We start from the raw sequence: 52952 nt of genomic DNA on the forward strand, positions 1-52952 counted from the left end.
ACCATCGTCTTCTACGCGGTCGTCTACACGATGTGGCTCAAGCGCTGGACGGCGCAGAACATCGTGATCGGCGGTCTGGCCGGCGCCCTGCCGCCGGCGATCGGCTGGGCGGCGGCCACGGGCCACGCGCCGCTGAACGCCTGGCTGATGGTGGCGATCATCTTCTTCTGGACCCCGCCGCACTTCTGGGCGCTGTCGCTGTACGTCACCACCGACTATGCCAAGGCCGGGGTGCCCATGCTGCCGGTCGTCAAGGGCGCGCGCGAGACCCGCAAGCAGATCCTGCTCTACAGCCTCATCTTCACGCCCATCTGCCTGGTCCCCGCGTTCACCGGCCTGGGCGGCCCGTTCTATCTGGCCGTCGCGGCCCTGGGCGGGGCGGTGTTCCTGACCCTGGCCTGGCGCGTCTTCGCCAGCAAGGCCGGCGATGCGGCCGATCCTCGCGTGGCCGACCGGGCGCTGTACGAGGTCACCGAGGATGAGCGCGCCGCCGGCGCCAAAGCCGCGCGCAATCTGTTCGCCTTCTCGATCCTTTACCTGTTCGCCCTGTTCGCCGCCCTGCTGGGCGAAGCCGTCGCTGGCGTTCAGGCCCTGGAGTTTCTGAAGTGAGCAAGTCGATCGACAAGGACGCCGAGAAGCAGGCCGCCAAGAAAGCGCGCGATGGTCGCAACATCGCGATTGGGCTTGGCCTGGCGGTATTTGTCGTGCTGGTGTTCGTGGTCACCTTGGTGAGGCTCGGCGGCAATGTTCAACCACACCCCTAAGGCTCCCCAGGAGACCTTGACCCCGCAACAGGAGATGGCGCGCCGCAACAAGCGGGTGGCGCTGATCTGTGGGGCGACCTTCTTTGGCATGGTCGGCGCCGCCTACGCGGCGGTCCCGCTCTACAAGCTGTTCTGCCAGGTCACGGGCTTCGACGGCACGGTGCGCAAGGCCGAGGTCGCGCCGACCCGGATCCTGGACCGCAAGCTCACGATCCGTTTCGACGCCAACATTCGCGACCTGCCCTGGAAGTTCCAGACGCTGCAGCCCACCCAGGACATTCGCATCGGCGACACGGGCCTGGCCTTCTTCAAGGTCACCAACCCGAGCGACAAGCCGATCACGGGGCGGGCCCTGTACAACGTCGTGCCCGAGTCGGCGGGTCCCTACTTCCAGAAGCTGGAATGCTTCTGCTTCACCAGCCAGACGATCCAGCCCGGTCAGACGATCGAGTTCCCGGTCGTCTACTTCGTGGATCCCGGTTTCGTGGATGATCCCGACACCAAGGGTAAGAGCGAGATCACGCTCAGCTACACCTTCTTTCCCGCCGTCGACGACGGCAATGGCAAGACGGGCCAAGTCGCGGCCGCGACAACGCCCCGCATCGTCGAACCTCTTGGCGGCGCACCGTCGAGAGGGCTATAGGATTCAACAAGATCGCGGCGCGGGGGACCAGCGACCGCGCTCAGAAGGATAACAGGGGTAACCAGCAACATGGCCGGCGCCGTCAAACACGACTACCACATCCTTCCGCCCAGCCCCTGGCCGTTCGTCGGCTCGATGGCCTCGACCGTCATGGCCATTGGCCTGATCGGCTGGCTCAAGGGCGGCGTGCTGGGCATCGAAAAGGGCAACTGGGCGATCTTCGCCGCGGGCCTGGCCGGCGTGCTCTACACGATGTTCGGCTGGTGGGCGGACGTGGCCAAGGAAGCCAAGGCCGGCGACCACACCCCGGTCGTCTCGATCGGCCTGCGCTACGGCATGATCCTGTTCATCGCTTCGGAAGTGATGTTCTTCGTGGCGTGGTTCTGGATGTTCTTCGAGATGGCGCTGTTCCATGAGCACCGCACGCTCTCGACGATCGAGGAAGTCCGCACCGCCTGGGCCGCCTGGCCGCCGGCCGGCGTCGAGACCGTCTCGCCCTGGCACCTGCCGCTGATCAACACCCTGACCCTGCTGCTGTCGGGCACGACCGTCACCTGGGCGCACCACGCGCTGCAGGTTGGCGACCGCAAGGGCGCCAAGTGGGGCCTGATCCTGACCGTCGTGCTGGGCGCGCTGTTCACGGCCATCCAGGTCTATGAGTACGCCCACATCAACCACGAGCAGCTCTTCTACTCGGAAGCTGCGGTCAATTCGGGCCTGTATGGCTCGACCTTCTTCCTGGCCACGGGCTTCCACGGCTTCCACGTGTTCGTCGGCACGCTCTTCCTGATCGTCTGCCTGATCCGCCTGATGAACGGCGCCTTCACGCCCAAGCAGCACTTCGGCTTCGAAGCGGCCGCCTGGTATTGGCACTTCGTCGACGTCGTTTGGCTGTTCCTGTTCGCCTTCATCTACGTGATCTTCGGGGCCTCGGCCCACTAGATCGCAAGATCCCAAGGGGCCCGGAACGCCGACCAGCGTTCCGGGCCTTTTTCGTTTAAGGGTTGCGGCCATGACCAAAACCAATCCCTACGCCGCCGGCGCGCGCGGCCTGTGCCCTCACTGCGGCGAGGGCTATCTGTTCGACGGCTTCCTGAAGGTGGCGCCGACCTGCGAGGCCTGCGGCTTCGAGCTGGGCAAGTACGAGACCGGCGACGGCGCGGCGACCTTCGTGATCCTGATCGCCGGGAGCGTCTGCGCGTTCGGAGCGCTGTTTTCGATGTTCGCCTGGAACTGGCCGGTCTGGCTGCTGCTAGTGGTCTGGCTGCCGGCGGTGCTGGTCATCACCTTGGGGCTGATGCGGCCGGCCAAGGGCCTGATGGTCGCCGCCCAGATCGCCCAGAAGGCCTCTGAGGCCGGCCGCGACCATGTCTGAGTTCCCGAAGAAGAAGGCTAGCTTCCCGATCGGCCTGACGCTGGCCACCGCGATCGCCTTTCTCATCCTCTGCGGCCTCGGCGCCTGGCAGCTCCAGCGCCTGCACTGGAAGGAGAACGTCCTCGCGCGGATCGAGGCCCTGAAGACCGCGCCGGCCCTGCCACTGGTCCAGGTGCTGACCGAAAAAGCCCGGCCCGAGGACCTGGCCTGGACCCGCGTCAGCGTCGACTGCGGTGATGTCGCCGGCGAGGCCCTGCCGCTGGTCTATGGGGTACACGACGGTGATGTCGTCTGGCGCGCCCAGGCCCCCTGCGCGGTGCTGGCGGGTCCCTACAACATGATCCTGATCGACCGTGGCCTGGTCCCGGCCTTGACCAGCCAGGTCGCGCCGCCGCCGCGCGCCTTCGACCCGCCGCGCCGAGTCGTCGGCGTCCTGATCCCGATCGCCCAACTGGGCGGCGACCGCGCCAAGATCCTGGATCGTTTCACAGGCCGCAAGCCCGCGCCGCTGGTTCTGATGGCCGAGGTCGAGACGCCCGCGCCGGCCGGGATCACCCCCGCGCCGCTTCCGGCAGAAATTTCCAATCGGCACCTCGAATACGCCCTCACGTGGTTTGGTCTTGCCGTAACCCTGCTGTTTATCTATGCCGCCATGCTCTGGCGAAGAGTGAGACCCTGATGCGTTACGTGTCGACCCGCGGGCAATCCGCGCCCATCGGCTTTCTGGATGCGGTGCTGGCCGGCCTGGCCCCCGACGGCGGCCTGTACGTGCCCTCCGAGTGGCCGAGCTTCCGCTCGTCGGAGATCGCCGCCTTCGCCGGCAAGTCCTACGCCGAGGTCGCCGCCGCCGTGGTCGGCAAGTTCGTCGGCGACGACATTCCCAAGGAAGACCTGGCCCAGATGTGCGAGGAGGCCTACGCCACCTTCGCCCATACCGCCGTCGTTCCCTTGAAGCAGTTGGGCCCCAACCAGTTCCTGCTGGAGCTGTTCCACGGGCCGACCCTGGCCTTCAAAGATGTCGCGATGCAGCTGCTGGGTCGCCTCTACGACTACGTGCTCGAGCGCCAGTCGCGGAAGATGACCATCATCTGCGCGACCTCGGGCGACACCGGCGGCGCGGCTGTCGAAGCCTTCCGAGGCCGCAAGAACGCCCGCATCGTCGCGCTCTTCCCCGAGGGCCGGATCAGCGCCGTGCAGCGCCGGTTCATGACCACGGCGACCGACGCCAATGTCGCCTGCATCTCGGTGCTGGGCTCGTTCGACGACTGCCAGGCGATCGTCAAGCAGGCCTTCCAGGATGACCAGTTCCGCCACGGCGTGGACCTGTCGGGCGTCAACTCGATCAACTGGGCCCGGATCGCGGCTCAGAGCGTCTATTACTTCACCGCCGCCGTGGCCCTGGGGGCTCCCGCCCGCGAGGTGGCGTTCGTGGTCCCGACCGGAAACTTCGGCGACGCCTACGCCGCCTTCGTGGCCAAGAAGCTGGGCCTGCCGATCCACTCGATCACGGCGGCGACCAACTCCAACGACATCCTGGCCCGCGCCTTTGAGACCGGCCGCTACACGCGCGGGGCTGTGGCCGCGACCCAGAGCCCGGCCATGGACATCCAGGTCGCCAGCAACTTCGAGCGTCTCTATTTCGAAGCTGTCCGTCGCGACGCCGTCGAGACCGAACGCGCCTTCCGCGCCTTCGCCGACACGGGTCTGCTCGACATTCCGCCCGCCGCCCACGCCTGGATGCGCGAGCTGTTCCGTGGCGCGTCGGTCAGCGAGGCCGATACCGCCAAGACCATGCTCTCGACGCTGAACGAGACCGGCGAGATCGTCGATCCGCACACCGCCGTGGGCCTGGCCGCCGCGCGGGGCGTCGACGCCAAGCCGTCGGTCCCAGTGGTGGTGCTCTCGACCGCCCACCCGGCCAAGTTCCCCGAAGCCGTCGAGGCCGCCATCGGCGTCCCGCCGGTCACGCCGCGCGCCACGCCCGACCTTTCCAAGAAGCCGGAGAAGTTCGAGCGCCTGCCCGCCGACGGCGCGGCGGTGAAGGCCTTTGTCCGCACGTTCGCGGCGACGACCTGACGGCCCGCCTGGCCCACAGTGGCCGTGGGGGCGTTTAGCGACTATATGCAGCGCCCCCTCCCTCTCCCCCGTTTCTCGGGGGAGTCGTAAAAAGAGCTGAATGACCGCCACCCTCCGCACCCTGAAGAACGGCGTCCGCGTCGTCTGTGACCCGATGCCGGGCCTTGAGACCCTGGCGCTCAGCGTGGTGGCCGGTCGCGGCGCGGCCTATGAGGACCCGGCGCGGTCGGGCTGGTCGCACCTTCTGGAGCACATGGTCTTCAAGGGCGCGGGCCAGCGCTCGGCGCGCGACATCGTCGAGGTGATCGAAAGCGCCGGCGGCTCGATCAACGCCGCCACCGGCTATGAGCGCACCAGCTTCCAGGTGCGGGCGCTGAAGGGCGGCCTGGATCTGGGCATGGACGTCATCGCCGACCTCGTGCGGCGTCCGACCCTGGACCCCGCCGACCTCGCCCGCGAGAAGCAGGTCGTGGCCCAGGAGATCGCCGAGGCCGCCGACGCGCCCGACGACTACGTCTTTGATCTGATCCAGCGCGCGAGCTGGGGCGATCATCCCGTGGGCCGCCCGATCCTGGGCAGCGATGCGACGGTCGAGGCGGCCGGCGTCGAGGCGCTGTCGGACTGGCGCGCCGCCCTGTACGCCGCCGACCGGCTGGTGGTCAGCGCCACCGGCGCGGTCGAGGAGGCCGAGCTGATGGCCGCCGCCGAGCGCGCGTTCGGCGACCTGCCCGAGGCCCCGGGCGCGGCGGTCCCCGAAGCGGCCAGCTTCATCGGCGGTCCGCAAGCTGAAGCGCGCAAGCTGGAGCAGAGCCACCTCGTCTTCATGCTGCCCGCCTGCGGCTCGCGCGATCACGATTACTTCGCCCTGCGCATCTTCGCCGAGGTGTTGGGCGGCGGCATGTCCTCGCGCCTGTTCCAGGAGGCGCGCGAGAAGCGCGGCCTTGCCTACAATATCGACGCCTATGCCGACACCTATGCCGACCACGGCGCGCTGGGGATTTATGCCGGCTGCGCGGCGTCCGACGCGGTCGAGACCGCCAAGGTCTGCGCCGGCGAGGTCGCAAAGCTCGTCGCCCAGATCGACGACGCTGAACTGGCCCGCGCCAAGGCCCAGCTGAAGGCGCACATGTTCATGGCCCGCGAGCAGCCGCTGTCGCGCGCCGAGCAGGGTGCGGGTCAGGTGCTGCTGTTCGACCGCCTCTATGCGCCGGCCGAGCTGGCGGCCGAGGTCGACGCCGTGACCGCCGCCGACGTGACGCGGCTGGGCCGGCGGCTATTGGCCGACGGCCGCGCGGCCTCGGCCGTGCTGGGCGCCAAGACCTCGCTGAAGGCCGCCTTGGCGTTCGACAAGACGTTGTTCTCAGCCGCCTGACGTCGGAGGGTGCGCCCGTGATTGATCCCCAGCCTTCGCCGCGCCCGTGCTCTCGTCGTTCCTGAAGCCCCGTCCCGCGCTGCGCCTGCAGGGCCGGGCCGTCTATCTGCGGCCGCCCAAGCCGGGCGACCATCGCGCCTGGGCGACCTTGCGCGGCCACTCGCGACCCTTCCTGGAGCCCTGGGAGCCGGTCTGGCCCGAGCACGACCTGACCCGCGCGGCGTTCCGCGCCCGTCTGGCGGCTTATGCCCGCGAGATGGAGCTGGACGAGGCCTATCCGTTTTTCGTGTTCCGCAAGTCCGACGACGCTCTGGTCGGTGGCGTGCGGCTTTTCCACGTGCGGCGTGGCGTCGCCCAGACCGGGACGATCGGCTACTGGATCGGCCAGCCCTTCGCGCGTCAGGGCCATACGCGCGATGCCGTCGAGACCTTGATTCGCTTCGCCTTCAAGGGCTTAGGGCTTCACCGCCTGGAAGCGGCCTGCATGCCGGAGAACGCGCCCTCGGCCGCGCTTCTGCTGAAATGCGGCTTTTCCGAAGAGGGATATGCGCCGGCTTATTTGAAAATTAACGGCGATTGGCGAGACCATCGTCTGTTCGGCTTGGTGGCGCCTGAGTGAGTAGGGGCGTCTCGACGTGGCCGACGCGGCGGGACGGGTATGTCTTTTCGGACAGGCGAGCGACGAATCTGGGACACGACCGCGACGCTCGAAGCGTTGGGCGGGGCCGATGTCGCCTTGTGGATCTGGGAGCCGGACTCCGACCGCCTGCGCCTGAACGGCGCGGCCCGCGCCCTTGGCTTGGGTCCGCTGGCCCCCGAATGCTCCTCCGCCGCCTTCCGCGCCCTGGCCCTGCCACAGGACCGCGCCCAGGCCGAAGAGGTCCTGAAAGTCCGTGAACCCGGCCAGCCGGTGGTCGCTCGCTTCCGCGTGCGCGGCGGCGAGGTCTGCCTGTGGCGCGGCGTCTGGCTGGAGGAGGGCGTGCGCGCCGCTGGCGTGGTCGCCGCCGAAACCAAGTTCTCCGCCTCCGAGCGCTGCGACCTGACGGGCCTGCTGGATCGTCGCGGCTTCATCGCCCGCGCCCGCGAGCGCCTGACCGAGCCGGGCGCGCACGAGCTGGTCGTGGCTGACCTTGACCGTCTGCGCCGCCTGAACGAGGCGCTGGGTCACGATCGCGCCGACCTTGTCCTGGCCGCCCTGGGCTCGCGCCTGATCGCCGCCTTCCCGTCGGATGCTGTGCTGGGGCGCATCGGCGAGGACGAGTTCGCCGTGCTCTGCAAGCCTGACGGCTACACGCCGGCCGAGATGCTGCGGGAGGCGCTGGAGCAGCCGCTGCGCATCGCGGGCTTTGATATTCACCCCACCCTATCCGTCGGCGCCGTCTCGGCCGAGGGCGGGCTGGAGGCTCCTGATCCGGCCGAGCTGCTGCGGCGCGCCGAACTGGCCGTCGAGGCCGCCGCCGCGGCCGGTCGCGGCGGGGCCGCGGCCTATGGCCGCTCGATGGAGACCGACGGCCTGTCGCGTCTGGCGCTGGAGGCCGACCTGCGCGGCGCCATCGGTCGCGGCGAGATTATCCCCTACTTCCAGCCTGTCGTGCGGCTGTCGACCGGCGCCCTGTCGGGCTTCGAGGCCCTGGCCCGCTGGATCCACCCGCGCCGGGGCATGCTGCCGCCCGATGAGTTCCTGCCGCTGATCGAAGAAATGGGGCTGATGAGCGAGCTGGGCGCGCACATGATGCACGCCGCCGCCCGCCAGCTGTCGATCTGGCGCGCCTGCCATCCGGCGATGAGCGCCATGACCGTCAGCGTCAACCTCTCGACCGGCGAGATCGACCGACCGGGTCTGGTGGACGATGTCGCCCAGACCCTGCGCCAGAACAACCTGCCGCGCGGGGCGCTGAAGCTGGAAGTCACCGAAAGCGACATCATGCGCGATCCCGAGCGCGCGGCCACTGTCCTCCGGACCCTGCGCGACGCTGGCGCGGGTCTGGCGCTGGACGATTTCGGCACCGGTTTCTCGTCGCTGTCGTACCTGACGCGTCTGCCGTTCGACACGCTGAAGATCGACCGCTACTTCGTGCGCACCATGGGCGCCAACGCGGGCTCGGCCAAGATCGTTCGCTCGGTCGTCAAGCTGGGCCAGGACCTCGACCTCGAGGTGGTGGCCGAGGGCGTCGAGAACGCCGAGATGGCCCGCGCCCTGCAGGGGCTGGGCTGCGACTACGGCCAGGGCTTTGGCTACGCGCCGGCGCTGTCGCCGCAGGAGGCCGAGGTCTATCTGAACGAGGCCTATGTCGACGGCGCCGCGCCGGTGAAGGCGCGGGGGTAAGCGGATTTAAATCCTCCCTCGCGTAGCGGGGGAGGTGGCCCAGAGGGCCGGAGGGGGCTAACACGGCCCTCGTCCAGCTTGCCCCCTCAGTCGCTCCGCGACAGCTCCCCCGTATCACGGGGGAGCAGCTATCCTACGCCCGCCCCGCCTGCGCCGACAGGTGGTCAGCGCTGATCCCCAGTTTCGCCAGCGCCCGGGTCCACTTGTGCTCGTGGTCTTCGTCGAACAGCAGGCCTTCGTCGGCGTCGCAGATCAGCCAGATGTTGTCGCGCAGCTCCTGCTCCAGCTGTCCGGGGCCCCAGCCAGCGTAGCCCAGGGCCAGGATCGCCTTGCGCGGCCGGCGCATGGGGCTGGCCATGGCGTCCAGCACGTCGCGGGTTGCGGTCAGGCTGAGGCCTTCTGCAATGGGCAGGGAAGAGTCGGGCGAGTGGAAGTCGTCGGTGTGCAAAACAAAGCCGCGCTCGCGCTCGATCGGCCCGCCCAGCAGGACAAGGTCGCTTGGCGCGTGGATGCCGGACCCCACGCCCAACCGGTCCAGAAGCTCGAAGACGGTCAGGCCCTCGACCGGGCGATTGACCGCCAGGCCCATCGCCTGCTCTTCGTCATGGGCGCACAGATAGAGCACCGCCCGCTCGAAGCGCGGGTCCTCGATGCCGGGCATCGCCACCAGAAGACGGCCCGTCAGGAACTCGCCTTCGTCCTCTTCGTCGAACAAGCTGGCCATGGTCAGAGCATTGGCCCTCCGTGCGGCGCTTTCAAGTCGGAGTGTTCAGAATCCGCGTCCCGGGTTTTGAAAAACAGCGCCTTGGCGGCGGCGCGGTGGAGGGATATCTGCAAGCCTCCACAACGCAACACCAGAGGAACACGGCCCATGGCGATCAAGGTTGGCGACACGCTGCCGGCGGCGACTTTCATGACCAGCACGGCCGAAGGGCCCGCGCCGGTCTCCACCGATGACATCTTCAAGGGCAAGACCGTGGCGCTGTTCGCCGTCCCGGGCGCCTTCACCCCGACCTGCTCGGCCAAGCACCTGCCGGGCTTCAAGGATCACGCGGCCGACCTGAAGGCCAAGGGCGTCGACGCGATCGCCTGTGTCTCGGTCAACGACGTCTTCGTGATGAAGGCCTGGGGCAAGGACCAGGGCATCGACGGCGAAGTGCTGCTGCTGGCCGACGGCAATGGTGACTTCACCCGCGCCATCGGCCTGGATTTCGACGGCAGCAAGTTCGGCATGGGCGCGCGCTCGCAGCGCTACTCGCTGATCGCCAAGGACGGCGTCGTCACCCAGCTGCACGTCGAGGAAGCCGGCCAGTTCAAGGTCTCGTCGGCCGAGTACCTGCTGGAGCAACTGTAAGGCTCGGCGCCCAAAATGCGTGTCACCCCGGAAGCCTTGCGGAGGCTGTCCGGGGTGCTACGTGAATTGGATCTAGCTTCCTAAGCCCCCAGAACCTCCGGCGTCATCGTTTCCAGGTCCGCCGCGCCAAGCGTGACGCCGGCCGCCGCGCCCGGAACCTGCGCCAGCACGCTTTCGGCGAACACACGAGCCAGGGCGCGCTTGCTTTCGGCCCAGGCCGTATCGGCCTCACCGGCAGCCGCCAGCGCGCCCTTGGCCAGCATCCAGCCGCCGACCACGTCGCCCAAGAGCTTCAGATAGGCCGTGGCGCCCGACAGGGCGTCGGGCATGGCCTTGGCGCGGCGTTCGATCAGCCAGGCGGTCGCGCTGGCCGCCGCGTCCAGGGCGGCTTCGAGGCGCAGGCCCACGCCCTTCAGCTCCGAGCCCTTCAGGTCTTCGATGGTGTCGCGGATGTCGTCCATCAGGTCGGCCACGGCCTGACCTTCGCCCAGGGTCAGCTTGCGGCCCACGAGGTCGATGGCCTGGATGCCGTTGGTGCCCTCATAGATCGGGGCGATGCGGGCGTCGCGATAGTGCTGGGCCGCGCCGGTCTCCTCGACGAAGCCCATGCCGCCGTGAATCTGCACGCCCTGGGAGGCCACCCAGACGCCGACATCGGTCGACCAGGCCTTGGCGATGGGCGTGAGCAGCTCCTCGCGCAGCTTAGCGCTGGTCCGGGTCGTCTCGTCGGCGGCGGCGCGGGCCAGGTCGGCGGCGACGGCGGTCGACAGGCAGATGCCGCGCGCCGCCTCGATGTGGGCCTTCATCAAGACGAGCGTGCGGCGCACGTCGGGATGGTCGAACAGGCGCGAGGGATAGGCCTGCGTCCAGGCCGAGCGCCCCTGGGCGCGATCCTGGCTGAAGGCCAGCGCCTGCTGATAGGCGCGCTCGGCGATGGCGGTCCCTTGCGTCCCGACCTGCAGGCGCGCGGCGTTCATCATCGTGAACATGTTGGGCAGGCCTTGGCCCAAGCCTCCGACCAGCTCAGCTTTCGCGCCCTCGAACAGCATCACGCAGGTGGGCGAGCCGTGGATGCCCAGCTTGTGCTCCAGCCCGCCGACCCGCAGGGCGTTGGCCTCGCCCAGCTTGCCGTCTTCGCCGACCAGCACCTTGGGGGCCAGGAACAGCGAGATGCCCTTCACCCCAGGCGGCGCGTCGGGCGTACGGGCCAAAACGAGGTGGACGATGTTGTCGGCGGCGTCGTGGTCGCCCCAGGTGATGTAGATCTTCTGTCCGGTGATCCGCCAGCCGCCCTCGCCATCCGGGGTGGCGATGGTGGTCAGGGCGGCTAGATCCGAGCCGGCCTGCGGCTCGGTCAGGTTCATGGTGCCGGTCCATTCGCCCGACACCAGCTTGGGCAGATAGAGCGCCTTCTGGCGGTCCGAGCCGTGGTGATCCAGCGCCTCAATCGCGCCCAGGCTCAGCATCGGGCAGAGGCCAAAAGCCATGTTGGCGGCCTGGATCATCTCCAGCACCGCCACTTCCAGCGTCTTGGGCAGGCCCTGGCCACCGTGCTCCGGCGAGGCGGCGAGACCCGCCCAGCCGCCTTGCGCGAACTGCTTGTAGGCGTCGGCGAAGCCTGGCGCGCAGCGGACGACGCCGTTCTCAAGCTTGGCGCCGACCAGGTCGCCCTGGCGGTTCAGCGGGGCCAGCACGTCGGCGGCGAAAGCGCCGGCCGCCTCCAATACCGCCGCCACCGTGTCGGCGTCGGCCTCGGGGAAGGCGTCGGCCAGCCGATCGAAGTTCGCCGCATGGCGCAGCGAGAAGGCGAGGTCGCGGACGGGGGCGCGGAAGGTCATGGCCGACGAAGCTCCATATTATCGCCGTTCTCTTTAGGCGTGCGGGCTACGGACGCAAAGCCGACTGCAGATTTGTTCGCCTGGTAACGACCTCGTGATCGGTGAGGCCTTCAAAGCTATGCTGGAGTGCTTAAGTCGGGGAACCGTAACTAGTTCTGTTCTAGTTCGAAGGAGATCTTTCCCGATGTTCCGTCCTTACGCCTATGCCGTCCTCGCGGCGACCTTGCTCGCCGCCCCGGCCGCCCTGGCCGCGCCGGGCGTCAGCTCCGTCAAGCCCGCCGACCTGCCCGCCGGCCGCTATGTGCTCGACAAGACCCACGCCTCGGTCGTGGGCAAGATCAAGCACATGGGTTTCTCGAACTACCAGTTCCGCTTCGCCAAGGTGGACGCCGAGTTCACCTACGACCCCAAGGCCCCGCAGGACGCCAAGATCAAGGTGACCGTCGACCCGGCCTCGATCGACACCGGCTTCGACGAGTTCGGCCTGAAGTTCAACAAGGAGCTGGCCGGCGACGGCTGGCTGGAGGCCAACAAGTTCCCGACCGCCACCTTCGTCTCGACCAAGGTCGAGCCGGGCGCGGGCCAGACCGGCAAGGTCTATGGCGACTTCACCCTGCACGGCGTGACCAAGCCGATCGTGCTGGACGTCACCTTCAACGGCGTCGGTTCGGGCTTCGCGCCGGGCAGCGTCAAGACCGGCTTCTCGGCCTCGACCACCATCAAGCGTTCGGAATTCGGCGTCAGCAAGTACGTGCCGCTGGTCGGCGACGACGTCGCGCTGAGCATCGAAGTCGAGTTCGACAAGAAGTAAGCTTTGGGCGCATCGCGCGGGTCCCACCGGATCGGCGCGATGCGCTCTTCATGTCTCTGTCTGGCTTTGACTGCCTGGAGTAACCGATGGCCGCGACCCGCACGCGCTACACGACGGTGGCGATTGTCCTTCACTGGCTGATCGCCGCGGCCATTGTCTTCCAGGTGATCGTCGGCTGGCGCATGAGCGACGGGCCCAAGGGCGCGCCGACCACCTTCGCGCTCTTCCAGCTGCACAAGTCGATCGGTTTCACGATCCTGCTGCTCAGCGTCGCGCGGCTGGCCTGGCGCCTGTTCAATCCCGCGCCGCCCGCTCCGGCCCATCAGCCGCGCTGGGAGCAACTGGCGTCCAAGATCGTTCACATCGGCTTCTACGTGATCATGATCGGCCTGCCGCTGACGGGCTGGATTCTGGTCTCGACCAGCCGGATCGTGGTGCCGACGATGTGGTGGGGCGTGATCCCGTGGCCGCACCTGCCGGGCCTGCCCGAACTGGCCGCCGGCCCCAAGCACGTCTGGCACGAGGTGGGCGAGATCGGCCACGGCGTGCTAGTCAAGCTGACCTATCTGCTGCTGGCCCTGCACCTGGGCGCGGTCGCCAAGCACCAGGTTCTCGACAAGGACGAGGTGTTCCAGAACATGGCCCCGGGCGCCAAGCCCGGCCTCAAGGAGCCGCGCGCCTGGCTGGCCGCCGCCGGTTTCGCGGCCGTGGTCGCCGCCGGCTACCTGTTCACCCCGACGCTGAAGATCGCCCAGTCCGCGCCGCCGCCGCCCGCCGCTGAAGCTGCTGCTCCGGCCGAGCCCGCCGCGCCGGCGCCGACCGAGCAGGCCGCTCCGGCCGCTCCGGTCGCCGACGCGGCCAAGCCCGAAGTCGCGGCCGCCGAAGCCCCGCCCGCCCTGAAGGACCCCGTCGCCTGGACCGTCCAGAAGGGCGCCGGCCTGACCTTCTCGGCGACCTGGTCCGGAACGCCCATCGAGGGCCGCTTCAACCGCTGGACCGCCGACATCCTGTTCTCGCCCGACGCCCTCGATCGCTCGAAGCTGACCGTCAGCGTCGACATGGCCTCTGCCGTCACCGGCGACGACCAGCGCGACCAGAGCCTGCCCAGCGGCGATTTCTTCGACACCGCCGCCCATCCGAAGGCGACCTTCACGGCGACGAAGTTCCGCAAGACCGGCGAGGGCCAGTACGTCGCCGACGGGACCCTGGACCTGCGCGGCGTGAAAAAGCCGCTCAGCCTGCCGTTCTCCCTGAAGATCGACGGCGACACGGCGACCGCGCGCGGTGTAACCACCCTCGACCGGACCACGTTCGGGGTTGGACAGGGCGAATGGGCGTCTACGGATCAGATCGCGGCCAAGGTGAAGGTCAGCTTCTCGCTGACCGCCAAGCGGAAATAGAAGCGGCCGCCAGCGTCCTGCGCGCGGGCGGCCTCGTCATTCTGCCGACCGAGACCGTCTATGGGCTGGGCGCCGACGCGGCAAACCCGACGGCCGTGGCGGCGATCTTCGAGGCCAAGGGCCGGCCGCGCTTCAACCCGCTGATCGCCCACGTCGCCGACCTGGAGACCGCCGAGCAGATCGCAGACTTCGACCAGCGCGCCCGCGACCTGGCCCGCGAATTCTGGCCAGGCCCCCTGACCATCGTCGCGCCGATCAAGGACGCTTCGGCTGTCTGCGACCTGGCCCGCGCGGGCCTGGACACCGTCGCCATCCGCGTGCCGCGCCATCCCGTTTCCCGCGCCGTGCTGGCCGCGTTTGGCGGGGCCGTCGTCGCGCCGTCGGCCAACCGCTCGGGTCGTCCCAGCCCCACCACCTATGCCGACGCCATGGCCGAGACCGGCGATAAGGCGGCCGCCGCCCTAGATGGCGGTCCGTGCGCCGTGGGCCTGGAATCCACGGTGGTCTCCGTGCTGGATGGTCAGGCCCGCCTGCTCCGCCCCGGCGCGGTGACCCGCGTCCAGCTACAGCAGATCGTCGGGCCCCTGGCCGAGGCCGATGACGACGCCAAGCGCTCGCCGGGGCGGCTGGCTTTGCACTACGCCCCCGACGCGCCGGTGCGGATCAACGCCAAGGCGCCCAAGCCGGGCGAAGCCTTCCTGGCCTTTGGCGGCGGCGCCAGCGGGGAGGGAGTGTTCAACCTCAGCCCGACCGGCGATCTGGCCGAGGCCGCGTCGAACCTGTTTTCCTATCTCCGCGCCGCCGACCGCACCCATCCTTCGGCCATCGCCGTCGCCCCCATTCCCGAGGAAGGGCTGGGCGAGGCGATCAACGATCGGCTGCGCCGCGCCGCCGGCTTCATCGGCTGACCTTTCGAGCGTAAGGTAGCGACCATGACCAAGCCCGTTCCCGCTGATGTCGTTTCGCGTTTGAAGGCCGTGCTCGGCGAGGGCGGCTGGAGCCAGGATCCGGACGTGATCGCGCCGATGCTGGTCGAGTGGCGCGGCCGCTGGAAGGGCGAGACGCCGCTCTTGGTCACCCCGCGCACGACCGTCGAGGTTGCCGCCGTGGTCGGCATCTGCGCGGCCGAGGGTGTGGCGATCACGCCCCAGGGCGGCAACACGGGCCTCGTCGCCGGCCAGATCCCGCATGGCGAGATCCTGCTCTCGACCCGCAAGCTGACCGTCGTCCGCGACGTTGATCCGATCGACGACGTCATGGTGCTGGAGGCGGGCGTCACCCTCTATGAAGCCCATCAGCAGGCCGCCAAGGTTGGTCGCCGCTTCACGGTCGGTGTGGCGTCCGAGGGCTCCTGCACGATCGGCGGGCTGATCTCGACCAATGCCGGCGGCACGGCCGTCTTGCGCTACGGCATGATGCGCGAGCAGGTGCTGGGCATCGAGGCGGTCCTGCCCAATGGCGAGATCTGGAACGGCCTCAAGCGCCTGCGCAAGGACAACACCGGCTACGACCTCAAGCAGCTGCTGATCGGGGCCGAGGGCACGCTGGGCGTGGTCACCGCCGCGTCGCTGAAGATCCAAGCGCCGCTGGCCTCGCGGGCGGTGGCGATCGTCGGTCTCGGCTCGCCCGCCGACGCTATCCAGCTTCTGGCGCGGGCCAAGGAGGAGACGGGCGGCTCGGTCGAGGCGTTCGAGCTGATGGGCCTGCTGGGCTTTGCCCTCACCGTCCGCAACGTGCCGGGCCTGCGCGACCCGTTGCCGACCGAGCATCCCTGGTACGTGCTGATCGAGATCGCCAGCGGCGAGCCGCGCGCGGCCGAGGCGGCGCTGGAGCGTCTGCTGACCGGCGCCTTGGAGAGCGGTCTGATCGCCGACGCCGCCGTCGCCCAGACCGAGACGCAGGAGAAGGCCTTCTGGCACATCCGCGAAGGCCACTCCGCCGGCCAGAAGCCGGAAGGGGCGGTTTGGAAGCACGATGTGTCCGTGCCGGTCTCGAAGATCCCCGACTTCATCGCCCGCGCCGACGCGGCGATCGAACAGGCCTTCCCGGGCACGCGGATCGTGGCCTTCGGCCACGTCGGCGACGGCAATGTCCATTACGATGTGTTGAAACCCGTCGGGGCCGACGACGACGCCCACGACGTGCAGCGCGAGGCGGGCGCCAAGATCGTCCACGACATCGCCGCCAGCGTCTCCGGCTCGATCAGCGCCGAGCACGGCCTGGGCGCGATGAAGACGGCCGAGGCCCTGACCTACAAGGACCCGATCGAGGTCGCAGCGCTGAGGGCGATCCGCCAGGCCCTGGATCCCAAGCGGATCATGAACCCTCGAGTGCTGTTCTAGCCGCGCGCTTGCGGGCTCGCAGGAACAGCACGAGCATCACCGCGAACGCGCCAGCGGGGATCGTGGACTTGTAGAAACCGGGCTGCGAGCCTGGCAGCAGGTTGATCGCCCACGGGATGAAGCCCCAGCGGCCGGTCGACTGCTGCATCCAGAACGCCCCGACGCCGACGAAGCACATCACCGCCCACACGGGACGGAACTTCAGCGTCCGGTCGCGCAGGACAAAGAACAGCGCCACGAACATCGGGATCGGCCAGGCGAAGGCGGCGGCGAGGCCAAGGGTTTGCATGCCCGCTGGTTAGCCTCGTCGCTCTCCCCGGTCGAGCTATTTCAGGTCTCTGGCACCCCCGCCATCATCGCCTTGAGCGTCGCGAGATGGCCTTTCAAGGCTTCGCGGCCGGGCTTTGAGAGCGACAGCCAGGTGCGCTGGCGACCGTCAGAGGCGGCCTTCCTGACCTTGACGTAGCCGGCCTCCTCCAAGGTTTTGACGTGCTTAGAGAGGACCGACTCCGACACGTCCAGCGCCTCGCGCACCGTGGCGAAGTCGATGGTGTCGACGGCCGCCAGCATGCAGCACATCTGCAGGCGGTTGGGGGCGTGGATCACCGGATCGAGTTCGAAATTCACAGCGGACGCCCGTCGCGCAGATCGGCGCGGAACGCCGCTTCCCAGACGAAGCCGCCTATGGTGACGATCACGGCGGTCAGCCCACCGAAAACCAGCGGCGCCAGGGTCAGCCCGCGCTCGCGCACAAGCCAGATCGAGATCAGTCCGCCGACCATGGCGAGCGCGGCGAGGCCCAGCGCGACCCAGCGCGTGCGTCCGGCGCGATAGCCGCTGATCCACAGTCCTGTATGACGCTTGTAGGCGCGCACCAGCAGAACTAGGCCAACGATATAGGCGGCGTAGAAGGCAAGCATAATCGGGACCGGCTGGCCTTGCACCGCGATCAGGCCGCCGATCAACAGGCCCAGCGCCGGATGATACCAGACCGGCGCTTTGGCGCGCTCGGCCATGTCGGCATTGGCGGCCTCGACCTCGGCCAGCATGCGCAACGCGTCTTGCTCTCGGGTCATGGCGACCTCCTTACTTTCCAATGTGGAAAGTTATATCTCGTCACTTTCTGGATTGGCAAGTAAAAGCTTTCCGTGGTGGAAAGTGATAGGGCTCGGCCCTAGCGCAGGGCCCTCGAAGCCTCTATCTCCCCACCCATGTTGTTGGTCATCTCGCCCGCCAAGTCGCTGGACTTCACCGCGCCCACCCAGGCGCTGCCCATGACGACGCCTGAGCTGAAGGCCCAGATCGGCGAGCTGGCCAAGGTCACGCGTAAGCTGACCGCCGCCGACCTGAAGCGTCTGATGCACATCTCCGACGCCCTGGCCAAGCTGAACCGCGAGCGCTTCCAGGCCTTCGACTCCGAGCTGGAGGATGGGCTGCAGGCGATCATCGCCTTCAACGGCGACGTCTATGGCGGCCTGGCCGCGCGCGAGCTGGACCGGCCGGCGTTGGAGTGGGCGCAGGACCACCTGCGGATCCTGTCGGGTCTCTATGGCGTGCTGCGCCCGTTCGACGCCCTGCAGCCCTATCGCCTGGAGATGGGCACGCGCTTGAAGACCAAGCGCGGCCATAACCTCTACGACTATTGGGGCGAGACGATCTCGCAGACCCTGAACGCTGCGGCCTCGGGCCACGCCGATCCGACGCTGGTGAACCTAGCCAGCCAGGAATATTTCGGCGCGGTGGACGCCAAGGCGCTGAAGCTTCCTGTGGTCACCTGCCACTTCAAGGAGGAGAGGGCCGGCGCGCTGCGCGTTCTGGGCTTCTTCGCCAAGAAGGCGCGTGGGCGCATGGCGCGGTACGCGATCGACAACCGCGTGGACAAGGCCGCCGATCTGAAGGGTTTCGACCTGGACGGTTACCGTTTCCAGCCGGGGCTCTCGACCGACGCGGACTGGGTCTTCACGCGGCCTCAGCCTTGACGCAATAAGGCCTCGCCGGGGGCTTTATCGAGCGATATGCTGCGCCGCAGCACGTTGGTGCGGAGTTCAAGGAGCGCGCGCATGGCCGTCGATTTCGGGTTGCAGGGGCAGGTCGCCATCGTCACCGGGTCGACCAGCGGGATCGGCCATGCGCTGGCCGACTCCCTCGCCGCCCAGGGCTGCAATATCGTCATGAACGGCCTGGGCGAAATGAACGCCATCGAGCGCGCCCGCTCGGAAATGGCCGAAAAGCACGGCGTTGAGGTGCTGTATCACGGCGCCGACATGACCAAGCCGATCGAGATCGCCGACATGGTCAAGGCCGCCAAGGCTGAGTTCGGCGAGCTGGATATCCTCGTGAACAACGCCGGCGTCCAGTACGTGGCGCCGGTCGAGGAGTTCCCGGACGACAAGTGGGACCTGATCATCGCGATCAACCTGTCCTCGGCCTTCCACGCCACCAAGGCCGCCGTGCCGATCATGAAGGAGCAGGGGCGCGGACGGATCGTCAATATCGCCTCGGCCCACGGTCTGGTCGCTTCGCCGTTCAAGTCGGCCTATGTCGCCGCCAAGCACGGCATCCTGGGCCTGACCAAGACGGTCGCCCTGGAGGTCGCCCAGGCCGGCATCACCTGCAACGCCATCTGCCCGGGCTTCGTGAAGACCCCCCTGGTCGAGGCCCAGATCGCCGATCAAGCCAAGGCGCGTGGCATCTCGGAGGAGGCGGTGATGAAGGACGTGATCCTGGCCGCCCAACCGACCAAGCAGTTCGTCACCTTCGAGCAACTGGGCGGTCTGCTGCTGTACCTGGTGTCTGACGCCGGCGCCTCGGCCAATGGCGCGGCTTTCCAGGTCGACGGCGGCTGGGTGGCGCAATAGGCTCGGCTCCGTGCCCATCCCGCCCTTCACCCGCAAGAAGCCCGCCGGCCGGTCCTTAAGCCTGGCGCTGCAGGGCGGCGGCGCGCACGGCGCCTTCGAGTGGGGCGTGCTGGACCGCCTGCTCGAGGAAGAGGATCTGGAGATCCAGGCCGTCACCGCCGCCTCGGCCGGCGCGATGAACGCCGTCTGCCTGGCCCAGGGCCTGATCGACGACGGCAAGGCCGGCGCCAAGGCGCGGCTGGAGTCCTTCTGGCGGCAGGTCAACCGGGCCGGCGGTCGCAACGTCTTTGGCGACACCTCGATCTGGACCAGCGCCTTCTCTGGCGGCGTTGAGTGGTGGAAGAACACGCCGGGCTGGCGGATGGCCGAGAGCCTGGCCCTGTCGCTCAGCCCCTACGAGTTCAACCCGTTCAACCTGAACCCGCTGCACGACCTGCTGGAGGCCGAGGTCAAGTTCGACCAGCTGCGCGAGCGCTCGCCAGTCAAGCTCTACATCGCCGCCACGGCCATCCGCACCAGCAAGTCCCGGATTTTCCGCGAGACCGAGCTGACCTCGCGCCACATCATGGCCAGCGCCTGCCTGCCGCAATTGTTCCAGGCGATCGAGATCGACGGCGAGCCCTATTGGGACGGCGGGTATCTGGCCAATCCGCCGCTTTGGCCGCTGTTCTATGACGACACGCCCGATGACATCCTGATCATCACGCTCAATCCGTTCGTTCGGGAAGAGACGCCCAAGTCGCCGGGCGAGATCATGGACCGGCTGAACGAGATCACCTTCAACGCCTCCCTGGTCTCGGAGCTTCGGGCGATCGGCTTCGTGCAGAAGCTGCTGGACGAGGGGCTCTTGAAGGACACCGCCCGGGGGCGCTACCGCAAGATGCTGGTCCACGCGATTACGGCCGACACGCCGCTGGCGGATCTGTCGTTGTCGACCAAGTTCAACACCGAGTGGAGCTTCCTCGTCGACCTGAAGGAGCGCGGGCGCGCCGCCGCCGAGGGCTGGCTGACCGATTGCGGAACCTGCATCGGCGTGAAGTCCAGTGTCGATCTCAAGGTCGGCTTCCCGTGAGCCTCCATCCCGTGCCCACGGTCGGGGTCGTCTGCCTGCGGGGCGACGAGGTGCTGCTGATCAAGCGCGGAACGCCGCCACGCCTCAACCAATGGAGCCTGCCCGGCGGACGGCTGGAGTGGGGCGAGACCACCGCCGTCGCGGCGCTGCGCGAACTGAAGGAAGAGACCGGCGTCGACGCCCAGCTCCTGGGGTTGATCGACGTGATCGACGGGGTGTTTCCGGCCCGTCCCGGCGGGGAGATTACCCGCCACTATGTCCTGATCGACTATGCCGCCCGCTGGACTGCCGGCGAGCCGGTGGCTGGCGACGACGCGGCCGATGCGCGGTTCGTTTCCCGCGACGAGGCGATGGCGCTGGTGGAATGGGAAGAGACGCGGCGGGTGATCGCCGAGGCGTACACGCGGTTCGGGACCTAGTGCTTCCTCCGTCGCGTCCTAGGACGTGACCCGCACGCCGCTGAAGTGGGCCAGTGTGCCTGGACCGATCCATAGCGCCACGGCGCCCTTGGCGTCGGCGCCGTGCTTGAGGTCGCCGACGATCAGGGTTGGCTGCTCGGCGCCGTCGACATGGAGCTGGGCCTTGGAGCCCTTGACCACGATCCGCACGTGCGTCCACCGGCCCGGTACGAGATCGACATAGGTCTCGTACTTGGCCGGGGCTTCGGCGCGCAGCCGCTCCCAGGTATGATCGGGGTGCGAGATGTACTGGACGGCATGGTTTCGGCGTAGCTGGTCGTCGGCGCGGCCGTTGGTTGGGCGCAGATAGATGGCCTCCAACCTGTCCTCGTCTTGCACCCGGAAGGCCACGCCTACGAAGCCCCGCGCCGTGGCGCTGGCCGTGGCGCTCGGTGCTCCGCTAATCCAGGCCTCGATGTCGCCATCGCCGAAGGTGGGCGTGTCCAGAACCACCAGTCTGTCGAGCCCCGGGGGATTTTCTAACGCCGTGGCGCGCAAGGCGGGACGGCCCTCGTAGTCTGTCCGCGCCGTCTCAACGCCAATGGCCCGGATCGTTCCGGTCTCCAGTCCCGTCCCGGCCGCGACTCGTGATGCGGCCAGGGGCGCCAGGGCGCTGGCCGAGACCATCGTCAAAGTGGCTCCGCCAATCAGGCGTCGACGGGTTTGGGCATTGCCGGACATTGGAGCCTCTTCGTGGCGAGAGGGCATCAACTTCATAGTGGCATGGCCGCATCAAGGCCGAGCTCCTGGTTTGCCGGGGTGCTTGCGCTTGCGCGCCAATCCCCCGACATCTTCAGCATGACCCTGATCGACGCTCCAGCGCACCGCTTCTCCATCAGTCCCAACGCCCTGATCCTGCTGGCCGCCTGCGTGGGCCTGGGCTGGGCGGTCGCCGCCGAGGTCCCGCCCGTCGGCGTTATCACCTTCGCCTTCGTCGCGGCGGCCTGGGTGTTCAGCGTCGGGATTCACGAGTTCGGCCACGCCCTGACCGCCTACAAGGCAGGCGACACGACCATCATCGAGAAGGGCTACCTGACCCTGGATCCGCTGAAATATTCGGATCTCGCCACCACCATCGTCATTCCGCTGATCGCTCTGGCCCTGGGCGGGATCGGCTTTCCGGGCGGGGCGGTCTATCTGCGCGAGGACTTGATGCGCTCGCGCGGCTGGCGGTCCCTGGCCTCGCTGGCCGGGCCGCTGGGCACGCTGGTCGTCCTGATCGTTCTCGCTGCGGCCTTGCCGTTCGTCGCCTCGCCCGCCCTGCGCCACGCGCTGGCGCTACTGGCCTTCCTGCAGGCCACGGCCTTCGTGCTGAACCTGCTGCCGGTCCCCGGCCTGGATGGCTACGGCGTGATCCGGCCGTTCCTGCCTGACAGCGTCCGCGCGGCGATGATCAAGGTCGAGCGGGTCGGGTTCCTGGTGCTGTTCGCCATGATCTTCTTCGTGCCCGGCGTCAGCGAGCTGATCTTCAAGGCCGCCCTGACGATCACCGATCTGCTGGCCGTGCCGAGGACGGCCATCGGCGATGGCTGGCGGACGTTCCACTTCTGGGGGTCTTGACCTTCGACGCCTGATCCCCTCCCTTTCAAACAAGCGTTCAAGATAAGAAGGGGAGGATCGCCATGGCTTATGCGCCGTTCAATCTGTCGGGCAAGGTCGCCTTGGTCACCGGCGGCAACCGGGGCATTGGCTTAGGCATGGCCAAGGCGATGGCGCAGGCCGGCGCCGACATCGTCATCTGGGGCTCCAACCCCGAGCGCAACCTGGCCGCCGAACAGCAGCTGACCTCCCTGGGCGTGCGCGTAAAGGCCCAGACGGTGGACGTCTCCGACGAGGCCCAGGTCGCCGAGGGCATGGCCGAGGCCGTCGCCGCTATGGGGCGGGTCGACGCGGTCTTCGCCAACGCCGGCATCGGCTACGGCTCGCCCTCGTTCGTCGAAATGAAGACCGAGGTCTATCGCAAGGTGCTGTCGGTCAATCTGGACGGGGTGTTCTTCACCCTGCGCGAGGCCTGCCGCCACATGGTCGAGCGCGCCAAGGCCGGCGATCCCGGCGGCTCGCTGGTCGGCATTGCATCCCTGGCCGCCATCGAGGGCGCGGCCAAGAACGAGGCCTACGCCGCGACCAAGGGGGCAGTGATCTCGATGATCAAGTCGGTGGCCGTGGAGCACGCCCGCTACGGCGTGCGCGCCAACGCCATCCTGCCCGGTTGGATCGCCACCGACATGACGGCCGGCGCCCAAGGCAATTCGGCCTTCGCCGAGAAGGTCATCCCCCGCGTGCCGGCCCGTCGTTGGGGTGAGCCCGAGGACTTCGGCGGCATGGCCGTCTACCTGGCCTCCGACGCCTCCAGCTACCAGTCGGGGACGACGATCGTGATCGACGGCGGATACTCGATTTTCTAGATCGGCGTATCTTGGACTCTTGAGTCCATAAAGCCCTATTGAAAACATGGTCTTGTGCGGCCTGCGCGGTGGTGGGAAGCTTCTCTCCCGACAGCCCGAACGTCAGATTTGGGCGCCGACGAGGAAACGAGAGAATGATGACGCCCCAAGACGTTGTCAGCCTGGCGCCGCCGCGCGGCTTTCTGATGATGCTGGCCCTGGCCTTCACGGGCATGATGGCCTGCTTCTGGACGCACCACGCCGACGTCGAGGCTGAGCTGGTTCGCCGCGACTAGGCCCTGGTCTCGGCCAAGGCCTTCTCGAAAGCCGCCTTCAGTTCCGCGCTCACCGAGCGCTGTGGCGGCCTCGCGCCCAGGTGGATGGCGCGCAGCTCGTCCATGAACGCTTCCCACATCGAAGGACCGCCGGCCTCCAGAAGCTCGGCGCGGATCGCCAGCTCCGGCGTGGTCGGCGTATGGCGTCGGCCCCAGGCGCTCATCTGCGCCAGTAGGGGAACTAGCTGGATCGAGGGCTCGGTCAGGCTGTAGACGCCCTTCTGCTTGTGGCTGGGGTCGTCGACCCGGGACAGCAGCCCATTGGCCAGCAGCCGCTTTAGCCGATCGGCCAGCACGTTCGAGGCGATGCCTTCCTCCGACTGGTTCAGCAGCTCGCGGTAGTGTCGTCGCCCCCCAAACATCACGTCGCGCAGAACGATCAGGCTCCAGCGGTCGCCCAGCAGTTCGAGCGTCAGATTGATCGGGCATCCAGATCGGTGGGGGTGGGACATCGTCGCTCCAACAAACTGGTTGCGATGTAGGATCAGTGTGGCTAATCATCAACTGCTTGCAAGTTGCAATCAGATTGAGGCGACCCGTGTCCCTGACCCTCTATGCGCATCCCTTCTCGTCCTACTGCCAGAAGGTGCAGATCGCGTTCTATGAGAACGCCGTGCCGTTCACCTACCGCCTGCTGGGTCCGGAAGATCCCGCCGCGATGGAGGAGCGTCAGGCGCTCTGGCCGCTGGGCCGCTTCCCGGTGGTCGTGGACGACGGCGTCACGGTGGTGGAGTCCAGCATCATCATCGAGCATCTGCAGCTCTTTCATCCCGGGCCGGTGAAGCTGCTGCCGGACGATCCGAAGGCGGCGCTGACGGTGCGTTTTTGGGATCGCTTCTTCGACAACTACGTGATGACGCCTATGCAGGTCCCGGTCTTCGAAGCCATCCGGCCCGATGGCGGGCGCCAGGAGGCGATGGCGGAAGCGGCCGTTGCTCTCGACACCGCCTATCAGTGGCTGGAAGAGCATCTCACGGGCCCCTGGGCGGCGGGCGAGGCCTTCTCGATGGCGGACTGCGCCGCGGCGGCGTCGCTGTTCTACGCCGACTGGGTGCGGCCGATCGGCGAGGCCTTTCCGAAGGTGCGCGCCTATCGCGCCCGACTGCTGGCCCGGCCTTCGATCAGCCGCTGCGTGGAGGAGGGGCGGCCCTACCGGCATTTCTTCCCGCTGGGCGCGCCTGACCGCGACTGACCTCGCGGCAGGCTTGTGAGGCGGCCGTCGCGCCCTGATCCTTTCGAAAACACGGGAGGAACGGGTCATGGGTCTGCGCACGCCGCTCTGCGATCTTCTGCACATCGAGCACCCGATCCTGCTGGCCGGCATGGGCGGGGTGTCCTACGCGCCGCTGGCCGCCGCCGTGTCCAACGCGGGCGGCTATGGCGTGCTGGGCATGGCCGGTACCTCGCCGGACTTCATCCGCGCCCAGATGCGCGAGGTGCGAGCCCTGACCGACAAGCCGTTCGGCGTCGACCTGCTGGCCGCAACGCCCGACGCCCTGACCGCCAGCGTCGAGGTGATCATCGAGGAAGGCGCCAGTGCCTTCATCGCGGGGCTGGGCGTGCCGACCCCGATCATCGAGAAGCTCAAGGCTGCGGGCCTGAAGGTCATGGTCGTCTGCGGCGCCGTGAAACACGCCGTGAAGGCGCAGGCCGCCGGCTGCGACGCGGTGATCTGCCAAGGCGGCGAGGGCGGTGGTCACACCGGGCTCGTCGGCACGCTGCCCTTGGTGGCCCAGGCCGTCGAGGCGGTGAAGATCCCGGTGGTCGCCGCCGGCGGGTTGTATGACGGACGCGGTCTGGCGGCAGCGCTGGCCCTGGGCGCGCAAGGCGTCTGGATGGGCACGCGCTTCATCGCCTCGGCCGAGGCCCACGCGGGTGACCTCTATCGTCAGGCCGTGATCGAAGCGACCGACGAGGACACCGTCCGCACCCGCTGCTACTCGGGCAAGCCGATGCGGGTAAGGAAGAACGCTTACGTCGAGGACTGGGAGGCGCGGCCGGCCGACGTCCAGCCGTTCCCGCAGCAGGCCATGGTCTCGATCCGCAATGGCGCGATGGGCGGCATCGGCGGCCAGATCGACGGCTTGGATCCCGACAAGTCCTGTTTCGCCATGGGCCAGAGTGCAGGCGGTATCCACGACGCTCCGCCGGCGGGCGAGATCGTGGCGCGGTTGATGGCCGAGGCCGAGGCGGCGCTTACGCGGGCCAGCGCCCTTTGGACCTGACAATCCTCCCCCCATCGGGGGAGGTGGTCCTAAGGACCGGAGGGGGAAGTGCTGGAGCGGCTGCCCCTTCCCCCTCCGTCGCCTCTTCGAGCCGACACCTCCCCCACGGGGGGAGGATTTCTAGTCCGCCACCTTCGGCAGCACCTTCTTGAAGTGCGCCTCAATGGCGTCGTGGCACTCGCAGGCGCGTCTTTCGAGGCTGGCGCGATCCAGGATCTCCATGCGGCCTCGGCCGATATGGATGACGCCCGCGTCCTGCAGCGTTCGCGCCGCGCCGCTGATCGTCGTCCGTTGCACGCCTAGCATATGGGCCAGGGTCTCCTGGGTCAGGCGGATCGGCGCGTCGCCGGCGCGGTCGTGGGCGGCGAGAAGCCAGCGACAGACGCGCTGCTCGATCGGGTGCACGGCGTTGCAGGCCACGGTTTGCATCATTTGAGCGATGAGAACGTCGGCGTAGCGGGCGAATAGGTCGGCCACGGCCGGAACGCGGGCCTTGATCTCCTCAAGCCGCTGCACCGGCAGGGTGAAGGCGCGGCCGGCGGTGCGGACGACCGTCCGGCCATAGGCGGGCTTGAAGCCGGCGCTGACGACGCCGCCGATCGCCCCCTCGCGGCCGACATTGGCAGCCTCGATCTCCTGCCCGTCGGCGGTGACGACCAGCAGCGAGCACAAGGTTGTGTCGCACGGCAGGTAGGTGTGCTCGACATCCTCACCGGCGTCGAGCAGCACTGCGTCCTGCGCAAGGTCGACCAGGATCAGATAGGGCGACAGCGCCGCCAGGGCGTCCGGCCGCAAGGCGGCCAGCAGACGGTTGGAGGAGAACGGCTGAGCATCGTCGCTCGCGCCGCCCCCGTGAGAAAGACGGACGGCAGCAGACATGAAAACCTCCGTGACCATGCTTAAGCGCACAGTTCACGGCTTAGTTTCCGACGAGGCCTCGGAACGCTCTAGCTGAGCGTCGTCGGGCGACGAAGCATCCAGTCGTCTTCCTGTTCGTGCAGCACAACCGGCAGGCCCAGTCCGCGAGGATGCTCGGCCAGCCGAAGCGCGGCGGCGCGGGCTGCGTCGCGTGTCTCGTAGGCGCCGAAACGCAGATTGTCGCCGATGATTGACCAGCGGTCCCCAACGCGGACAACGCCGTAATGCACCTCAGTCATGGCTAGACCTCCTTGCAATATCCACAGGGAACGCCAGATCGGCATTGATCGCAAGATGTTTATTAACAAAGCTTTTTTGACACCGGTGGACACTTATCCCCAGGGCGCTCCCCATCCGGACGGTGTTCGGTCGCGTGACACGGTCGCGCGCCTTGGTCATAACCAGGGCCATGTTCCGTCCGCTCGTTTCCGCGATTGTCGCGACCGCGCTTCTCGCCGCCAGACCGGTCGGCGCGCAGGATCGTCCGGCCGAGCAGCGCCAGCGGCTTCTGGAACTGGCCTATGCCCTGGGCGAAAGCCACGCCCTACGCCAGGCTTGCGAAGGCGAGGGCGACCCCTACTGGCGGGCGCGGATGATGCGCCTTGTTCAGGTCGAGCGCCCTGGCCCCACCTTGGAAGCTCAGCTCCGGGAGCGGTTCAACGCCGGCTTTGTCGCGCGGCGCGCCGCCTATCCCGGCTGCGACGAGGCTGCCCGCAAGGCTGAGGCCCAGGCCGCCCGGCACGGCCAGGCGCTGGCGCTTAAACTCTCGCAGTCGACGATCCAGGTCCGCCGCGAGCCGTCGGCGCCGGATTCCGTGGCGGACGGCGAGACAGCGCGCTAAGCTCAACCAGAAGGTTGTGAAGGAGGGCGTCTTGGGCGTCTCGCTCGTTGTTCTGATCCTGCTCGTCCTGGCGTTCGTCCTGGTCGTCAGCGTGATCAAGATCGTGCCCCAGGGGCGCGAATTCACCGTGGAGCGCTTTGGCCGCTACACCCGAACCCTGAAGCCCGGCATCAGCATCCTGACCCCGTTCATCGAGACGATCGGGCGCAAGGTCAACATGATGGAGCAGGTGCTGGACGTTCCGCAGCAGGAGGTCATCACCAAGGACAACGTGTCGGTGAAGGTCGACGCGATTGTCTTCATCCAGGTCATGGACGCCGCCGCCGCCGCCTACCGCGTCGACAACCTGATCTACGCCATCACCCAGCTGGCTCAGACCAATCTGCGGACCGTGGTCGGCTCGATGGAGCTGGACGAGGTTCTTTCCCAGCGCGACGCGATCAACTCCCGCCTGCTGTCGACCATCGACCACGCCACCGGCCCTTGGGGCGTCAAGGTCGCGCGGATCGAGATCAAGGACCTGACGCCGCCGCCGGACATCACCAACGCCATGGCCCGCCAGATGAAGGCCGAGCGCGAAAAGCGCGCGGTGATCACCGAGGCGGAAGGCGAAAAGCAGTCCCAGATCGCTCGCGCCGAGGGCCAGAAGCAGTCGGCCATCCTGCAGGCCGAGGGCCGCCGCGAGGCCGCCTTTCGTGACGCCGAGGCTCGCGAGCGCGAGGCCGAGGCCGAGGCCAAGGCGACGGCCTTCGTGTCCGAGGCGATCTCCAAGGGCGATGTCAACGCCATCAACTACTTCATCGCGCAGAAGTACGTCGAAGCCTTCGGTGAGCTGGCGCGTAGCCCGCAGCAGAAGACCGTGATCGTGCCGGCCGACTTCGCTGGCCTGACGGGGACGGTCGCGGGGGTGAGCGAGCTGATCAAGAGCCTGGGCGCCGACGCGCCGCGTCCGGCCCCTACGCCTCGCCCAGCCCCGACCACCACCAGCACGCCGACCGGCGGCAAGCGCGGAGCCTGAGCCCATGAGCGCTCTTCAAGGCCTCTATGCGTCGCATCCGTTCTGGCCCTGGCTGGGCCTGGCGGCGTTATTCCTCGCGGTCGAAGTGGCGACGGGCACGGGCTGGCTGCTTTGGCCCGCCGCCTGCGCCTTCGTCGTCGGTCTGCTGGCCGAGGCGCTGCGGCCGGGCCTGGCCATCGAGCTTGGCCTGTTCGCCGTGCTGACCATCGCCTCGACCTACTTCGCGCGGCGGTTCCTGCGACCGGTGCTGGACCCCACCAGCCCCGACCTCAACGATCCGCTGCAGCGCCTGGTCGGTCAGCACGGTCAGGTCGTGGCGCTGTTCGAGCAGGGCCGGGGCCGGGTCTTCGTCGACGGCAAGGACTGGGCGGCCGAAAGCGACGGGTCCAACCCGCTGCTCGACCAAGAGGTGGTCGTCATTGGCGTCGACGGCGCGGTGCTGAAGGTCCGTCCGCAGACCTCCTGACGGCGTCCTGCTGACAAAAAGCGCCGTCGCCCCTGTTATTGCCGCGCGGCGGCGCCATCTGTGGCGGCGAACGCCAGCTCTGGCGTCCCTGCTTCACGCTCACAGGGAGACGGCGTGACCTTCATCATTTCGGTAAAGGGTCTGAACAAGACCTACGCGTCTGGCCACCAGGCGCTGAAGACGATCGACCTCGATATCCGCAGGGGCGAGATCTTCGCCCTGTTGGGACCCAACGGCGCGGGCAAGACCACGCTGATCAGCATCATCTGCGGCATCGTCAATCCTAGCCACGGGACGGTGACCGCCGACGGCCACGACGTGGCGCGCGATTATCGCGCCGCGCGGACCAAGATCGGGCTGGTGCCGCAGGAGCTGCACACCGACTCCTTCGAGACGGTCTGGGCCACGGTCAGCTTCTCGCGCGGGCTGTTCGGCAAGCCGCGCAACGACGCCTTGATCGAGAAGATCCTTCGCGACCTGTCTCTGTGGGACAAGAAGGACAGCAAGATCATGGCGCTGTCGGGCGGCATGAAGCGCCGGGTGATGATCGCCAAGGCGCTGAGCCACGAGCCGACCATCCTATTCCTGGACGAGCCCACCGCCGGGGTCGATGTCGAGCTGCGCCGCGATATGTGGGAGATGGTCCGCAAGCTTCGCGAGAGCGGCGTCACCATCATCCTGACCACCCACTATATCGAGGAGGCCGAGGAGATGGCCGACCGGATCGGGGTGATCAACAAGGGCGAGATCATCCTGGTCGAGGACAAGGCCGTCCTGATGCGCAAGCTGGGCAAGAAGCAGCTGACCGTGCACCTGAAGGAGCCGCTGGCGGCCCTGCCGGCTGGCCTCGCCGATCCGTCCCTGGCCCTTACCAATGACGGCGCCGACCTCGTCTACACCTTCGACGCCCAGGCCGAGCACACCGGCATCGCCGACCTTCTGAAGCGCCTCTCCCAGCAGGGCGTCGAGTTCAAGGACCTGAAGACCGACCAGAGCTCGCTGGAAGACATCTTCGTCAGCCTGGTGAGGGCCCCGCAATGAACCTCTATGCGATCAAGGCCATCTACAAGTTCGAGATGGCGCGGTGGTTCCGCACCCTGGCCCAGAGCGTCATCTCGCCGGTGCTGTCGACCAGCCTCTATTTCGTGGTGTTCGGCTCGGCCATCGGCTCGCGCATGCAGGCCATCGACGGGATCAGCTACGGCGCCTTCATCGTGCCGGGCCTGATCATGCTGTCGCTGCTCAGCGAGAGCATCTCCAACGCCTCGTTCGGCATCTACATGCCCAAGTGGGCCGGCACGATCTATGAGCTGCTGTCGGCGCCCGTCGCCTGGTACGAGGCCGTGGCCGGCTATGTCGGGGCGGCGGCGACCAAGTCGATCTGCCTCGGTTTGCTGATCCTGGCGACGGCGCGGATCTTCGTGCCGTTCGAAATCGCCCACCCGTTCGTGATGCTGCTGTTCCTGGTGCTGACGTCGGTGACCTTCAGCCTGTTTGGCTTCATCATCGGGGTCTGGGCCGACGACTTCCAGAAGCTGCAGATCGTGCCGCTGCTGATCGTCACGCCGCTGACCTTCCTGGGCGGCAGCTTCTACTCGATCAAGATGCTGCCGGAGCTCTGGCAGAAGATCACCCTGTTCAACCCGGTCGTCTATCTGATCAGCGGCTTCCGCTGGGCCTTCTACGGCCAGTCGGACGTCGGCGTTGGCGTCAGCCTCGCCATGACGGCGGTGTTCCTGGCGGCGTGCCTGACGGCGGTCTGGTGGATCTTCAAGACCGGGTACCGGCTGAAGGTCTAGTCTTCGTCCTCGTCTTCCGTGTCCTCGGCCTCGGCCGGGGGCGCCGCCTTCAGCCCCTTCAACCCGCCCGCCTTGGCGCCCTTGGCGACCAGGGCGGTTTCGGCGCGGCGGACCATGGCGCGCTCGCCGTTGAAGGCGGCCAGGGCCTGGCAGGCCTCGAAGAACCCAGAGTCCTGGCGCGTGTCGATCTCGGGCTGCTGGACGACCAGGTGCAGGCCGCGCGCGCGCAGCTTCAGCACGACGTCCATCACCGCCACCAGATCGCCGCCAAGCGCGTGAAGGCTTGGTGCGGCTAGCACGCCGCCAGGCTCCAGGGCTTCAAGGGCGCGCTCGAGGCCCGGCCGCACGACGCCCGAGGCCAGGCAGCGGTCGCTGAACACCTGCTCGCAGCCCAGCAGCAGCAGGCGCTCCTCCTGGGCGGGACTGAAGAACACCCCTGGCGCGGGCGGCACGCGATAGTAGCCGACGAATTTCATCATCCGCCCATCGCAAACCCGCCGCCCTCTGGCGAGGGGAAAACCGCGACCGCCCACAGACTTCGCGGGCGGTCGCGGTCAGGCGGGGCTAGAGCGACTCCAGGACGCCCGCGACGAACGCCGCCCAGGGCGTGGTCGGACGACCGATCAGGCGCGAGAGCTGGCGACCGTCGTCGAACAGCCCGCCCTGGGCGGCGCCGACGTCCGATTGGGCGAGCATGGCGGCCACCGGCGGCGGCAGGCCGATGCTCTTCAGAACCTCGGCGTAGGCGGCTTCCGGCAGGTTGTTATAGGGCAGGTCGCGGCCGGTCTGGCGCGAGGCTTCGGCGGCGAGATCGGCCATGGTGAACGCCTCGTCGCCAGCCAGCTCATAGGTCTTGCCCGCGTGGCCTTCGCTGGTCAGCACCACGGCTGCGGCGTCGGCATAGTCGGCCCGCGTGGCGGCCGAGATGCGGCCTTCGCCCGCGCTGCCGACAAAGGCGCCAGCGTGAAGCGCGCCGGCGATCGCGCCCGCGTAGTTCTCCAGGTACCAGCTGTTGCGCAGCAGGGTGTAGGCGAGGCCGGACTCGCGGATCATCGCCTCGGTCGCGTGGTGCTCGACGCCCAGGCCGATCGGCGTGGTGTCGGCGCTCAGGATGCTCGTATAGACGATCCGCTCGACGCCGGCGGCCTTGGCGGCTTCGATCACGTTGCGGTGCTGGGGCACGCGTTGGCCAATGGCGTCGCTGGAGATCAGCAGCAGCACATCGACGCCCGCCAGCGCCGCCGTCAGGGTCTCGGGCTTGTCATAGTCGGCGGCGCGAGCCGGAACGCCCAGGTCGGCGGCCTTGGCCGGATCGCGAACCAGGGCGACGAGGGTCTCGGCCGGCGCGCGGGTCTTCAGCTGCTCGATGACCAGTCGGCCCAGTTGGCCGGTGGCGCCGGTGACGGCGATGATCGTCATGTTCCTGCTCCTGTTTAGCGGACGATCGTCATCTAGGAGACTTGCTTACTTTTCATAAGTACGTACATGAAGGTAAGTATGGAAAAGCCCGATCCTTCCGAAACGGCCCCGCGCCGACCGCTCTCCGAGATCATCGCCAATGGCGGCATGCAGGGGAACCTGATGGCGGCGGCCTGCCCCTCGCGCGAGGTGCTGAACCACGTCACCAGCCGCTGGGGCGTTCTGGTGCTGATGGCGTTGGAGACCCGCACCCTGCGGTTCAGCCAGCTGAAGCGTCAGATCGGCGGCGTCAGCGAGCGGATGCTGGCCCAGACGCTCAAGCACCTGGAGGGCGACGGCTTCGTGCGCCGCCAGGCCTTCGAGGTCGTGCCGCCGCATGTCGAGTACAGTCTCACGCCGCTGGGTCTGGAGGTCGCCGAGCGGGTGCGAAGCCTCGCCGACTGGATCGAGGTGAGCCTGCCCCGCATCCTGCCCCATTGGGATCCCGAGGCGCTGGTGGCCTACGCGCCAGAGACGGTCGCTTAAGTCGTGGCGAACCGAGCGCGGTAGGCGCCGGGCGTCGTGGCGAACTGGCGGCGGAAGTGGTGGCGCAGGGCTGGCGCGCCCAGCCCCACGGCGGCGGCGATCTGGTCGATCCCGGCCGAGGAGGTTTCCAGCAGGTCGCGGGCGCGGTTCAGACGGGCCGCCAGCAGCCAGCGGGCGGGCGTCTGGCCCGTCCCCGCCTCGAACCGGCGCAGGAAGGTGCGCTGGCTCATTCCGGCGGCTTCGGCCAGGGCGCGAATGGTGTGCTCGCCCGAAAGATCGCCCCGCATCCGGTCTAGGATCGGCGATAGGCGCGAGGCCTCATGCGTGCTCGGCACCGGCCGGTCGATGAACTGGGCCTGGCCGCCGTCACGGTGGGGCGGGATCACCAGGCGGCGCGCCACGGTGTTGGCCGCTTCCGGGCCGAAGTCTCGACGGATCAAATGCAGGCCAAGATCCAGCCCCGCCGCGCTGCCCGCCGAGGTCAGGATCGTTCCCTCGTCGACATAGAGGACGTCCGGCAGGACCTCGATCGCGGGATGGCGCGTCCGCAGCGTCTCGGCGTAGCGCCAGTGGGTCGTGGCCCGACGCCCATCCAGCAAGCCGGTCGCCGCCAGGACGAAGACCCCAGAGCAGATCGACATCAGCCGCGCGCCCCCCGCGTGGGCGGCCTTCAACGCCTGGACCAAGGGCGTGGGAACAGGCTGGTCGGCTCCCCGCCAGCCCGGCGCGACGATGAGGCTGGCCCCCGCGAGCAGCTCAAGTCCGCCGTCGGCCGCGATCCGCACGCCGCCCAGGCCCCTCAGGTCGCCCGGCTCGACGGCGGCCGTGGCGAACCGATACCAGCCTTCGCCCATCTCTGGCCGGGGCAGGCCGAACAGTTCGACCGCCACCCCGAACTCGAAGGTGCAAAGGCCGTCATAGGCGAGCGCCACGACCAGCGGCGAGGGGTTTGGCATGATCTTTACGCTCAATGTCGATCTTGCCAGCTAACGCGACCTTCGCCGGCGAGGCAAGTCTGTGGCGTTCGCAAAACGGAGGCCCCAATGAGCTTTGTGTCCGAGATTCCCGCCGCCTCGCCCGAGGTCGCCGCCGCCCACTTCGCCGCGCGCCTGTCGCTGGAGACCGACTGCGCCGACGTCGCCGCCGCGATGCAGGCCGGCCAGGTCGACTTTGTCCTGTTACAAGTGGTGGGTTCGCCCCAGGCCTATGCCCGCCGCCATGTGCCAGGCGCGCTGCACCTGCGCCACGCCGACATCACCGCCGAGCGCATGGCGTCATGGCCCGCCGAGACCCTGTTCGTGGTCTATTGCGCTGGTCCGCACTGCAACGGCGCCGACCGCGCGGCGTTGAAGCTGGCGCGGCTGGGGCGTCCGGTGAAGCTGATGATCGGTGGGATCACCGGCTGGGCCGACGAGGGCCTGCCGTTCGCCGAAGGGCCGGAGCCGGGCCGCCTTTAGCCGAAGCGCGGGTTGGCCTGGCGCAGGCCTTCATTGGCCAGGGCGTCGGCGCGTTCGTTCAGCGGATGGCCGGCGTGGCCCTTGACCCAGCGCCAGTCGACGTCGTGCCGCGAGCGGGCGGCGTCGAGCCGCTTCCAGAGGTCGTCGTTCTTGACCGGGCTCTTGTCGGCCGTCTTCCAGCCGCGCGCCTTCCAGCCCCGAATCCACTCCTGAATGCCCTTCATGACGTACTGGCTGTCGGTGTGCAGCTCGACCTTGCAGGGGCGGTTCAGGAGTTCCAGCGCCTGGATGGCGGCCATCAGCTCCATGCGGTTGTTGGTCGTCGCCGGCTCGCCGCCGCAGATCTCTTTCTTCTTGTCGCCATAGAACAGGATGGCGCCCCAGCCGCCGGGGCCCGGATTCCCCTTGCAGGCCCCGTCGGTATAGATCGTGACCTTCGGCGTCATGCGAACAGCACAAGGCCCTCGCGGTGGACGGCCAGCTTGCGCTCGTACTCCAGCGGGTCCTTGGGCTTGACCAGCGCGCCGGCGGGCGTCGCGCCCCAGTCGGCCAGGCGCGTCAGGAAGAAGCGCATGGCCGCGCCGCGCGCCAGGATCGGCAGGGCTTCCTTTTCGGCCGGGCTCAGCGGTCGGCGGCGCTCATAGCCATTCAGCAGCGCCTTGGCGGCGGTGACATTGAAACTGCCGTCGGCCTCGAAGCACCAGGCGTTCAGCGTCACGGCCACGTCGTAGGCATAGCTGTCGTCGCAGGCGAAATAGAAGTCGATCGCTGCGGCGAACTTGCCGTCCTGCTGGAAGAAGACGTTATCGGGGAAATAGTCGGCGTGGACCGTGCCAGAGGGCAGGTTGCGCGGCCACATCAGGGCCAGCTGCGCCAGGTCGTTGTCGATGGTCGCCGACAGACCCGGCTTCAGGGCTTCGGCGGCCTTGCGGTGCTTGGCAAACAGCGGCGCCCAGGCGGCCTGGCCCAGGTCGTTGGCGCGACGGGCGGGATAGCCCTCGCCGGCTAGGTGCAGCCAGGCCAGACCTTCGCCGGCTTCGCGGCAGTGGGCGACGGTCGGCTTGCGCGCCGACAGGCCCGGCATGAACTCGACGATGGCGGCGGGTTTGTCGCGCAAGGTCGCCAGCGTGGCGCCCTTGCGATCCGGCACGGGCCGCGCGCTGGGATAGCCCTTGTCGGCCAGCCAGGTCAGCAGGTTCAGGAAATAGGGCAGGTCGTCGGCCTTCACCCGCCGCTCGTAGACGGTCAGGATGTAGCGACCCTTCTCCGTCTCCAGCAGGAAGTTGGAGTTCTCCACGCCTTCGGCGATGCCCTTGAACGCCAGCGGCGCCCCCAGGTCATAGCCCTCCAGGAAGGCGGAGAGTTCGTCGTCGGTGATGTCGGTATAGACGGCCATGACGCGGGGATGCGGGAGCCGGCGCTGGCGGTCAAGGGGGTGGTGGGCCTTGCCGGTCTCCGTCAGGCGCCCTTCCTCGCGGAAGGGGCCATCCTTACATCTCACGGCGAGACGATCGCAGGGCTGATCAGGTTGCTCAAGGACGGCTTCGCCGCCGCGGAGCGGCCGCCCGCGGGGCGGTCCTTGACCAACCTGATCAGCCCTGCACGCTGCAGCCTCCAAGAGATTTAAGGATCGCACCGACCTCGGGAGGTCGGGTGGCGGCCCTAGGCGGACCTTGCCTCGGCGAGGCGTTCTGCATGCTCCAGAATTTGGTGAAGGTCAGCACCGGGCGCAATGGCCCGTTATCGGTGATCGGGCAGCTCTCGAACTCATCCCAGTCCCATTCACCACCATTGTTGTCGAGGAAGTCACGGAGGAAGCCAGCGACTTCGTCCGCGCTACGATCGACAGTCTTCTTTCCATGCCAAAAACTAGCAAGCAGAGCGAGCGGCACGGCTATGGGGGCGAGCAGAACGGCCCGCCAGCCGGTGATCACTAATGGTGAGGTCCGCTGCATTGGCGCCACGATACCTTAACAGTCGACGCCCGCCATCCACCCTACGCCGTCAGCAGCCGCGGCAGCTTGAACGTAATCGTCTCGCGCGCCTCGACCAGTTCCTCGACGGAGGTGTCGAAGCGGGCGGCGATCGCGTCGATGACGCCCTGCACCAGGTCTTCCGGAGCAGACGCCCCAGCGGTGAGGCCCACGCGCGAGACCCCCTCGAACCAGGTCCAGTCGATGCCCGAGGCGTCGTCGATCAGGTGAGCCTCGCGCGCGCCGGCCTTCAGGCCGACCTCTTTCAGGCGGACCGAGTTCGAGGAGTTCTTCGAGCCCACGACCAGCACAAGCTCGGCCTGTTCGGCCAGGCGCCGGACCGCGTCCTGACGGTTGGTCGTCGCGTAGCAGATGTCTTCCTTGTGCGGGGCGGCGATGCCCGGGAAGCGCTCGCGCAGCAGGGCGACCATCTCGGCGGTGTCGTCGACCGACAGGGTTGTCTGGGTCAGGAAGGCGACGTTGCCGGCGTCCTTGGGCTCCCAAGTCGCGGCGTCGTTGATGTCCTCGATCAGGGTCACCGAGCCCTCGGGCAGCTGGCCCATGGTGCCGATCACCTCGGGGTGGCCGGCGTGGCCGATCAGGACGATCTCGCGGCCGGCGTCATAGTGCTTCTGGGCCTCGACATGGACCTTGGAGACCAGCGGGCAGGTGGCGTCGAGGAAGATCATCTCGCGCGCCTTGGCCTCGGCCGGCACCGACTTGGGCACGCCGTGGGCCGAGAACACGACCGGGCGATCGTCGGGCGCCTCGGACAGCTCCTCGATGAACACCGCGCCCAGAGCCTTCAGCCGATCGACCACGTGGCGGTTGTGGACAATCTCGTGGCGGACATAGACCGGGGCGCCGAATTTCTCGACGGCGCGCTCGACGATCTGGATGGCGCGATCGACGCCGGCGCAGAAGCCGCGCGGGCTGGCCAGCAGCAGCGAGATCGGGCGACGGACGGGGGCGTGGGCGTTCATGGCGCGGAAACTAGTGGTTCCAGCCGCTGGGCGCCAGGAGTCTGCGTCGTTGCGACGTCACGCATATGCCTTTATCAGGCTGCATGACGCCGAAGGGGCCCCCGTGGCTCCGCTTGGCTCTGTCTTCTTTGCACCGGACGTTTCATGCGCCGCAATTTCACGCTCGCCCTCAGCGCCCTGATGGCCGTTTCGATCGCCGCGACCACGGCGACGGCCGCCTATGCCCAGCGCGGCCCCGGCGGCGACCAGGGCGGGGGCGAAGACGACGCCGCCAAGAGGAAGAAGCGCGACGAGGAGTGGAACCAGCCCAAGGCGCCGCTGCAGCAGCTGCGCAACGCCGGTCCGTGCCCCTTCGTGAAGGTGCTGTACGACGCCAGCCGCTATGTCGAGTTCAAGGACGCCAAGGAGTCGGCTGGGCAAGCCGGCTTCACCGGCGAGATCCAGAGCCTGGCTTCGGGCTGCGCCTATAAGGGCGACGAGCCGATCAAGATCCGCATCGAGGCGCTGTTCCAGCTGGGCAAGGGACCTCAAGCCCAGGGCGACAAGCACGTCTATCGCTATTGGGTGGCGGTGACCGAGCGGAACCAGGCTGTGATCGCCAAGGAATATTTCGACCTGCCCGTGAGCTTCCCGGTCGGTCAGGACCGCACCTACGCCACCGAGACGATCGAGCAGATCACCATCCCGCGCGCCGACGCCAAGGTCAGCGGCGGCAATTTCGAGGTCCTGATCGGCTTCGACGTGACGCCGGAAATGGCGGCCTTCAACCGTGACGGCAAGCGTTTCCGCGTCCAGGCCGGTCAGGTTCAACCAGGGACTTCCACCAAGCAATGAACGATTTGAAGCGGTCCTTGAGCGAGGCGGCTTCGGCCGCGTTCCAGGCCGCAGGACTTCCTCCCGAATTCGGACGCGTCACCGCCTCCGACCGCCCCGACCTGGCTGATTTCCAGTGCAACGGCGCCCTCGCGGCGGCCAAGAGCGCCAAGCGCAATCCGCGCGAGATCGCCACGCAAGTGGTCGAGATCCTGAAAGACGATCCGCGTCTCGCCTCGGTCGAGATCGCCGGCGCCGGCTTCATCAACCTGCGGGTCAGCGACGAGGCCCTGTCGGTCCGCGCCCGCGAGATCGCCGCCGACGCCCGGACCGGCGCCCAGGTGCTGGACGCGCCGCGCCGCGTGCTGGTCGACTACGCCGGCCCCAACGTCGCCAAGCCGATGCACGTGGGCCACCTGCGCGCCTCGATCATCGGCGAGTCGATCAAGCGCCTGTACCGCTTCCGGGGCGACGAGGTGCTGGGCGACGCCCATTTCGGCGACTGGGGTTTCCAGATGGGCCTCTTGATTAGCGCCATCCTCGACAAGGACGCCGCGATCGCCGCCCTGGTCGAAAAGCTGCCGCAGACCGCCGACGGCGCCGATCCGGCCGACGTGGCGGCGCTGAACGCCGAGCTCGACGCCCGCATCAGCCTGGCCGACCTCGACCGAATCTATCCGGCCGCCTCGCTGCGTCAAAGAGAAGACGCCGCGTTCAAGGAGCGCGCCCGCAAGGCGACCGCCGAACTGCAGAACGGCCGCTACGGCTATCGCGTGCTGTGGAGCCACTTCGTCAAGGTCAGCCGCGTGGCCCTGGAGCGCGAATTCCACGCCCTGGGCGTCGACTTCGACCTGTGGAAGGGCGAGAGCGACGCCAATGACCTGATCGGGCCGATGGTCGATCAGCTGGAGGCAAAGGGCCTGCTGGTCGAGGACCAGGGCGCGCGCATCGTCCGAGTCTCGCGCGAGGACGACAAGCAGGACGTGCCGCCGCTGCTGGTCGTCTCGTCCGAGGGCTCGGCCATGTATGGCACGACGGATCTCGCCACGATCCTGGATCGCCGCCAGGCGTTCGACCCGCACCTGATCCTCTATTGCGTGGACCAGCGCCAGGCCCTGCACTTCGAGACGGTGTTCCGCGCCGCCTATCTGGCCGGCTATGCGGAAGAGGGCTCGCTGGAGCACATCGGCTTTGGCACGATGAACGGCGCCGATGGCAAGCCGTTCAAGACCCGCGCCGGCGGCGTCCTGAAGCTGCACGACCTGATCGAGATGGCCCGCGAAAAGGCCCGCGAGCGCCTGCGCGAAGCCGGCCTGGGCGCCGAGCTGTCGGAAGAGGCCTTCGAAGAGACCGCACACAAGGTCGGCGTCGCGGCCCTGAAGTTCGCCGACCTGCAAAACTTCCGCGGCACGTCCTACGTCTTCGACCTCGACCGCTTCACCAGCTTCGAGGGCAAGACCGGACCTTACCTGCTGTACCAGTCGGTGCGGATCAAGAGCGTGCTGCGCAAGGCCGCCGAGGCCGGCGCGATGGTGGGCGAGATCATCATCGGCGAGCCGGCCGAGCGCGATCTGGCCATGCTGCTGGACGCCTTCGAGGGCGCTCTGTCGGAAGCCTACGACAAGAAGGCCCCGAACTTCGTCGCCGAGCACGCCTACAAGCTGGCCCAGTCGTTCTCGAAGTTCTACGCCGCCTGTCCGATCATGAGCGCCGACAGCGACGCTCTGAGGGCCTCGCGCCTGGCCTTGGCTGAGACGACCCTGCGCCAGCTGGAGTTGGCCTTGGACCTTCTTGGCATCGAAGCGCCGGAGCGCATGTAGGCCTTAGGCCGCCTGGGTTTCCTGACCCGGACGGCTGCGCTGCGGCGTCTTCATCTCGGCCGGGCCAGTCTGTTTGCTGACCTGGAAGCGCTTGAGCAGAGCCCCTAGCTCGCCCGCCTCGCGGGTGAGCGTGTGGCTGGCGGCGGTGGTCTCCTCGACCATGGCCGCGTTCTGCTGGGTGACCTGATCCATCTGGCCGACAGCGGTATTGACCTCGGCCAGGCCCGTCGACTGCTGGCGGGCGGCAGAGGCGATATCGTTGATCAGGTCTTCGATGCGGCCGAAGTGGTCGACCACGTTGCCCAGCTCCTCGCCGACCCGAACCACCAGGCCCACGCCGCTCTGCACACTGTCCGAGGCGTCGGTGACCAGGGTCTTGATCTCCTTGGCGGCGTCGGCCGAGCGCTGGGCGAGCGCCCGCACCTCTTGCGCCACGACCGCGAAGCCCCGGCCCGCCTCGCCCGCGCGGGCCGCCTCGACGCCAGCGTTCAGGGCCAGGAGGTTGGTCTGGAAGGCGATCTCGTCGATGACGGTGATGATCTGGCCGATCTTCTGGGACGAGACGTCGATCCGCTCCATGGCGGTCATCGCCTCGGTGGCGACGGCGCTGGACTGGCCCACCAGCCTGCGGCTGACCGAGGCGGCTTCCTGGGCCTGAGCCGCGTTCTCGGCGGTCTTGCGGATCGTGGCGGTGACCTGGTCGAGCGCGGCGGCGGTCTCCTCCAGGCTAGCGGCCTGCTGCTCGGTGCGGTGCGCCAGGTCGTCGGAAGCCGTCGAGATTTCGCGCGAGCCGCTATCGACCGCGCCGGTGGTGATCAGCACCTGACGGATCGCGTGCTCCAGCGTCTCCATCGAGCTGTTGAAGTCGCGGCGCAGCCCCTCGAAGTCCTCCGGGAACGGGCTGGTCAGGCGGGCCGACAGGTCGCCGGCGGCCAGGCGACGCAGGCCCTCGCCCAGGCTGTCGGCGACGCGCTGACGCAGGGCGCGCTCCTCGGCGCGAGCCTCCTCGGCGCTTTGCAGGCGGGCTTCCTCTTCGTGCTCAAGCTGCGCCCTGGTGGCGGCCTGGCGTTCCAGGGCCGCGGCGCGGAAGGTCGCGATCGAGCGCGCCATGTCGCCGATCTCGTCGGGGCGGGCCTGTAGCGGCACCTCGTGGCTGTAGTCGCCCGTCGCCAGGCGACCCATGTAATCGGTGATCTTGGACAGCGGCGTTGCCACGAACCGGCGCAGGACCCCGACGCCGACCACCACGATCGCCAGCATCGCCAAGCTGACCGCCGCCAGCAGCGACATGACAAGCCAGGTGGCCTTCTCGACCTTATGCGCCTGCGCCTCCGCGCCCTTCTGGGACAGCACGGCCAGCTCGTCGATGACCTTGCGGTGGCGGGCGTAGATGGGCTCGAGCTTGGCGATCGTCGTGTTGATGCCGATCACGTCGCCGGATTTCAGGGCCGGCGCATATTCGCCGTCCACGACCTTCCAGAACGCCTGCACCTCGACGTCCGAAGCATCCAGCGCCTTACGCATGTCGTCGGCCAGGTCGATCGTCTTCCAGTAGGCGCGCCGGGCGTCGTACTGCTGGTGCAGGCTGTCGAGCGCCTTCAGCGTCGCGTCCGCTTGGCCGGTGTCCTCGGCGCCGTGGTGGACGATCAGCATCGACTCCACGAGGTACATTGGCGGCGGCAGGATGTCGGCCAGCAACTCATACGACTGTGTCTGCTTCTGCGACAGCGGGCCGCCCACGCGCAGCTCCATCAGCGAGAACACCGCCGTCGCCGTGGCCAGGACGAAGCCCAGCAGCAGACAGCCGGCGAAGATGTTGAGGGCGTCGCGGATGCGGATGGTCATGGAGGGTCCTGCTGTGAAGCGCCGCAAGCTTCGCCGCGAGTGGTTAACGCGCGGAAAGTTTCGGCTGCGGCCTGATGTCCCAGGCGGCTCAGACCAGGAAAACGCCCGCCTCGCGCGGCGGACACGCGGCGCGCGCTTGACTCCGGTCGACCCCTCCCGCATTGAGCCGATGACCCTCGCGGGAGACATCGGGATTCGCTCCCGAGGCCGAAGGCGCAACCGCCCCGGAAACGCTCAGGCAAAAGGACCGCGCGGGTTTAGAAACGCTGGAAAGCAGTCCCTTCCAAAAGAGGGGCTCGCCGAAGGAGCAAGGCCAAACCCGTCCGGCAGAGGGGCGAGGCCGGAATCTCTCAGGTCCAAGGGACAGCGGGGGCGACCAACCGGCGGAGGCCGGTCCTGTCGCCGACCCCGCTTGGAGCCCAAGTCCTTTGTCCAGCCAAGACGCGTTGTCTGACCAAGATCTCAAGAAGACCCCGCTTTTCGACGCCCATGTGGCGGCGGGCGCCCGCATGGTTCCGTTCGCGGGCTATTCCATGCCGGTGCAGTACAAGGACGGGGTGCTGAAAGAGCATCTCTGGACCCGCGAACACGCCGGCCTGTTCGACGTCTCGCACATGGGCCAGGCCCGCATCCGGGGCGAGAACCCGGCCAAGAGCTTTGAGAAGGTGGTCTCGGCCGACTATCAGGGCCTGAAAGCCGGCAAGCAGCGCTATGGCGTGCTGCTGAACGCCGACGGCGGCATCGTCGATGACCTGATGACCGCGCGTCCGGATGACGATGGTCTGTTCGTCGTCGTCAACGGCGCCTGCAAGGACAACGACTACGCCATCATCGCCCGCGAGCTGGCTGGCGAGGCCATCGTGACTCGTCTGGAGGACCGCGCGCTGCTGGCGCTGCAGGGCCCCGACGCCGCCGCCGTGCTGGCCGCCCACATCCCCGAAGCCGCCCAGATGGTGTTCATGGACACCAAGGCTCTGACGGCCTTCGGCGTCGACGCGATCATCTCGCGCTCGGGCTACACCGGCGAGGACGGCTACGAGATCTCGGTGCCCGCCGACGCCGCCGAGCGAGTGTGGGACACCCTGCTGGCCGACGAACGCGTCAAGCCGATCGGCCTGGGCGCGCGCGACAGCCTGCGCCTGGAAGCGGGTCTCCCGCTTTACGGCCACGACCTGGACGAGACCGTCTCGCCGATCGAGGCCGGCCTGAACTTCGCCGTCGGCAAGTCGCGTCGCGAGGCCGGCGACTACCTGGGCGCGGCCCGCATCGCCAAGGAACTGGCCGGCGAGCTGTCGCGCGTCCGTGTGAACCTGAAGGTGCTGGAAGGCGCTCCGGCCCGCGAAGGCGCCGAGATCGCCGACGAGGCCGGCGCCGTGATCGGCAAGGTCACCAGCGGCGGTTTCGCCCCCAGCCTGGGCTACCCCATCGCCATCGGCTTCGCCCCGCCCGCCTTCGCCGCGATCGGGACGAAGTTGAAGGTCATCGTTCGCGGGAAGGCCGCCGCCGCCGAGGTGGTCGCCAGCCCGTTCGTTCCGAACGGTTACGTTCGCAAACTCTAATCCAATCCAAGGGCCGACTGAGATGCGTTTCACCAAAGATCACGAATGGGTCGTCGTCCAGGGCGACATCGCCACCGTCGGCATCACCGCCTACGCCGCCGAGCAACTGGGCGACGTGGTGTTCGTCGAGGTTCCGGAAGCCGGCAAGACCGTGAAGCAGGGCGACGGCCTGGCCGTGGTCGAGAGCGTCAAGGCCGCCTCGGACGTCTACGCCCCGGTGTCGGGCGAGGTCGTCGAGGGCAACGCCGAGCTTTCCGATACGCCGGAAACCGTCAACGCCCTGCCGGAAAGCGGCGGCTGGTTCGCCAAGATCAAGCTGTCGAACCCGGCCGAGGTCGACGCCCTGATGGACCGCGACGCGTACGAAGCGTTCCTGAGCACCCTCTAATTTCCCTGTCATCCCGGCTCGGCCTTCGGCCTGCCGGGATGACAAGCTAGGCAAGAAACGATGCGCTATCTCCCCCTGACCCCCGAAGACCGCGCCGAGATGCTCGGCGTGATCGGCGTGAAGTCGATCGACGATCTGTTCGTGGACGTGCCGGCCCCGGCCCGCCGCGACGCGCCGGTCGACCTGCCGCACCACGCCGGCGAACTGGAAGTCGAGCGGGAGATGGCCGCCCTGGCCAAGCGCAACCGCGCGGCGGGCGAGGGGGCGTTCTTCTGCGGCGCCGGCGCCTATCGCCACCATGTGCCAGCCACGGTCGACCACATCATCCAGCGGTCGGAATTCCTGACCAGCTACACGCCCTATCAGCCGGAAATCGCTCAAGGCACGCTGCAGGTCCTGTTCGAGTTCCAGACCCAGGTCGCGGCGCTGACCGGCATGGAGGTGGCCAACGCCTCGCTCTATGACGGCTCGACCGGCGCGGCCGAGGCCGTGATGATGGCCCAGCGTGTCACCCGCCGGAACAAGGCGGTGATGTCGGGCGGCGTCCACCCGCACTATGTCGGGGCGATCGAGACCCTGGCCCACGCCGCCGGCGTGGAGACGGCCCGGATGCCGGCCGCGATCGACGCCGAAGACGCGGTGATCGCCGCGATCGACCAGGATACCGCCTGCGTCGTCGTCCAGACCCCGAACGTGTTCGGCACGGTCACCGACGTGACCAAGATCGCCGAGGCCGCCCACGCCGCCGGGGCCCTTCTGATCGTGGTGACGACCGAGGCGGTCTCATACGGCCTCCTGAAGTCGCCCGGCGAGATGGGCGCCGATATCGCTGTGGCCGAGGGCCAGTCGATCGGCAACGGCCTGAACTTCGGCGGCCCCTATGTCGGCCTCTTTGCCTGCAAGGAAAAGTTCGTCCGCCAGATGCCGGGCCGCCTGTGCGGCGAGACGGTCGACGCCGACGGCAAGCGGGGCTTCGTGCTGACGCTCTCGACCCGCGAGCAGCATATCCGCCGCGACAAGGCGACCTCGAACATCTGCACCAACAGCGGACTGTGCGCCCTGGCCTTCTCGATCCACATGAGCCTGTTGGGCGAGGTGGGGCTGCGCAAGTTGGCCGCCTTGAACCACCAGAAGGCGCTGGCCCTGCGCGACGCCCTGGCGGCGATCCCCGGCTATGAGGTCTTGACGCCGCGCTTCTTCAACGAGTTCGCCGTCCGCGTGCCGGGCAAGGCCGCCGAACTGGTCGAGACCCTGGCCAGCCACGGCGTCCTGGCCGGCGTGCCGTTCTCGCGCCTCGACGCGAAGGCGGGCCTGGACGATGTCCTGCTGGTCGCCGCGACCGAGACGACGCTGGATATCGACATCACTTTCCTGACCAAGCTTCTGACCAAGGTGGTGGGCCAATGAGCATGAATAACGTCGGCCGCCCCACGCGCCCCGAAGCCGCTAACGATGCGCCCGTCGCCCACGAAACCCTGACCGGCGCGCGCGGCCTGCTCCAGGACGAGGCCCTGATCTTCGAACGGGACGGCTGGAACAAGACCGGCGTCGATCTGCCCGAAGCCGCCGCCCCGTCCAGCGATCTGGCCGGCCTGCTGCGGTCCGAGCCGATCGGCCTGCCGGGCCTGTCGGAGCCGGAAGCTGTCCGCCACTATGTGCGCCTGTCCCAAAAGAACCACGCTATCGACCTGGCGCTGTATCCGCTGGGCTCGTGCACGATGAAGCATAACCCGCGCCTGAACGAGAAGATGGCGCGCCTGCCGGGCTTTTCGGACATCCACCCGCTGCAGCCGACCTCGACCGTGCAGGGCGCCTTGCAGCTGATGGACCGTCTGGCCCACTGGCTGAAGACCCTGACCGGCATGCCCGCCGTCGCTCTGTCGCCCAAGGCCGGCGCCCACGGCGAGCTGTGCGGCCTGCTGGCCATCCGCGCCGCCCACGAGGCGGCCGGCAATGGCCATCGCAAGACGGTTCTCGCGCCCACCAGCGCCCACGGCACCAACCCGGCCACGGCGGCTTTCGTCGGTTACACCGTCGTCGAGATCGCCCAGACGGAAGACGGCCGCGTCGACCTGAAGGATCTTGAGTCCAAGCTCGGCGACCACGTGGCCGCGATCATGGTCACCAACCCCAACACCTGCGGCCTGTTCGAGCGCGATGTCGTCGAGATCGCCCGCCTGACTCACGCGGCCGGGGCCTACTTCTACTGCGACGGCGCCAACTTCAACGCCATCGTCGGCCGGGTGCGTCCGGGCGATCTGGGCGTCGACGCCATGCACATCAACCTGCACAAGACCTTCTCGACGCCCCACGGCGGCGGTGGTCCGGGCGCGGGTCCGGTGGTGCTGAGCGAGGCTCTGGCGCCGTTCGCCCCGACGCCCTGGCTAGTCCACGACGGCGACGGTTTTGATCTGGTCGAGCACGCCGGCGAGGCGAGCGCCGAGACCGCCTTCGGCCGCATGAGCGCCTTCCACGGCCAGATGGGCATGTATGTCCGCGCCTACGCCTACATGCTCAGCCACGGCGCTGACGGCCTGAAGCAGGCGGCCGAGGACGCCGTCCTCAACGCTAACTACATCAAGGCCCGTCTGAAGGACGTGATGAGCCCGGCCTTCCCCGAAGGTCCGTGCATGCACGAGGCCCTGTTCGACGACAGCTGGCTGGAAGGCACGGGGGTCACCACGCTCGACTTCGCCAAGGCGATGATCGACGAGGGCTTCCACCCGATGACCATGTACTTCCCGCTGGTCGTCCACGGCGCGATGCTGATCGAGCCGACCGAAACCGAGAGCCGCCAGGAGCTGGACCGCTTCGTCGCAGCGTTGCGCGCCCTGGCTGGCGCGGCAAAAGCGGGTGATGCGGAGCGCTTCAAGGGCGCGCCGTTCCATGCGCCCTTGCGCCGACTGGACGAGACGCAAGCGGCGCGAAAGCCACGCTTGCGGTGGAAACCTGTGGCCCCGGCGCCACTAGCGGCTGAATAGCATTTTCAAGGCCCCACTTGCGACCAGAGGGCGCCTTTACGGCGCCTTCATCGCTCCACATATCGGGGTTGCGCGTCGGAGCTGGCTGGCTGATCCAGGGAGCATGCGTAGCGCAAGCTCTTTGTCCTCCCATGACTGTTCTTGTCCTCGCCATGCCGCGCGCCCGACGCACCGCCGATGATCTCGCCCGTGAGCTCATCGCGCGCTTTCTGCGCGTGATCCTGCTCAGCGTGGGTGTGCTGCTGGTGATCGGCGGCATCGCGATCGCGCCGTTGCCGGGGCCCATGGGCCTGCCGCTGACGGTGGTTGGCCTGATGCTGGTGCTGCGCAACTCGTTCAAGGCGCGCAAGCAGTTCGTCCGCTTCCAGCACGCCCATCCCAAGCTGATCTTCCCGCTGCGTCGCCTGCTGCGCCGCGAGCCGGAGGTCGTGCTGGTGGCCTGGCAACAGGCCCTGCGCGTCGAGCGCCTGATCATGCCGCGCAAGTGGCGTCTGGCTATCCGCTGGCGCAAATCCCTCAAGCGCCGGGCGGCCAGGCGCAGCGGCCAGTGACCCTTACTGCCGCGACGTTCGGCGTCAGAAATCGAGCCCGTCGCCGCGCACGGTTGGCGCTATTGCTACGGGAATCTGCGGCGCGGGCCTATCGCTGGGCCGCCATCGGCCTCGGCGCCCTGGTGATCCTGGCCGGCGCGGTGCTGACGCCGCTGCCTGGCCACGTCGGCCTGCCGCTGCTGGTCATCGGGCTGATGATCGTGCTGCGCTACTCGTTCCAGGCGCGCAAGACCTTCATCCGCTGGCAGCGCCGCCACCCCAAGCTGGTCTTCCCGATCCGTCGCCTGATGCGCCGCGAGCCCGAGGTGCTGCTGGTCGTCTGGCAACAGATGCTGCGCACCGAGAAGCTCGTGCTGCGCAAGGCCCGCTGGCGCCTGCTCAAACGGACCCGCAAACGCGTCCGGCGCTATGTCGAGCGGAAGAGGGCGAAGGCGTAGGCCAGGCAAGCGCCTTTTGAACGCGGCTCTTGGCGAGGTCCAATCAGCACCTAACTAAGGTGGCATGCCCGCCTGGCTTCAATTCCTAATATCAGTCGCCGCCCTCGTCGTGCTGTCGCCGCTCGTCGCGTGGCTCGCTCACCGCTTTGGCTCCAAGGCCAAGGGGGGGCTGATGCTGGCCTCGGTGTTGCTAGGCTTCGGAGCAGTCCTCGATCCACCGGCGAAACACGCGATCGAGGCCACTGAAACCGTAAAGGGATCACCCGAGAACGACGAACCCCCGCTTGCCGATTAGAGGCGGTTTTCGATCCCAAGTCGAACATTCAAAGCGGCGGTTGGCCGAGACTCATAGCGACCGCCGCCCTTCAGCGACCACCCAAGGAAAAGGGCGCGGACCTTGCGATCCGCGCCCTTCGTCTTGTCTATCCGGTGAGGCCCGCCGCTATTGCAGCTTGGCGCCCATCTGGCCGATGGCGGCGTCCGCCAGCGGGTCGGTCTTGGCGCCGGCGAGGCGGGCGGCCAGGACGGTCTCGGCGGCCTGGGCGGCCAGATCCACCGCGGCGGCCTTAACGTCGGCGGTCGCCTGAGCCTCGGCCTGGGCGATCTTACGCTCGGCCATCTCGGCGCGGCGCTTGATCTGCTCTTCCAGCTTTTCCTTGGCTTCCTCGGCCAGACGCTTGGCGTCGGCCTTGGCGGCGTCCATCATCGCGGCGGCTTGGCGCTCGGCTTCCTCGCGCTGAGCCTTCACGCCCGCGAGCAGGGCCTGGGCCTCTTCCCGCAGTTGCTGGGCCTCGTCGAGCTCGGCCTTGATCTTGGCCGAGTAGCTGTCGAGCGCGCCGAACAGGGCGCCCGGCAGGACTTTCAGCACGACCAGCAGGCCGAAGAAGATCACCAGCGCGGCCAGAACCCAGAACTCCGGGTTCGAGAAGCTGAACAGGGACTCGTGATGTTCCATCTTCAGCTCCTTAGGCCAGGGCCGACTTCAGCTCGGCGGCCGTAGCCGCCTTGCCGGTCAGCTTTTCGACGATCGCGCCGGCGGTGTCCTGAGCCACCACGCGGACCTGGCTCATGGCCTGGTCGCGAGCGGTCTGGATCGAAGCCTCGGCCGCGGCCAGCTTTTCGGCCAGCACGGCCTCTTCCTTGGCCTGACGCTCGGCGGCTTGCGCCGAAGCCTTGGCCTTGGCGTCAGCAGCCGTCTTCTGGGCCTTGGCGCGGGCCTCGGCCACCTCGGCGGCGGCCGCGCGAGCTTGAGCCTCGGCCTCGTCCTTCAGGCGACGGGCGTCGGCGATGTCGCCGGCGATCTTGGCGCCGCGTTCCTCGATCGCGCCGCTGACGCGGGGCAGGAGGCCCTTGGACAGCACCGCGTAGAGCACGGCGAAGATGAGCAGCAGCCAAACGATCTGGCCGCCCCAGTGCTCGAACTGCAGCTGCGGAAGACCGCCGCCGCCTTCGTGGCCCTTGGGGGCTTCCGTCGTCTCGGTCGTGCCTTGATGTTCCGTCGCCATGGGCGAAGGCGCCTCTCAGCTAGAGCGTCTTCCGGGGCGGGCCAGGATCGGCGCCGCGCGCGGGAAAACGCGAGATCACAAAAGACAAGGAGCGCGTGCGTTTCCGATGAAACGCCGCGCTCCCGGATGGCTTGATTACGAGAACAGGATCAGGAAGGCGATGACCAGGGCGAAGATGCCCAGGGCTTCCGTCAGGGCCATGCCCAGGAACAGCATCGGGCGCTCTTGAGCGGCGGCCGTCGGGTTGCGCAGGGCGCCTTGGAAGTAGTTGCCGAACATCACGCCCAGGCCCACGCCCGCGCCGATCATGCCGAGCATGGCCAGACCAGCGCCGATGTACTTAGCAGCAGCAGCGTCCATGATTGAGACTCCTTGAGAAGGGTATTGGTTGAAAGACTAAAGGTTGATCAGTGGCTGTCGAGGTGCACGACGTCGTTGAGATAGACGCAGGTGAGCACCGCGAACACGAAGGCCTGGAGGAAGGCCACCATGAACTCTAGGGCCGTCAGGGCGACGACCGAGGTCAGGGCCAGGACCGAACCGGCCCAGCCCAGCACGCCGAGACCGCCCAGGGCGATCACGAAGCCGGCGAAGATCTTCAGCACCACGTGGCCGCCCAGCATGTTGCCGAACAGACGAAGGCCCAGGGTGATCGGACGGATCAGGAACGACAGGATCTCGATCGGCACCAGCAGGATGTACAGCACCGGGGGCACGCCCGACGGCGCGAACAGCTTGAAGAACTTCAGGCCGTTCTTGGCGAAGCCGACACCGATCACAGTCAGGATGACCATCAGGCCCAGCGTCAGGGTCACGGCCAGCTGCGAGGTCGCGGTGAAGACCAGGAACATGCCCTGCATGTTCATGAACAGCACGAACGCGAACAGCGTGAACACGAAGGGCAGGAACTTCTTGCCGTCGTGGCCGATGATCGACTCCGCCAGCCCGTCGACGAGGCCATAGAGCATCTCGCCCACGGCCTGCAGGCGGCCCGGCACCACGGCCTTGCGCGCGGACAGACCGTAGAAGCCGATGATCAGCAGGGCGGCCGACATCATCGCCGCCACGGAATTGGTGATCGACAGATCAATGGCGCCCAGGCCCGGAACGGTCACGGTGGGCAGTTCCACGATCTTCTTGATCTGGAACTGGTGCATCGGATCGGCCATCGGCCCTAGTCTCTCTTCTGCTTGGGGACGGTAGGCCCGTCTCCCGTGTCTCCGTCGGCCTTCCCCGGAACCGGAGACGGGGCCGACGCCTGCGCGCTCAGTTTCATCGCCTTGCGGACGATGGAGAAAATCGCGATCCCCAGACCGATCAGCAGACCGCCGATCATGCCCCAGGGGCTCGTGTGGACGTAGTGGTCGAGCAGCCAGCCGAAGCCAAGGCCCACCAAAACACCCCCGATCAGGTCCGCCAGCAGACGGTAGCCGTCCTGCTGGGCCTTTTCGGACACGGCCTTCACCGGCCGCTCCGCCGCCCTCCGCGCCTCAAATGCGGCGAGCCGAGCGTCGAGGCTCTGCGGAGCCTTGTCGTTCGGTTCGTCGGCCTTGGGCATGGGAAGCGGCAGGTCCGAAAGCGCCGAGGATGCGCCATAAAAAAGCGCTTTTCCGGTCGGCTTGATCGGCGCGGAACCTATAGACCTCGCTGCGGTGCGTCAAGGTGACCGCTTCGCGAGGCAAGTGGCCGGAATGTTTGAGGTTTTCGCCTTCCCCTTCGTCAGGGCGGCAAAACCGGCCCCAATCTTCCGGCTGGGAGGGCGAGGCGGGCTCTTTCCGGATCGGGAACGGCTTCCTATCTGGCAGGTCTCTCAAGACGGCGATCTCCCTATGCCAGGAGCCGCCCGCCTCGATGACGCATTGATTTTTCCGTCAATCTGGGCTTTAGAGCCGCCGCCTCCAAATAACACGAAGATTCATGTCGCACTTGAAGAACACCGGATTCGCCGATCGTATTTCCGCCCAGCAGGAAGCCAAGAAGGCCATGCTGGCTAAGTTCAAGGCCAAGCCGACCATCCAGGACCCCGATTTCGACAAGCGCGAAGAGCAACGCGCCGCCGAACTCGAAGCCGTCCGCGCCGCCCGCGCCGAAGCCAAGGAAAAGGCCCGCCTCGAAGCCCTGGCTCGCCAGGAGGCGATCATGGCCGTCAAGCGCGCGGAGCGTAAGGAGCGCAAGACGCAGGAAGCTGCCGAGATGCGCGTGCGCAAGGAAGAGAAGGCCAAGGAGCGCGACGAGCTGCGCGCCCTGGGTAAGGCGACCAACAGCAAGCAGTCGCGCGCCCAGCAATGGGGCCATCTGCTGGGTTAAGGAGCAGGGGTCCCTTGGGGCCCCTTTTTCTTTGCCTGGGGCGTCGAACGGGACCATGAGCTCTTCATGGTTTCCCTAGACGTCATCGCCAGCCTGTTCGTGATCGCCGCCCTCGCCGGAGCGCTGGACGCCATCGCCGGCGGCGGCGGGCTCGTGACCCTGCCGGCCCTGCTACTGGCGGGGCTTTCGCCCGTGCAAGCGCTGGGCACCAACAAGCTGCAGGGCGCGGTCAGCGCCATCTCCTCGACCAGCGCCTTCGCGCGGCGCGGCCTGATCGACTGGAAGACCGCCTGGCCGGTGGCGCTGGCCGCCGCCATCGCCGGCCTTTGCGGCGCGCTGTGCGCCAGCCTGCTGTCGCCGCAGATGCTGCGAGCGATCGTGCCGGTGCTGCTGATCGCCATCGCCCTCTATTTCGGCTTCTCGCGCGCCTTGAAGAGCGAGGACGTGAACCCGCGCATGGCGCTGATCCCGTTCGCCTGCTTCGTCGCGCCCCTGGTTGGCTTCTACGACGGCATCTTTGGCCCGGGCGCCGGCGCCTTCTACATGGTCGCGATCGTCACCCTGCTGGGTTACGGCGCGCTGAAGGCCACCGCCCACACCAAGCTGGCCAACGCCGCCAGCAATCTGGGCAGCCTGACCCTGTTCGCGATCAAGGGCGTAGTCGTCTGGCCAGTGGGTCTGGCGATGGCCGTGGGGGCTTTCATCGGGGCGCAGGTCGGATCGCGCCTGGCCATGCGGTTCGGGCCGAAACTGATCCGGCCGCTCCTGGTGGTGATCTCGTGCGCGATGGCGGTGAAGCTGCTGGCCGATCCGGCCAATCCGCTGCGGGTGGTGGTGACGCATCTTCTCGGCGGCTGAGCCCCCACCTGACCCGCTTCGCGGGTCGTCCGCCCCCAAAGGCGGGCGGAAGGTGATCCTTCTTCCCCCTCCGGGGGAGGAGCGCGAAGCGCGGAGGGGGCAAGCAGCCCCTAAGCCGCCACCAGCTTTTCCGCCGTGCTGAGATCCACGCTGACCAGTTGGCTCACGCCGCGCTCGGCCATGGTGACGCCGAACAGGCGGTCCATCCGGCTCATGGTCACCGGGTTGTGGGTGATGGCGATGAAGCGGGTCTGGGTGCGGCGGCGCATCTCGTCGAGCATGTTGCAGTAGCGGTCGACATTGGCGTCATCGAGCGGGGCGTCCACTTCGTCCAGCACGCAGATCGGGGCCGGATTGGCCAGGAACACGCCGAAAATCAGGGCGCTGGCGGTCAAGGCCTGCTCGCCGCCGCTCATCAGGCTCATGCTGGCCAGGCGCTTGCCGGGCGGGCAGGCGTAGATTTCGAGACCGGCCTCCAGCGGGTCGTCGCTCTCGATCAGCTTCAGTTCGGCCTGGCCGCCGCCGAACAGAGCCTGAAAGAGGGTCTGGAAGTTGGCGTTGATCACGTCGAACGCGGCCAGCAGACGCTCGCGGCCCTCGGCGTTCAGCTCCTCGATGCCGGCCCGCAGCTTGGTCACCGCGCCGGAAAGGTCGGCGCGCTCGCTGCGCATGATCTCCAGGCGACCGGCATATTCCTGCGCCTCTTCCTCGGCGCGCAGGTTCACCGGACCGATCGCGTCGCGCTCGCGCTCAAGCGCGAAGAGGTGGGCCTCGACGCCGGCGGCGTCTTTCGGCACGGCCACGGCCTCGCCGGCCACGTGACGCCCCAGCTCTTCGGGCTCCATGCGGGCCTGCT

At 67.9% G+C, this 52952-nt stretch carries 64 protein-coding genes, 2 pseudogenes and 1 riboswitch (2 of these 67 running past the window's edge); of the genes and pseudogenes, 43 read left to right on the forward strand and 23 right to left on the reverse strand.

Translation table 11 applies throughout. The features are described from left to right. The 10 genes from CSW59_RS14375 to CSW59_RS14420 all read left to right on the forward strand — a co-directional run. Window positions 1–609, forward strand: the 3' portion of a protein-coding gene (locus CSW59_RS14375; protein ID WP_201722813.1) for a heme o synthase. 405 nt of this gene lie to the left of the window's left edge; only the last 609 of its 1014 coding nucleotides appear in the window; its start codon lies beyond the left edge, outside the window; its stop codon occupies window positions 607–609. Then, window positions 606–764: a hypothetical protein gene (locus tag CSW59_RS20970; protein WP_099444691.1), complete on the forward strand. Its 159-nt coding sequence runs from the start codon at window positions 606–608 to the stop codon at window positions 762–764. The genes CSW59_RS14375 and CSW59_RS20970 overlap by 4 nt, the downstream gene beginning before the upstream one ends. Beyond that, window positions 745–1407 carry a cytochrome c oxidase assembly protein gene (locus CSW59_RS14385; protein ID WP_201722814.1) on the forward strand — a complete coding sequence of 221 codons (663 nt, stop codon included), beginning with the start codon at window positions 745–747 and terminating at the stop codon, window positions 1405–1407. Before CSW59_RS20970 ends, CSW59_RS14385 begins: the two co-directional genes overlap by 20 nt. A gap of 69 nt (window positions 1408–1476) precedes the next feature. Continuing rightward, window positions 1477–2349 carry a cytochrome c oxidase subunit 3 gene (locus tag CSW59_RS14390; protein ID WP_099444693.1) on the forward strand — a complete coding sequence of 291 codons (873 nt, stop codon included), beginning with the start codon at window positions 1477–1479 and terminating at the stop codon, window positions 2347–2349. Between the two features lie 70 nt (window positions 2350–2419). Beyond that, complete coding sequence (locus CSW59_RS14395) at window positions 2420–2782, forward strand: DUF983 domain-containing protein (protein ID WP_099444694.1); 363 nt, start codon at window positions 2420–2422, stop codon at window positions 2780–2782. Then, window positions 2775–3461, forward strand: coding sequence for an SURF1 family protein (locus tag CSW59_RS14400; protein WP_099444695.1), 687 nt, complete (start codon window positions 2775–2777; stop codon window positions 3459–3461). The genes CSW59_RS14395 and CSW59_RS14400 overlap by 8 nt, the downstream gene beginning before the upstream one ends. After that, a complete protein-coding gene (gene thrC / locus CSW59_RS14405) occupies window positions 3461–4858 on the forward strand; it encodes a threonine synthase (RefSeq protein WP_099444696.1) in 1398 nt (465 codons plus the stop codon). Before CSW59_RS14400 ends, thrC begins: the two co-directional genes overlap by 1 nt. Before the next feature lie 100 nt (window positions 4859–4958). Then, a complete protein-coding gene (locus CSW59_RS14410) occupies window positions 4959–6230 on the forward strand; it encodes a pitrilysin family protein (RefSeq protein ID WP_099444697.1) in 1272 nt (423 codons plus the stop codon). 46 nt (window positions 6231–6276) lie between these two features. Beyond that, window positions 6277–6849, forward strand: a complete 573-nt coding sequence (locus CSW59_RS14415) for a GNAT family N-acetyltransferase (protein WP_099444698.1) — start codon at window positions 6277–6279, stop codon at window positions 6847–6849. 39 nt (window positions 6850–6888) lie between these two features. After that, complete coding sequence (locus tag CSW59_RS14420) at window positions 6889–8556, forward strand: bifunctional diguanylate cyclase/phosphodiesterase (RefSeq protein WP_099444699.1); 1668 nt, start codon at window positions 6889–6891, stop codon at window positions 8554–8556. A gap of 133 nt (window positions 8557–8689) precedes the next feature. Here CSW59_RS14420 and CSW59_RS14430 read toward each other — a convergent pair whose 3' ends face one another. Then, window positions 8690–9280, reverse strand: a complete 591-nt coding sequence (locus CSW59_RS14430; RefSeq protein WP_099444700.1) for a YqgE/AlgH family protein — start codon at window positions 9278–9280, stop codon at window positions 8690–8692. 147 nt (window positions 9281–9427) lie between these two features. On the opposite strand from CSW59_RS14430, the gene CSW59_RS14435 reads away from it, so the two are divergent. Next, window positions 9428–9910, forward strand: coding sequence for a peroxiredoxin (locus CSW59_RS14435; RefSeq protein WP_099444701.1), 483 nt, complete (start codon window positions 9428–9430; stop codon window positions 9908–9910). Between the two features lie 80 nt (window positions 9911–9990). On the opposite strand, the gene CSW59_RS14440 is transcribed toward CSW59_RS14435, so the two are convergent. Continuing rightward, window positions 9991–11748, reverse strand: coding sequence for an acyl-CoA dehydrogenase (locus CSW59_RS14440; protein ID WP_099444702.1), 1758 nt, complete (start codon window positions 11746–11748; stop codon window positions 9991–9993). Window positions 11749–11932: 184 nt separating this feature from the next. Here CSW59_RS14440 and CSW59_RS14445 point away from each other — a divergent pair, with 184 nt between their 5' ends. The 4 genes from CSW59_RS14445 (at window position 11933) to CSW59_RS14460 (ending at window position 16301) form a co-directional block, all read left to right on the forward strand. Continuing rightward, window positions 11933–12559: a YceI family protein gene (locus tag CSW59_RS14445; protein WP_099444703.1), complete on the forward strand. Its 627-nt coding sequence runs from the start codon at window positions 11933–11935 to the stop codon at window positions 12557–12559. 86 nt (window positions 12560–12645) lie between these two features. Beyond that, on the forward strand, window positions 12646–13959 hold the full coding sequence (locus CSW59_RS14450; RefSeq protein ID WP_099444704.1) for a YceI family protein: 1314 nt from the start codon (window positions 12646–12648) through the stop codon (window positions 13957–13959). After that, window positions 13890–14867: an L-threonylcarbamoyladenylate synthase gene (locus tag CSW59_RS14455; RefSeq protein ID WP_099444705.1), complete on the forward strand. Its 978-nt coding sequence runs from the start codon at window positions 13890–13892 to the stop codon at window positions 14865–14867. The genes CSW59_RS14450 and CSW59_RS14455 overlap by 70 nt, the downstream gene beginning before the upstream one ends. Before the next feature lie 24 nt (window positions 14868–14891). Then, complete coding sequence (locus CSW59_RS14460; protein ID WP_099444706.1) at window positions 14892–16301, forward strand: FAD-binding oxidoreductase; 1410 nt, start codon at window positions 14892–14894, stop codon at window positions 16299–16301. Here the strand turns inward: CSW59_RS14460 and CSW59_RS14465 are convergent. Genes CSW59_RS14465 through CSW59_RS14475 form a run of 3 tightly spaced genes read right to left on the reverse strand, consistent with a single transcriptional unit; the run spans window position 16276 to window position 17377 of the window. Beyond that, window positions 16276–16590: a hypothetical protein gene (locus CSW59_RS14465; protein WP_099444707.1), complete on the reverse strand. Its 315-nt coding sequence runs from the start codon at window positions 16588–16590 to the stop codon at window positions 16276–16278. The two genes, CSW59_RS14460 and CSW59_RS14465, sit on opposite strands and share 26 nt — an antisense overlap. A 41-nt stretch (window positions 16591–16631) precedes the next feature. Further along, window positions 16632–16928, reverse strand: a complete 297-nt coding sequence (locus CSW59_RS14470; protein ID WP_099444708.1) for a transcriptional regulator — start codon at window positions 16926–16928, stop codon at window positions 16632–16634. Further along, on the reverse strand, window positions 16925–17377 hold the full coding sequence (locus tag CSW59_RS14475; protein WP_099444709.1) for a hypothetical protein: 453 nt from the start codon (window positions 17375–17377) through the stop codon (window positions 16925–16927). Before CSW59_RS14475 ends, CSW59_RS14470 begins: the two co-directional genes overlap by 4 nt. 135 nt (window positions 17378–17512) lie before the next feature. On the opposite strand from CSW59_RS14475, the gene yaaA reads away from it, so the two are divergent. The 4 genes from yaaA (at window position 17513) to CSW59_RS14495 (ending at window position 20650) form a co-directional block, all read left to right on the forward strand. Continuing rightward, window positions 17513–18280: a peroxide stress protein YaaA gene (gene yaaA / locus CSW59_RS14480; protein WP_099444710.1), complete on the forward strand. Its 768-nt coding sequence runs from the start codon at window positions 17513–17515 to the stop codon at window positions 18278–18280. 81 nt (window positions 18281–18361) lie between these two features. Next, window positions 18362–19159 carry a 3-hydroxybutyrate dehydrogenase gene (locus CSW59_RS14485; protein WP_099444711.1) on the forward strand — a complete coding sequence of 266 codons (798 nt, stop codon included), beginning with the start codon at window positions 18362–18364 and terminating at the stop codon, window positions 19157–19159. A gap of 10 nt (window positions 19160–19169) precedes the next feature. Further along, a complete protein-coding gene (locus CSW59_RS14490; RefSeq protein WP_099444712.1) occupies window positions 19170–20231 on the forward strand; it encodes a patatin-like phospholipase family protein in 1062 nt (353 codons plus the stop codon). Then, entirely contained in the window at window positions 20228–20650 is a 423-nt protein-coding gene (locus CSW59_RS14495; protein WP_099444713.1) for an NUDIX hydrolase, read from the forward strand. The genes CSW59_RS14490 and CSW59_RS14495 overlap by 4 nt, the downstream gene beginning before the upstream one ends. A gap of 18 nt (window positions 20651–20668) precedes the next feature. Here the strand turns inward: CSW59_RS14495 and CSW59_RS14500 are convergent, their stop codons facing one another. Then, on the reverse strand, window positions 20669–21370 hold the full coding sequence (locus CSW59_RS14500) for a hypothetical protein (protein WP_099444714.1): 702 nt from the start codon (window positions 21368–21370) through the stop codon (window positions 20669–20671). A gap of 117 nt (window positions 21371–21487) precedes the next feature. Between CSW59_RS14500 and CSW59_RS14505 the strand changes: the two genes are divergently transcribed. The 3 genes and pseudogenes from CSW59_RS14505 (at window position 21488) to CSW59_RS20810 (ending at window position 23369) form a co-directional block, all read left to right on the forward strand. Then, a complete protein-coding gene (locus CSW59_RS14505; protein ID WP_099445256.1) occupies window positions 21488–22249 on the forward strand; it encodes a site-2 protease family protein in 762 nt (253 codons plus the stop codon). A gap of 62 nt (window positions 22250–22311) precedes the next feature. Next, window positions 22312–23094 (forward strand): SDR family NAD(P)-dependent oxidoreductase, encoded by a 783-nt coding sequence (locus CSW59_RS14510; RefSeq protein WP_099444715.1) that lies wholly within the window; start codon window positions 22312–22314, stop codon window positions 23092–23094. 54 nt (window positions 23095–23148) lie between these two features. Next, a pseudogene (locus CSW59_RS20810) lies at window positions 23149–23369 on the forward strand (hypothetical protein). Here the strand turns inward: CSW59_RS20810 and CSW59_RS14515 are convergent. After that, on the reverse strand, window positions 23366–23860 hold the full coding sequence (locus tag CSW59_RS14515) for a helix-turn-helix domain-containing protein (protein ID WP_099444716.1): 495 nt from the start codon (window positions 23858–23860) through the stop codon (window positions 23366–23368). The pseudogene CSW59_RS20810 and the gene CSW59_RS14515 sit on opposite strands and share 4 nt — an antisense overlap. An 86-nt stretch (window positions 23861–23946) precedes the next feature. Between CSW59_RS14515 and CSW59_RS14520 the strand changes: the two genes are divergently transcribed. After that, complete coding sequence (locus CSW59_RS14520) at window positions 23947–24600, forward strand: glutathione S-transferase family protein (protein WP_099444717.1); 654 nt, start codon at window positions 23947–23949, stop codon at window positions 24598–24600. Between the two features lie 67 nt (window positions 24601–24667). Beyond that, complete coding sequence (locus CSW59_RS14525) at window positions 24668–25633, forward strand: nitronate monooxygenase family protein (RefSeq protein ID WP_099444718.1); 966 nt, start codon at window positions 24668–24670, stop codon at window positions 25631–25633. Between the two features lie 120 nt (window positions 25634–25753). On the opposite strand, the gene CSW59_RS14530 is transcribed toward CSW59_RS14525, so the two are convergent. After that, the gene (locus CSW59_RS14530) at window positions 25754–26512 is read right to left on the reverse strand and encodes a Crp/Fnr family transcriptional regulator (RefSeq protein WP_099445257.1); all 759 of its coding nucleotides are present in this window, start codon (window positions 26510–26512) and stop codon (window positions 25754–25756) included. A 68-nt stretch (window positions 26513–26580) separates the two neighbouring features. Further along, window positions 26581–26790: a hypothetical protein gene (locus CSW59_RS14535; RefSeq protein WP_099444719.1), complete on the reverse strand. Its 210-nt coding sequence runs from the start codon at window positions 26788–26790 to the stop codon at window positions 26581–26583. Window positions 26791–26960: 170 nt separating this feature from the next. On the opposite strand from CSW59_RS14535, the gene CSW59_RS14540 reads away from it, so the two are divergent. Genes CSW59_RS14540 through CSW59_RS14560 form a run of 5 tightly spaced genes read left to right on the forward strand, consistent with a single transcriptional unit; the run spans window position 26961 to window position 30675 of the window. Next, window positions 26961–27392 carry a TIGR02301 family protein gene (locus tag CSW59_RS14540; protein ID WP_099444720.1) on the forward strand — a complete coding sequence of 144 codons (432 nt, stop codon included), beginning with the start codon at window positions 26961–26963 and terminating at the stop codon, window positions 27390–27392. 31 nt (window positions 27393–27423) lie between these two features. Next, on the forward strand, window positions 27424–28410 hold the full coding sequence (locus CSW59_RS14545) for an SPFH domain-containing protein (RefSeq protein ID WP_099445258.1): 987 nt from the start codon (window positions 27424–27426) through the stop codon (window positions 28408–28410). Between the two features lie 4 nt (window positions 28411–28414). Continuing rightward, window positions 28415–28876, forward strand: a complete 462-nt coding sequence (locus CSW59_RS14550; protein ID WP_099444721.1) for an NfeD family protein — start codon at window positions 28415–28417, stop codon at window positions 28874–28876. Window positions 28877–28936: 60 nt separating this feature from the next. Beyond that, a complete protein-coding gene (locus tag CSW59_RS14555; protein WP_099444722.1) occupies window positions 28937–29917 on the forward strand; it encodes an ABC transporter ATP-binding protein in 981 nt (326 codons plus the stop codon). Further along, the gene (locus tag CSW59_RS14560; protein ID WP_099444723.1) at window positions 29914–30675 is read left to right on the forward strand and encodes an ABC transporter permease; all 762 of its coding nucleotides are present in this window, start codon (window positions 29914–29916) and stop codon (window positions 30673–30675) included. Before CSW59_RS14555 ends, CSW59_RS14560 begins: the two co-directional genes overlap by 4 nt. Here CSW59_RS14560 and CSW59_RS14565 read toward each other — a convergent pair. Beyond that, on the reverse strand, window positions 30672–31151 hold the full coding sequence (locus tag CSW59_RS14565) for a recombinase family protein (protein ID WP_099445259.1): 480 nt from the start codon (window positions 31149–31151) through the stop codon (window positions 30672–30674). The genes CSW59_RS14560 and CSW59_RS14565 overlap by 4 nt on opposite strands. An 88-nt stretch (window positions 31152–31239) precedes the next feature. Next, window positions 31240–32094 (reverse strand): SDR family oxidoreductase, encoded by an 855-nt coding sequence (locus CSW59_RS14570; RefSeq protein WP_099444724.1) that lies wholly within the window; start codon window positions 32092–32094, stop codon window positions 31240–31242. A 78-nt stretch (window positions 32095–32172) separates the two neighbouring features. Between CSW59_RS14570 and CSW59_RS14575 the strand changes: the two genes are divergently transcribed. Next, window positions 32173–32619 (forward strand): helix-turn-helix domain-containing protein, encoded by a 447-nt coding sequence (locus tag CSW59_RS14575; RefSeq protein WP_099444725.1) that lies wholly within the window; start codon window positions 32173–32175, stop codon window positions 32617–32619. Here CSW59_RS14575 and ftrA read toward each other — a convergent pair. Continuing rightward, window positions 32616–33575 carry a transcriptional regulator FtrA gene (gene ftrA / locus CSW59_RS14580; protein ID WP_099445260.1) on the reverse strand — a complete coding sequence of 320 codons (960 nt, stop codon included), beginning with the start codon at window positions 33573–33575 and terminating at the stop codon, window positions 32616–32618. The two genes, CSW59_RS14575 and ftrA, sit on opposite strands and share 4 nt — an antisense overlap. Before the next feature lie 87 nt (window positions 33576–33662). On the opposite strand from ftrA, the gene CSW59_RS14585 reads away from it, so the two are divergent. Further along, window positions 33663–34076, forward strand: coding sequence for a rhodanese-like domain-containing protein (locus tag CSW59_RS14585; RefSeq protein WP_099444726.1), 414 nt, complete (start codon window positions 33663–33665; stop codon window positions 34074–34076). Here CSW59_RS14585 and rnhA read toward each other — a convergent pair. The 4 genes from rnhA to ispH form a co-directional block, all read right to left on the reverse strand. Then, the gene (gene rnhA / locus CSW59_RS14590) at window positions 34073–34522 is read right to left on the reverse strand and encodes a ribonuclease HI (RefSeq protein ID WP_099444727.1); all 450 of its coding nucleotides are present in this window, start codon (window positions 34520–34522) and stop codon (window positions 34073–34075) included. The two genes, CSW59_RS14585 and rnhA, sit on opposite strands and share 4 nt — an antisense overlap. Continuing rightward, window positions 34519–35472: a homoserine kinase gene (gene thrB / locus CSW59_RS14595; protein ID WP_099444728.1), complete on the reverse strand. Its 954-nt coding sequence runs from the start codon at window positions 35470–35472 to the stop codon at window positions 34519–34521. Before thrB ends, rnhA begins: the two co-directional genes overlap by 4 nt. 196 nt (window positions 35473–35668) lie before the next feature. Continuing rightward, window positions 35669–36031 carry a hypothetical protein gene (locus CSW59_RS20630; RefSeq protein ID WP_143755003.1) on the reverse strand — a complete coding sequence of 121 codons (363 nt, stop codon included), beginning with the start codon at window positions 36029–36031 and terminating at the stop codon, window positions 35669–35671. Between the two features lie 41 nt (window positions 36032–36072). Then, window positions 36073–37032: a 4-hydroxy-3-methylbut-2-enyl diphosphate reductase gene (gene ispH, locus CSW59_RS14605; RefSeq protein ID WP_099444730.1), complete on the reverse strand. Its 960-nt coding sequence runs from the start codon at window positions 37030–37032 to the stop codon at window positions 36073–36075. Between the two features lie 144 nt (window positions 37033–37176). Between ispH and CSW59_RS14610 the strand changes: the two genes are divergently transcribed. After that, window positions 37177–37866, forward strand: a complete 690-nt coding sequence (locus CSW59_RS14610) for a Tat pathway signal sequence domain protein (protein WP_099444731.1) — start codon at window positions 37177–37179, stop codon at window positions 37864–37866. Further along, on the forward strand, window positions 37863–39665 hold the full coding sequence (argS, locus tag CSW59_RS14615; protein WP_099444732.1) for an arginine--tRNA ligase: 1803 nt from the start codon (window positions 37863–37865) through the stop codon (window positions 39663–39665). Before CSW59_RS14610 ends, argS begins: the two co-directional genes overlap by 4 nt. 3 nt (window positions 39666–39668) lie before the next feature. Here argS and CSW59_RS14620 read toward each other — a convergent pair whose 3' ends face one another. Continuing rightward, window positions 39669–41510: a methyl-accepting chemotaxis protein gene (locus CSW59_RS14620; protein WP_099444733.1), complete on the reverse strand. Its 1842-nt coding sequence runs from the start codon at window positions 41508–41510 to the stop codon at window positions 39669–39671. Between the two features lie 169 nt (window positions 41511–41679). Then, a riboswitch (glycine riboswitch) is annotated at window positions 41680–41770 on the forward strand. 168 nt (window positions 41771–41938) lie between these two features. Between CSW59_RS14620 and gcvT the strand changes: the two genes are divergently transcribed. From gcvT to CSW59_RS14655, 7 genes are all read left to right on the forward strand, one after another. After that, window positions 41939–43069 (forward strand): glycine cleavage system aminomethyltransferase GcvT, encoded by a 1131-nt coding sequence (gene gcvT, locus CSW59_RS14625; protein ID WP_099444734.1) that lies wholly within the window; start codon window positions 41939–41941, stop codon window positions 43067–43069. A gap of 4 nt (window positions 43070–43073) precedes the next feature. Beyond that, window positions 43074–43457, forward strand: a complete 384-nt coding sequence (gcvH, locus tag CSW59_RS14630; protein ID WP_255408983.1) for a glycine cleavage system protein GcvH — start codon at window positions 43074–43076, stop codon at window positions 43455–43457. 60 nt (window positions 43458–43517) lie between these two features. Further along, window positions 43518–44864, forward strand: coding sequence for an aminomethyl-transferring glycine dehydrogenase subunit GcvPA (gene gcvPA, locus CSW59_RS14635; RefSeq protein ID WP_099444736.1), 1347 nt, complete (start codon window positions 43518–43520; stop codon window positions 44862–44864). Beyond that, a complete protein-coding gene (gene gcvPB, locus CSW59_RS14640; RefSeq protein WP_099444737.1) occupies window positions 44861–46438 on the forward strand; it encodes an aminomethyl-transferring glycine dehydrogenase subunit GcvPB in 1578 nt (525 codons plus the stop codon). The genes gcvPA and gcvPB overlap by 4 nt, the downstream gene beginning before the upstream one ends. Before the next feature lie 131 nt (window positions 46439–46569). Continuing rightward, on the forward strand, window positions 46570–46989 hold the full coding sequence (locus CSW59_RS14645; RefSeq protein ID WP_099444738.1) for a hypothetical protein: 420 nt from the start codon (window positions 46570–46572) through the stop codon (window positions 46987–46989). Beyond that, on the forward strand, window positions 46986–47426 hold the full coding sequence (locus CSW59_RS14650) for a hypothetical protein (protein WP_099444739.1): 441 nt from the start codon (window positions 46986–46988) through the stop codon (window positions 47424–47426). Before CSW59_RS14645 ends, CSW59_RS14650 begins: the two co-directional genes overlap by 4 nt. Before the next feature lie 64 nt (window positions 47427–47490). After that, window positions 47491–47721, forward strand: a complete 231-nt coding sequence (locus CSW59_RS14655; protein ID WP_099444740.1) for a hypothetical protein — start codon at window positions 47491–47493, stop codon at window positions 47719–47721. Between the two features lie 147 nt (window positions 47722–47868). On the opposite strand, the gene CSW59_RS14660 is transcribed toward CSW59_RS14655, so the two are convergent. The 5 genes from CSW59_RS14660 to CSW59_RS14680 form a co-directional block, all read right to left on the reverse strand. After that, window positions 47869–48381, reverse strand: coding sequence for a F0F1 ATP synthase subunit B (locus CSW59_RS14660; RefSeq protein WP_099444741.1), 513 nt, complete (start codon window positions 48379–48381; stop codon window positions 47869–47871). A 10-nt stretch (window positions 48382–48391) separates the two neighbouring features. Then, entirely contained in the window at window positions 48392–48931 is a 540-nt protein-coding gene (locus CSW59_RS14665) for a hypothetical protein (RefSeq protein ID WP_099444742.1), read from the reverse strand. Window positions 48932–49066: 135 nt separating this feature from the next. Then, entirely contained in the window at window positions 49067–49291 is a 225-nt protein-coding gene (locus CSW59_RS14670; RefSeq protein ID WP_004615714.1) for a F0F1 ATP synthase subunit C, read from the reverse strand. Window positions 49292–49338: 47 nt separating this feature from the next. Continuing rightward, window positions 49339–50100, reverse strand: coding sequence for a F0F1 ATP synthase subunit A (locus CSW59_RS14675; RefSeq protein WP_099444743.1), 762 nt, complete (start codon window positions 50098–50100; stop codon window positions 49339–49341). 5 nt (window positions 50101–50105) lie between these two features. Beyond that, the gene (locus CSW59_RS14680) at window positions 50106–50489 is read right to left on the reverse strand and encodes an AtpZ/AtpI family protein (RefSeq protein ID WP_099444744.1); all 384 of its coding nucleotides are present in this window, start codon (window positions 50487–50489) and stop codon (window positions 50106–50108) included. A 359-nt stretch (window positions 50490–50848) separates the two neighbouring features. On the opposite strand from CSW59_RS14680, the gene CSW59_RS14685 reads away from it, so the two are divergent. The 3 genes and pseudogenes from CSW59_RS14685 to CSW59_RS21425 all read left to right on the forward strand — a co-directional run. After that, the gene (locus CSW59_RS14685) at window positions 50849–51238 is read left to right on the forward strand and encodes a DUF6481 family protein (RefSeq protein ID WP_099444745.1); all 390 of its coding nucleotides are present in this window, start codon (window positions 50849–50851) and stop codon (window positions 51236–51238) included. A gap of 66 nt (window positions 51239–51304) precedes the next feature. Further along, the gene (locus tag CSW59_RS14690) at window positions 51305–52096 is read left to right on the forward strand and encodes a TSUP family transporter (RefSeq protein ID WP_099444746.1); all 792 of its coding nucleotides are present in this window, start codon (window positions 51305–51307) and stop codon (window positions 52094–52096) included. Window positions 52097–52108: 12 nt separating this feature from the next. Next, window positions 52109–52196, forward strand: a pseudogene (locus tag CSW59_RS21425) (hypothetical protein); the annotation flags it as partial. Between the two features lie 10 nt (window positions 52197–52206). Here the strand turns inward: CSW59_RS21425 and smc are convergent. Beyond that, window positions 52207–52952 carry the 3' end of a chromosome segregation protein SMC gene (gene smc / locus CSW59_RS14695; RefSeq protein ID WP_099444747.1) on the reverse strand. Its footprint extends 2698 nt past the window's final position, so the window shows 746 of its 3444 coding nt (coding positions 2699–3444); the start codon falls outside the window, past its right edge; its stop codon occupies window positions 52207–52209.

Origin of the sequence: Caulobacter sp. BP25 (genome assembly GCF_002737755.1) — a bacterium.
Lineage (GTDB): Bacteria > Pseudomonadota > Alphaproteobacteria > Caulobacterales > Caulobacteraceae > Caulobacter.

Excerpts from the sequence above, each read along its gene's own strand:
- CSW59_RS14385 (WP_201722814.1), top strand. The coding sequence starts at position 745 with ATGTTCAACCACACCCCTAAGGCTCCCCAGGAGACCTTGACCCCGCAA.
- CSW59_RS14390 (WP_099444693.1), top strand. The coding sequence starts at position 1,477 with ATGGCCGGCGCCGTCAAACACGACTACCACATCCTTCCGCCCAGCCCC.
- CSW59_RS14395 (WP_099444694.1), top strand. The coding sequence starts at position 2,420 with ATGACCAAAACCAATCCCTACGCCGCCGGCGCGCGCGGCCTGTGCCCT.
- CSW59_RS14400 (WP_099444695.1), top strand. The coding sequence starts at position 2,775 with ATGTCTGAGTTCCCGAAGAAGAAGGCTAGCTTCCCGATCGGCCTGACG.
- thrC (WP_099444696.1), top strand. The coding sequence starts at position 3,461 with ATGCGTTACGTGTCGACCCGCGGGCAATCCGCGCCCATCGGCTTTCTG.
- CSW59_RS14410 (WP_099444697.1), top strand. The coding sequence starts at position 4,959 with ATGACCGCCACCCTCCGCACCCTGAAGAACGGCGTCCGCGTCGTCTGT.
- CSW59_RS14420 (WP_099444699.1), top strand. The coding sequence starts at position 6,889 with ATGTCTTTTCGGACAGGCGAGCGACGAATCTGGGACACGACCGCGACG.
- CSW59_RS14430 (WP_099444700.1), bottom strand. The coding sequence starts at position 9,280 with ATGGCCAGCTTGTTCGACGAAGAGGACGAAGGCGAGTTCCTGACGGGC.
- CSW59_RS14435 (WP_099444701.1), top strand. The coding sequence starts at position 9,428 with ATGGCGATCAAGGTTGGCGACACGCTGCCGGCGGCGACTTTCATGACC.
- CSW59_RS14440 (WP_099444702.1), bottom strand. The coding sequence starts at position 11,748 with ATGACCTTCCGCGCCCCCGTCCGCGACCTCGCCTTCTCGCTGCGCCAT.
- CSW59_RS14445 (WP_099444703.1), top strand. The coding sequence starts at position 11,933 with ATGTTCCGTCCTTACGCCTATGCCGTCCTCGCGGCGACCTTGCTCGCC.
- CSW59_RS14450 (WP_099444704.1), top strand. The coding sequence starts at position 12,646 with ATGGCCGCGACCCGCACGCGCTACACGACGGTGGCGATTGTCCTTCAC.
- CSW59_RS14455 (WP_099444705.1), top strand. The coding sequence starts at position 13,890 with ATGGGCGTCTACGGATCAGATCGCGGCCAAGGTGAAGGTCAGCTTCTC.
- CSW59_RS14460 (WP_099444706.1), top strand. The coding sequence starts at position 14,892 with ATGACCAAGCCCGTTCCCGCTGATGTCGTTTCGCGTTTGAAGGCCGTG.
- CSW59_RS14465 (WP_099444707.1), bottom strand. The coding sequence starts at position 16,590 with ATGCAAACCCTTGGCCTCGCCGCCGCCTTCGCCTGGCCGATCCCGATG.
- CSW59_RS14475 (WP_099444709.1), bottom strand. The coding sequence starts at position 17,377 with ATGACCCGAGAGCAAGACGCGTTGCGCATGCTGGCCGAGGTCGAGGCC.
- yaaA (WP_099444710.1), top strand. The coding sequence starts at position 17,513 with ATGTTGTTGGTCATCTCGCCCGCCAAGTCGCTGGACTTCACCGCGCCC.
- CSW59_RS14485 (WP_099444711.1), top strand. The coding sequence starts at position 18,362 with ATGGCCGTCGATTTCGGGTTGCAGGGGCAGGTCGCCATCGTCACCGGG.
- CSW59_RS14500 (WP_099444714.1), bottom strand. The coding sequence starts at position 21,370 with ATGTCCGGCAATGCCCAAACCCGTCGACGCCTGATTGGCGGAGCCACT.
- CSW59_RS14505 (WP_099445256.1), top strand. The coding sequence starts at position 21,488 with ATGACCCTGATCGACGCTCCAGCGCACCGCTTCTCCATCAGTCCCAAC.
- CSW59_RS14510 (WP_099444715.1), top strand. The coding sequence starts at position 22,312 with ATGGCTTATGCGCCGTTCAATCTGTCGGGCAAGGTCGCCTTGGTCACC.
- CSW59_RS14515 (WP_099444716.1), bottom strand. The coding sequence starts at position 23,860 with ATGTCCCACCCCCACCGATCTGGATGCCCGATCAATCTGACGCTCGAA.
- CSW59_RS14525 (WP_099444718.1), top strand. The coding sequence starts at position 24,668 with ATGGGTCTGCGCACGCCGCTCTGCGATCTTCTGCACATCGAGCACCCG.
- CSW59_RS14530 (WP_099445257.1), bottom strand. The coding sequence starts at position 26,512 with ATGTCTGCTGCCGTCCGTCTTTCTCACGGGGGCGGCGCGAGCGACGAT.
- CSW59_RS14535 (WP_099444719.1), bottom strand. The coding sequence starts at position 26,790 with ATGACTGAGGTGCATTACGGCGTTGTCCGCGTTGGGGACCGCTGGTCA.
- CSW59_RS14540 (WP_099444720.1), top strand. The coding sequence starts at position 26,961 with ATGTTCCGTCCGCTCGTTTCCGCGATTGTCGCGACCGCGCTTCTCGCC.
- CSW59_RS14550 (WP_099444721.1), top strand. The coding sequence starts at position 28,415 with ATGAGCGCTCTTCAAGGCCTCTATGCGTCGCATCCGTTCTGGCCCTGG.
- CSW59_RS14560 (WP_099444723.1), top strand. The coding sequence starts at position 29,914 with ATGAACCTCTATGCGATCAAGGCCATCTACAAGTTCGAGATGGCGCGG.
- CSW59_RS14565 (WP_099445259.1), bottom strand. The coding sequence starts at position 31,151 with ATGAAATTCGTCGGCTACTATCGCGTGCCGCCCGCGCCAGGGGTGTTC.
- CSW59_RS14570 (WP_099444724.1), bottom strand. The coding sequence starts at position 32,094 with ATGACGATCATCGCCGTCACCGGCGCCACCGGCCAACTGGGCCGACTG.
- CSW59_RS14575 (WP_099444725.1), top strand. The coding sequence starts at position 32,173 with ATGGAAAAGCCCGATCCTTCCGAAACGGCCCCGCGCCGACCGCTCTCC.
- ftrA (WP_099445260.1), bottom strand. The coding sequence starts at position 33,575 with ATGCCAAACCCCTCGCCGCTGGTCGTGGCGCTCGCCTATGACGGCCTT.
- CSW59_RS14585 (WP_099444726.1), top strand. The coding sequence starts at position 33,663 with ATGAGCTTTGTGTCCGAGATTCCCGCCGCCTCGCCCGAGGTCGCCGCC.
- rnhA (WP_099444727.1), bottom strand. The coding sequence starts at position 34,522 with ATGACGCCGAAGGTCACGATCTATACCGACGGGGCCTGCAAGGGGAAT.
- thrB (WP_099444728.1), bottom strand. The coding sequence starts at position 35,472 with ATGGCCGTCTATACCGACATCACCGACGACGAACTCTCCGCCTTCCTG.
- CSW59_RS20630 (WP_143755003.1), bottom strand. The coding sequence starts at position 36,031 with ATGCAGCGGACCTCACCATTAGTGATCACCGGCTGGCGGGCCGTTCTG.
- ispH (WP_099444730.1), bottom strand. The coding sequence starts at position 37,032 with ATGAACGCCCACGCCCCCGTCCGTCGCCCGATCTCGCTGCTGCTGGCC.
- CSW59_RS14610 (WP_099444731.1), top strand. The coding sequence starts at position 37,177 with ATGCGCCGCAATTTCACGCTCGCCCTCAGCGCCCTGATGGCCGTTTCG.
- argS (WP_099444732.1), top strand. The coding sequence starts at position 37,863 with ATGAACGATTTGAAGCGGTCCTTGAGCGAGGCGGCTTCGGCCGCGTTC.
- CSW59_RS14620 (WP_099444733.1), bottom strand. The coding sequence starts at position 41,510 with ATGACCATCCGCATCCGCGACGCCCTCAACATCTTCGCCGGCTGTCTG.
- gcvPA (WP_099444736.1), top strand. The coding sequence starts at position 43,518 with ATGCGCTATCTCCCCCTGACCCCCGAAGACCGCGCCGAGATGCTCGGC.
- gcvPB (WP_099444737.1), top strand. The coding sequence starts at position 44,861 with ATGAGCATGAATAACGTCGGCCGCCCCACGCGCCCCGAAGCCGCTAAC.
- CSW59_RS14645 (WP_099444738.1), top strand. The coding sequence starts at position 46,570 with ATGACTGTTCTTGTCCTCGCCATGCCGCGCGCCCGACGCACCGCCGAT.
- CSW59_RS14655 (WP_099444740.1), top strand. The coding sequence starts at position 47,491 with ATGCCCGCCTGGCTTCAATTCCTAATATCAGTCGCCGCCCTCGTCGTG.
- CSW59_RS14660 (WP_099444741.1), bottom strand. The coding sequence starts at position 48,381 with ATGGAACATCACGAGTCCCTGTTCAGCTTCTCGAACCCGGAGTTCTGG.
- CSW59_RS14665 (WP_099444742.1), bottom strand. The coding sequence starts at position 48,931 with ATGGCGACGGAACATCAAGGCACGACCGAGACGACGGAAGCCCCCAAG.
- CSW59_RS14670 (WP_004615714.1), bottom strand. The coding sequence starts at position 49,291 with ATGGACGCTGCTGCTGCTAAGTACATCGGCGCTGGTCTGGCCATGCTC.
- CSW59_RS14675 (WP_099444743.1), bottom strand. The coding sequence starts at position 50,100 with ATGGCCGATCCGATGCACCAGTTCCAGATCAAGAAGATCGTGGAACTG.
- CSW59_RS14680 (WP_099444744.1), bottom strand. The coding sequence starts at position 50,489 with ATGCCCAAGGCCGACGAACCGAACGACAAGGCTCCGCAGAGCCTCGAC.
- CSW59_RS14685 (WP_099444745.1), top strand. The coding sequence starts at position 50,849 with ATGTCGCACTTGAAGAACACCGGATTCGCCGATCGTATTTCCGCCCAG.
- CSW59_RS14690 (WP_099444746.1), top strand. The coding sequence starts at position 51,305 with ATGGTTTCCCTAGACGTCATCGCCAGCCTGTTCGTGATCGCCGCCCTC.